This window comes from Vibrio sp. D173a, assembly GCF_030248475.1.
Window position 1 is genome coordinate 1 of record NZ_JAHGAH010000130.1, and the last position, 54,958, is coordinate 54,958.

Here is a 54,958-nt window from a genome sequence, read left to right on the forward strand (position 1 = left end):
CTTGTGATCAAGAGACAGCGAAGTGCGAGGCTATTTGATAGATATTCTGAATACTTATAAAGACGCTTCTTTTTCTAGCACGAGCGCGTTGTATCGTGCGAAGCCGGCTTCTAGGTCAGCAATTAAGTCTTCGACATCCTCGAGTCCGATGTGAAGACGTACCAGTGTGCCCTCGAAATTTGGATTCGCTACTGTGCGCAAGCTATTAAAGCTCTTTGGCTCGTTAGCTAAAATCAAACTCTCAAAACCACCCCATGAGTAACCCATGCTGAAGTGTTTCATGCCATCCAACATTGCTGTGGTGGCTTTCGGGTACGAGCTTTTCAAGACGAACGAGAATAGGCCGTTACCACCTGTGAAGTCACGTTTAAAGAATTCATGTCCAGGGCAGTTCTCCAAAGCTGGGTGGCGAACGTGATCGACCTCGGGACGATTTTCCAGCCATTGCGCTACTTTTAGGCTGTTTTCTGCATGCTGACGTATACGCACATCAAGAGTACGAATACCGCGCAGGCCAAGGTATGCATCGTCAGGAGAAACGCATTGACCCATCAGGTAGCTTTGCTCACGTAATTGGTCCCAGTATTTCTCAGAAGCAACCGCTGTTCCCAACATCACATCAGAGTGACCAACAATGTACTTGGTTGCTGCCTGAATAGAGATATCGACGCCGTGGTCAAATGGGGAGAAGTTCACGCCTGCGCCCCAAGTATTATCCAGCATCACGATGATTTCACCCTCATGGGCGATGCTTGCCATCGTCGGTACGTCCATCACTTCCATTGTGATTGAGCCAGGAGACTCTAAGAAAAGGATTTTGGTATTCGGTTGAATAAGATCACGAATACCTTCACCAATCATAGGATCAAAGTAAGTCGTTTCGACGCCCATCTTTTTCATGATGGTGTCACAGAAATCACGGGTCGGTTCGTAACAGGTATCGACCATTAGGATGTGAACGCCCGTCTCAATAAAAGACAGGATCGCATTAGAGATCGCAGCGGTACCACATGGGTAAAGGGCACAGCCCGCACCGCCTTCTACTTCAACCATGGCATCTTGAAAGGCAAAGTGTGTGTTTGTGCCGCGACGCCCGTAGAACAGAGTTTTGTTAGTGCGATTGATCATCGCTTGGTTTTTTTCTGCAACGGTATCAAACACGATGGTGGAAGCTCGCTGAACTGGTGGGTTAACCACACCGTTAGTCCACTTCTTGTCACGACCAGCGGTGACGAGTTTGGTCTTTTTGCCTTCTGACATAAAAATTCCCTGTCTAAATTACGATTTTCAATATTTAAAACATGGAGCAAGGGTGGTTTGCAAGGGAAAAATAGAAATGAAACGACTTGTCCGAGCATCACTCGAAAAACAGTGGTATGGGGCGTAAAAAAGAAAACCGACAGCATGAATCTGTCGGTTTTATTGAGATTTAGCGGCTTTATCTTATTTATTACAGTAATGGGTTAAATAGATAGAAAACGCGCTCTAAAAAGCGGGAAAAGATACTGCGCTTTGCCCACTCATCTTTGTCGACCGTATGTGACTGTTGGACGTAAGCGTCTTGTAGTGATGACATTTGTTTGGTGAACTCTTCATCATCTACCGCAAGCGTCACTTCAAAGTTCAGCCATAAACTGCGCATATCCATGTTTACCGTGCCAACTAAACAGAATTGCTCATCAATGACGACTGACTTAGTGTGCAGCAAGCCACCATAGAACTCATAGATTTTCACACCCGCTGCCATCAGCTCACTGTAGAAGGCGCGTGATGCCCACTGCACCATCATGGAGTCGTTTTTATGAGGAATGATAAGCTCTACATCAATGCCTCGTTGTGCGGTCATCTTCAATGTTTCAAGTAGGTCAGAGCTTGGAACAAAGTAAGGTGTCGTGATCCTCACAGAGCGATTCGCTTGGTTGATTGCCAAGGTCAACACTTGGTAAATCAAATACTCCGGCATACCCGGACCTGACGGTACGACTTGAATCGGGTGTTGAAATTCATCATTATCGACTCGGCATTCAGGGTGAGTCGGCAGCTGACGCTCGCCAGTTTCTACTTCCCAATCCCAACAGTGGATAGCACTCAATACGTTCACTGTTGGGCCAGTAATGCGCACCATGATGTCAATCCACTGACCGACACCGCTGCTTTGTTTAAAGAAAGCAGGATCGACCAAGTTCATTGAACCTGTGTAGGCGATCTCGTCATCAATGACGATGATCTTGCGGTGCTGACGCAAATCAAGACGGCGAAGGAAAATACGCCACATCTTTACTTCTAATGCTTGCACCACATCGATGCCCGCATCTTTCATCATCTTGTACCAAGGACTGCGGAAGAAGCGCGGGCTACCAGCTGAGTCGAGCAGCAGCTTAACATCCACGCCACGCTTTGCAGCTTGAATCAATGCAGAAGCAACAGAGTCGGCTAAGCCGCCCGGATGCCAAATGTAGAACACCATACGGATGGTGTGTTGTGCGTTTTCGATGTCTTTAATGATGGAGTGAAGGATCTCATCCGGTGATTGTTGAAGCGAAAGCGTGTTGCCACTCAGTGCTGGAAGGCCCAAACGGTTGTTACACAATTCATCAATGCGGTAGATATGACGCCCCATTGCTTCTGGAACATGTGCGTTACAATCATTTAACTGAGTGAACCATTGTTGGAACGGTGTAAACATCACTTTGGCCCGTTCTGCACGTTTTCGGCCAAGGTTAAGCTCACCAAATAAGAAATAACAGGCAACACCAAGCACTGGCAGGATGTAGATGATCATCAGCCATGCGAGGGAGACGCTAACAGCACGACGCTTTAAAACGACGCGAATAGTAACACCAGCAACGAGAAACCAGTAAAGCCCGATGCCAGCGAGGGTGATAAAGTGATAGAACTTGTCCATATACGCCAAAAGTAATAAGCCCAATATGGATATTAAGCGTAAATGCCGGAACGGGAAACTATTTTCATAATCCTAGGGCAGAACGACTTTGTAATGTGAAATGAATTTTATAACGGGGGTTTGTGTTACTGATGTGTGAAAAGTCGGACGAAACATTAACTTTTGCACAAAAAAGCAGCATTTAGCGTGAACAATAATACATTTGTGCGATAAATGTGCTGATCGTGGTTCCAATTTTAAATTGAAACTGCTTTACTGACCATACATAGAGCGTCACACAAACATCTTATAAAGTGTACATTAATATTTACACGAACATATTCTAGACGCCTATCTCTATGCAAACACAACAAAATACTTTGGAGAAAAAGCGTGGCTACAAATACAGCAGCACCACGTGATACGTGGGGGTCTAAACTAGGCTTCGTAATGGCAGCAGCGGGTTCCGCTGTCGGTTTAGGCAATATATGGAAATTCCCTTACACAGCGGGTGAGAGCGGTGGCGGTGCGTTCGTTGCAATCTACCTTTTGTTTGTTATTTTTATCGGCTTTAGCGTAATGCTTACTGAATTCGCTATTGGTCGTAAGACAGGTCTTTCAGCAGTAGGTGCTTTCAAATCGACTGATCGTCGTTGGACATTTACCGGTGTTATCGGCGTACTGAGTGGTCTACTTATCATGGGTTTCTACCCTGTAGTAGGTGGCTGGGCGCTAGCGTACATCTTCAAAGTAGGTGGTGGTCTACTAAGTACTCCTGAAGCAATTGGTGACAGCTTCGGCGGCTTCATTTCTGATCCAGTTCAACCGCTACTGTGGATGGGTGTTTACCTATTCCTTAACATCGTTATCGTAATGAAGGGTATTTCCGGCGGTATCGAAAAAGCGGGTAAAATCCTGATGCCTCTTCTATTCCTTATCCTGATCGTTGTATCGGTGAAAGGTCTGATGCTACCGGGTGCAATGGCGGGTCTTGAATTCCTATTCATGCCAGACTTCTCGAAAGTAGACAGCAATGTTGTTCTAGCGGCGCTAGGCCAAGCATTCTTCTCACTGTCTCTTGGTATGGGTTGTATGATGACGTACGGTTCTTACCTTAAGAAGAAAGAGAACTTAGTTCAGACTACAGGTATGGTTACTGCGATGGATACCGGTGTTGCTATCCTTGCAGGTGTTGCAATGTTCCCAGCGATGTTCGCATTCGGTATGGAACCAGCAGCAGGTCCAGGTCTAGTATTCGTTGTTGTACCTCAGCTGTTTGCTGAAATGGGCGGCGTAATTGGTCTTCTATTTGCTCTGATGTTCTTCATCGGTCTAACAGTAGCGGCACTGACGTCTTCAGTATCTCTATTGGAAGTTGTGGTTTCTTACCTAATCGATGAGAAAGGCCTGAAGCGTTCAACAGCAGTACTTTCTGCAAGTGTCGTAATGGCATCACTATGTGTGTTTGCATCACTATCGCTTGGCGGTGTTGGTCCAACACTATTCGGTACAGGTGCATTCGACATCTTCGACCTACTAACAGATAAGATCTTCCTAGCGGTTGGCGGTATGTTGGTATGTATCTTCGCAGGCTGGCGTCTAAACCGTGCTGACCTTGAGAAAGAGATTACTAACGACGGTAAAGTATCTTTCCCACTATTTGGTCTTTGGTACAACCTAGTGAAATACGTAATCCCAGTTGCTATCGCTATCGTAGCCTTCATGGGTATCAAGTCTGGTTTCGACAGCGGTAAGGGCGAAATCATGCTACTAGGTATCGGCATCATTGCTCTAGCGGGTATCTTCTCTAAGAAGCTATAAGCGAACAGCAATCAGCCAAATTCGAAAATTAATAAGCGGGAGTCTTCACAGACTCCCGCTTTTTTATATTCATTATTTATAGGATTGATGGAATTAATATCAATAATGGGTATTCAGTGTGAGACAGATGGTTTGAACCGTAGGGTGCAAGAATTGGAAGCGCTGGTGGGTAAGTTTAAGATCGCCTAATTGCTTAGAATCGGTATACTTCTGGCTCCAAACGTGGAGCCAGTTTTTTATGTTCGACATTCTACACACCCATCCAGATTTTCTGATCATCAATAAACATCCCAACGTCTCAGTGCATAAGGACGATGGTGATACCATGTTGCTGCAAGAAGTAGCAAAACAAAGTGGTGATGAGCAGTTGTATCTTATCCATCGCCTCGACAAAATGACGTCTGGAATTTTGCTTTTGGGTCGCAACGCAAAAGCTGCAAGTGCGTTGTCGCAAGCATTTGCAGATCGTGAAGTCGAGAAGTTCTATCTTGCGATTGGCTCGAAAAAGCCTAAGAAGAAGCAAGGGCTGGTAGTGGGTGACATGGAACGCTCTCGTCGTTCTTCATGGAAGCTGGTTAACAGCAAAGCGAATCCTGCGATTACTCAATTCTTCTCCCTCGCAGCAGAGCCGGGAGAGCGCCTGTTTTTATGTAAGCCACACACTGGCAAAACGCACCAAATTCGCGTGGCATTGAAATCAGTTGGCTCGGGTATTGTTGGCGATCCTATTTATAATGCAGGCAATGAAGCCGACCGTGGCTACTTGCATGCATTTTCGCTGTGTTTCCCGTATCAAGATGAAACACATTGCTTTGTTTGCGATCCACGTGAACACAAAGCACTTGGCAGTAAATGGTACAATGAAACGGTATCCCAAGGCATCGACACTTGGCTCTCTCCGTGGGAACTAAACTGGCCTACGATCAAATAACCATCACAAAGAAAACGAATAAGAGAATTCGATGCAAGCATCACAACTTCCGCTGTTTTTTCAGCATCTAGAAGCCGAGCTAACACAAGCTCCCAACGAAATCCGCCGACTGTTTCACGGTCGTGGCCGCCGCTTCGAAGGTTTAGAGCAAATTACGTGTGATTGGTTACAAGGTCAGTTGATCATCAATCTATTTAAAGAAGTGGATGAGTCGTTTCTGAGCGAATTAAAAGCGGGATTGAACACGCTTTCTGATTCTGCTCTGTGGGCAGAGAAACAGGGCTGCACGATCGTGATTCAGCACCGTTATGCTGACGGTGCACCTTCTGAAATCCTATTGGGTGAGCTAGATGCTCGACCTGTGGTTGAAGAAAGTGGCTTGAAGTACCAGCTAGACATCGGTCGTAACCAGAACTTCGGTCTGTTCCTTGATATGCGCTACGGTCGTGATTGGGTGCGTGAAAATGCGAAGCACAAAAACGTACTTAACTTGTTTGCTTATACTTGTGGCTTCTCTGTGGCGGCTATTGCTGGTGGCGCAGATAAAGTGGTTAACGTGGATATGGCGAAAGCGTCGCTGTCTAAGGGGCGTGAGAACCATAAGCTGAATGGTCATAACATCAACCAAGTGAGCTTTATGGGGCACGATATCTTTAAGTCGTGGGGCAAGATCAAGAAGTCAGGTCAGTACGATATGATCATCATTGATCCGCCGTCATTCCAGAAAGGCAGCTTTGCACTAACCAAAGACTACAAAAAGATTCTACGTCGTTTGCCAGATTTATTGGCAGAAGGTGGACAGGTGTTAGCGTGTGTTAACTCGCCATCGGTGACCAGCGATTTCTTGATTGAAAGCATGAAGGAAGAAGCGCCACAGCTAACATTCCGTGAGCGTTTGGATAACCCACCAGAGTTTATGGATGTAGATAGCGAAGCTGCACTGAAGGTTTTGTTGTTTAGCTGAGTTTAGATTAATAAACTTCCGAGTTTAATAACATTTTTCCATAAACAAAAAGCGCCAGTACGGCGCTTTTTTAATGTTCGTATAAAGGGCTTTAACCAATCTGAACTTCGAGGTCGGATTCAATCGTTGAAGAACAGGCGAGTACGTATCCTTGCTCAATTTCTTCTGGGGTCAACGTTTCAAGACTGGTTGAAGAAACGCTGCCTGTGCGAACCTTACACTTACAAGAACCACAAATGCCGCTTCGACAAGCCACGATCAGCGGTAGTCCAGCACCTTCCAACACATCAGCAAGGACTTGGCCTTTTTGCGCATCGATCGTCTGAGCAAAGTCTGGCACTGACACACTGGCCGTTTCATCCGATACTTCAGCTTCTTCACTGGCTGCTGGTGTAAAGCTTTCTTGAAAGAAGTTTGCCATATCAAAGCCAAGTTCACTTAGGTAGCTTTGGACATCAAGCATAAACTGATTTGGACCGCATAGATAAACCGTGCGCTGCTTAAAGTCTGGCACCAGTTCTTTTAACCATTCGGCATTCAAACGACCTTCTGGGTAAAGCGTTTCACCGCGGTTTTTCAGTAGTAATTTCAAATTGAAATCTGAATAAACTGAATGGTAGGTCTCTAATAAATCAAAGTAGATGGTTTCAGGCTGAGAGCGAGCAATGTGCAGGAACTCAATATCAACTCCAGCGTCGTTATCTAGCCATTCTTTTGCCATCGCGAATACAGGCGTAATACCGCAGCCCGCACTAATGAGCAGTGCTTTCTTTCTACCGTTAACCTCGATTGGTGGATGATCGATGCAGTTGAAATCACCCGTAGGGGGAAGAGCTTGAACCGTATCGCCAATGAGAAGCTTATCGATGATGTAGTTGGAGACCTTACCGCCTTCGACACGCTTGATCGTCAGTTGCAAGCAGTCGTCACCGGAAAGAGAGCTGAGTGAGTAAGCACGAAACTCCATCTTGCCATCGATTTCAACACCAAGGTTGATGAACTGACCCGCTTTAAACTCAAACAAGAGCGATTCTGACAGGTCTGCCAACTTGAGGCTCACTGCATCGGCAGTTTCATGGTATTTGTCTACACAGCTTAACGTGACAGGTTGACTGCCTTGCCATTCAAAAAACATAACAATCTCTTTGGTTATCGAGTACTCAATAGATAGAAGCGCCCCCAACTAAGGAGGCGCATGATAAGCGAGGCGATTACGCTGCTAGGATGGTTTTAAGGTCGTCCTGAACAGTGCCAATACTGCGCATGTCGAACTTCTCTTGGATAATCTCAATCAAGTTTGGCGTTAGGAATGCAGGCGCTGTTGGACCGGTGTAGATGCCTTTCACACCAAGAGCGAATAGCGTAAGCAGGATCACAATCGCTTTTTGTTCGAACCAAGACAGAACAAGCGTTAGAGGAAGCTCGTTGATGTCGCAATCGAACTCTTTTGCAAGTGCCAGTGCAAGCTGGATTGCTGAGTACGCATCGTTACATTGGCCTACATCCAATAGACGAGGGATGCCATTGATGTCGCCAAATGTGTTCTTGTTGAAACGGTATTTACCACAAGCTAGCGTTAGGATTAGCGTATCTTCTGGCGCTTCTGCAGTGAAGTCGGTGTAGTAGCTACGCTCTGCTTTGTCGCCATCACAACCACCTACTAGGAAGAAATGTTTGATGTTGCCTTGCTTCACTTGCTCGATAACGGCAGGTGCTGCGTTCATTAGTGCGTTACGACCGAAGCCAACCGTGATGTTGTGTTCGATTTCGTCATGCTGAAAGCCTTCTTGCGCTAATGCACATTCAACCACTTGGCTAAAATCATCACCTTCTAGATGAGCCACACCTGGCCAACCTACAATGCTGCGTGTGAATAAACGGTCTGCGTATTGGCCAACGTCCGGGTTCAATAGACAGTTTGATGTCATAACAATCGCGCCAGGGAAGTTAGCGAACTCTTTCTGTTGGTTCTGCCACGCACTGCCGTAGTTACCCACTAGATGAGGGTATTTTTTCAGCTCTGGGTAGCCGTGTGCAGGCAGCATTTCACCATTGGTGTAAACGTTAATGCCTTTGCCTTCGGTCTGTTGCAGGATTTTTTCTAGGTCGTGAAGGTCGTGACCAGAAACAAGAATACATTTGCCTTTCACTGGCTTCACGTTAACAGTGGTTGGCTCTGGGTGACCGAACGTTGCTGTCTCACCATGATCCAGCATTTCCATCACTTTGTAGTTCATAAGACCGATGCGCATTGAGCAATCTAGCAGTTCGCCTAGATCTTCAGGGTCAGTACCTAACCAAGCCATGATTTCGTGGTATTCGGCGAAGATGTCATTGTTGGTTTGCTCTAATACTCGTGCGTGTTCCATGTACGCAGCAGCACCTTTTAAGCCGTACAGGCAAAGTAGGCGTAGGCCGATAACGTCTTCGTGTACTTGGTCTTTACCACGGTTTACCGCCACTTGTGGAGCAAACGCTAGGATTTCTTCTGTGCTGTTTGGCAGTTCGAAGTTCGCAACGTCTGGAATGTTCTTTACTACTTTGTCTGCCAGTGTAGCTGCAGACATCACTTGGTCTTTTAGCAGTGCTTTGTAAGTAGCTGCTTGAGAGGTTAGCTCAAGGATACGTTCAGGATCGAAGTTTACGTTAGTCAACGTAGAGAAGAATGCTCTTGGAGCCCATTGGTTGATTTCATCATTGATGATGTTGAATTCAAGCGCGCGTGCTGCCCAAAAAGAAACCCCTTGCAGAGTGTAAACCAACACGTCTTGTAGATCGGATACCTCTGAAGTTTTGCCGCACATACCTTGTGCGAAAGAACAGCCTTTTACAGCTGGGGTTTGGATTGTCTGTTCACATTGAATACAGAACATATTGGGTTCTCCAGTGATTGTAGTAATAGTCGTTTTGTTTTTCCTTTTAGAGCAGAATGCGTGCCAATTATTACCTTATTGATTTTTAATGTTTTTGTTGCTTTTTAAGTGAGTGGTTGATGTGATTGTGACAACGCGAATGATGTGTAAATGACAACGAAAATACAGATGTGATGAGAAAAGCAACGCGTAGGTAAACGCTTGAACTGTCGAAAGTGGAAGTGCTTGTTAAACAGAAGAAAAGTTAATGCGGTTGTATGGAGGCAAGAGATTCCCGATTGCGCTCTTTTGGCGTTTTCGGGAGTGACGCAAAACGGCAACTGAGAACTTGGTGAGTTTAAAGAGCCAGAAGAAAGCAGAGACTAGAGCGGTTTAGTTGTTTTGAATGAGGAAGAGGGAATGAAAAGCGAGAAACCAGATGGGACAGTTAGCCCATGTGCATTGGTGTTAGGTGTCATTCCGGACGAGCCTAAGTGAGCCATCCGGAATCTATCTTTTTAAGACGTAAGTTTCTTCTCTCTCAAGAGAAGAGAGCGAAGTAGAGGCTTCTATTTGCTAATGCCGAGCTTTTTACCCATGCGATACAAGTTGCCCCGATCCATTTGTAAAAACTCAGCTGCTTTTGCCCAAACCCCACCGGTTTGGCTTAAAGCGTGTTCAATCAAGTCTCGTTGATAACTCTCTACTAACTCACGCATTGGTTGGCTGTCTTTCGGTAAGTAATGCGATGTGTTTTTTACATCATCCAATGCCAATGAAGTGTCAAAGTGATTGAGCATGATGGTGCTCGCGCCTTGTTGAATGGCATGTAACGCTGCTCGCGTTAAGGTGTGTTCAAGTTCTCGAACGTTACCGTACCAAGGCAGAGATTCTAGTTGAGTCAGTACCTTAGGGTGAACGTGAAGGTTTGGTGCATTAAATTGCTGACGTACTTTTTCTAACAAATATCCTGCAAGAACCGGAATGTCGCCATCACGCGCGCGCAGTGGTGGCACTTTGATTGGGAATACGTTTAAACGATGGAACAGATCCGCACGGAATGTGCCATCTTCCACTTCTTTTTCTAACTGTCGGTTGGTGGCTGCGATGATGCGCACGTTAACCATCAAATGCTGATCGCTACCTACGCGTTGTAACTCTCCTTGTTGGATCACTCGCAACAGTTTTGCCTGCAAAATCAATGGCAATTCACCCACTTCATCTAAGAAGATTGTACCGCCATCAGCCAGTTCGAACTTACCTGCACGATGACTATTAGCTCCTGTAAAAGCGCCCTTTACGTGGCCAAACAGTTCGCTCTCCGCCAAACCTTCGGGTAGGGCAGCGCAGTTTACGTAAATCATCGGTTTATCATTGCGATGAGATTGAGCATGAACTGAATGAGCAACAAGCTCTTTACCGGTCCCCGTTTCTCCCGTTACTAATACTGCGTAATCCGACTGAGCAACGGTCGCAATGTTGTTTCGTAATTGATTGATTTGTGGGCTTAAGCCAACCATGTCACCGTGTTGTGAGCGTGCCTGTTGGATCAGGGTTTGCGTGACGCTCTTTTGCTTCTGGTTCTGTGCTTTAAGGGCTTTTAATTGCGCAATGTTACGCAGTGTTGCTGCCGTTAGTGCTGCGAACGTTTCGATTGCGACTGGGTCGATATGATCAAACGCACCAACCGCAAGTGCGTCCATGGTTAATGCGCCGACAAGTTGCCCCTCAACGTACAAGCTAAAGCCCATGCAGTCATGAACGTCAATGCATTGATCTTCCGTTAAAAGTGTTCCATCAAATGGATCGGGCAGGGCACAATCAGCGTCGAAGCGAACCGGCTCACGACTATGAATGATGGCCTCTAAACGTGGGTGAGCTTTAGGAAAGTAGCGGCGACCGAGTACTGAGCTCGACAGGCCTTTTACTGCAACTGGCGTTAGGAAGCCATCTTCATCAAAGATAAACAGACAACTCGCATCACAAGGGAAGACTTGGGCCACTCCATCAATCAGGTTTTGGTATTGCTGCTCATGAGAGCGATTTGAGCTCAGGTTGAGTGCGATATTGAGAAGTACGTGATCGACAGTAGGAGTCATAACAGGCCCGGAGTTAGCTTGAATGGGCTCATGCTAGCAAGTTGATGTCATTTGAACATCGAAAGGTGTGAGAGATTGATGTTCCATTGACGACGATCAAGTGAAGCTGCATTACTGCGATACAAACAAATGCAACTGGTTGAGTTTAACGGCTAAGCGTAAGGATTTTAGCCTACGGAAATAATGTTATCCGAAATTGATATTTTACTGTTGACCTAAAGTTAACTTGAGCTTTTATCCTCCGCACACCAAAACGTCATGAGGATAAGTTATGCATAATAATTACATTAAAGAATTAGCCATAAAGAGCTACCAAGAAGATATACAAAAAGAGTATTACCGAGCTAAGCAGCAGACTTGGCACTTACCGAGTTTTATGTTGGGAATTGTGCTCTCACAGCTTATTTTCGGCTGGTTATTCTGATAGGAGAAGTTTGGCCTCAACAGAATGGAAACTTTGAGGCCAAACCCCTGTTAGTTATCAGGGTAACAAATAGCGAGCAGTGGTGTTCTGAAGAACTAATTTTCAGAGAGCGTGCATGCTTGGCCTACTGCTCTACGTTGCTCAATGAAGATGATGAAAAATGCGATAGCGCTTGTCATAGCGAGCATCCAACTAGTGAGTACCATCATGCTCTGAGTCGCAGGCAACATCGATAAACCGTAGGTGAAACCAAATGCTCCTATCATCTGTAATGCTCCATAAATCGCGCCAACTTGCCCTTTGTGTTTCGGAAACATATACAAGGCTGAAACGCCCGCGATAGCAAGTAAGAACGCAACTCCAAATGACATCACGCAGAATCCCAACAACATGAATGAATAGCTTTTCACCATAAGGCTGAATGTCGTCAGGGCACAGCCTGAAACTTGGATTACGCAGCCGAAGAAAAGCGTCAGATTCTCACTTAGGCGGTTCTTTAAGAACTGATTCCAAAATAATCGTGATACCACGCTACTGATCATTAACGTCATTGCACCTAATCCAAAATCTGCTACTGAGATGTCAAATTGGTTTTGAGCAACGAAGGAGCCCATCACTTGGAAAAGTAGAAGACAGCTCGTGCCGCTGATCATCATTGCGAGATAACACAAAAATGTTAGGTTTGAAGTGATAAAAGCATAGTCTTTTAGCATTTGCTTAGGTTTGATTGCGTCCGGGTTATGTTGACTGATTGTCTCGCGTTTAATTACTGCGATGACAAGCAATGTCACAACCGCTAGGCCGAGCAAAAAGATAAAGTTTGCTTCCCAGCTAAAATGTGTTGTGAGGTACCCACCTAGAATTGGAGTTAAGCCTGGTAAGCTCATAAAAATAATCCCATACCAGGCAAGTATCCCCATAAGTTCCGATTTTTCGAAAGCGTCTTGTAGTATTGTTCTACAAAGCAAGTAGAGTCCTCCTACGCCAAAACCTTGTACAACTCTACCAATCAGAAGAGACTCGATGCTTTGTGATAGGGCGCACAGCGCTGAGCCTGCCACAAAAATGACGGCTGAGAGTAAGGCGACGGGCTTCCTTCCATATCTTTCGGAAAAAGGTCCAGCGAGTAGTTGACTGCATGCTAGTGCAATAAAAAATACGCTCAAAGATTGTTGCACAAGTGCCTCTGAGGTGTGCAGAGAATTCTGTATCTCGGGGAGGCTTGGCACATACATGCTCGAGGCAAAAAAATAGCTGGACGCCATGATTAGGCTGATAAATATGATCTGGAGTTTGGACATTCGTTTAACCTCATGCCTTGTTAAAGGAGTAGTTAAACATGGTAGAGAGGTGCGTCGTTTAAAGCTTTTGGGTAGCTGACAGTTTGTTTACAAAACGCGCCATATCGTCTGGTCACTGTACATATTTGACCGTTAATCCATATTTTGCTTTTGATGCTTGTTATAAGCAGTCGAAAAAGAAGAGAGACTTGAATACTCAAGCTCAAACGCAACAACCGTTGCGCTTATGCCTTTTTTCATCATTTGCTCCGCTCGCTCCATGACTACTTTATTTCGGATCTCTTTGAAAGAAGCTTTGAAGTGCGAAAGGAACAATCGGTTTAATGTTCGCACTGACGCACCAGTCTTTTGCGATAACTGCGAGATAGACATTTTAATGGTTGGTTTATCAGAGAGCGCTTCGATTATGATTAATAGGCGTCGGTCCATGCTACCCTGCGCGACGAAAGGGTGAGTTGTCGGTGCGCAACGAGAGCACTGGTCGATAAGAACATCTATGTATTGGTCGGCTAACTTGGGATCTTGAGTCTTGTTTTTCCAAACACTGAACAACTGTGTGATGATTGGTGAAACGTCCAGCATACAGACTGCTTTTATATTTGGGGTTGAGTTGGAGGGCAGCTTAAGAAGAGAAACCTGCGAGCGCTTTAGAAACTCTGCTCGGTGCGGTGTATAGGCTGGAATATAGACTAATGAGCCCGGCATGGATAACAGACTATGCTTGTCCGTTGATACAATTTGACACCCTTGGTGCACGTAGGCGATATGTGAATAACTATGAGTGTGAAAATCTCCTGGCGGCCGATGTGATTCATATTGTTTGAGAATCAGTCTTTTATCTTCCAAATTCACCTTCTTTTTGATGTCATTGTTTATCTATTTCGAGGCTCATAGTTCAATGAATAAAAAATTGGACTACGAGCCTACAGTTTACACGAGTTTGACTGAATCTTTTTTTACTGGCGCCAATCGTTTTTGTTTTCGCGCCAACATGCTTCTTAACGTGGGGAAGGTTACGACTTTAATGTTTGAAATCCAGAGTAAATACGCGTAAACGTAGTAAACCAACACGCTGCACCAAAGATGTACGCAATCACGGCAAAATGTTGTGGGAACAAACAGAACAGCACGAAGCAACCGATGGTCTCTGTGCCTTCTGTCAGACCGCTCATGTAGTACAGAGATTTGTGCTTGTAGACAGGATTATCGATACCACGTTTACCTGCCATAATCGCGAAAGCTAAGAAGCTGCTTCCTGTTCCAATAAATGAGAAGATCAAGAATGCGCCCGCAACGGCGTTCTGTTCTGGATTTGCTATTACAAAGCCGAATGGGATCAGAGAATAGAACAAGAAGTCTAGGCTAATATCAAGGAAGCCACCCGCATCGGTGATGCCTTGAATTCTTGCCAACGCACCATCTAATCCATCACAGATTCGATTCAGTAGAATAAACGCTAATGCAAGCGTGTATTGCTCTGCTACCAAGGCAGGAAGTGCAAAGCAGCCAAGGGCGAAACCAAACAGCGTGGTTTGGTTAGCCGTCACGCCACATTTATCAATCAGTTTCGCACTCTGTGTCAATGGCCACTTAATGATTTTGATGCTTAGACTATCAAGCATGACTTGTCTCCCACGGCCAGTTCAGGCAACGACTGCCTGCAGGGATATCGTCTTCATCGTGCGTCACCATCAACGCGGGGATATTAGCGAGTTGAAGTTGTTCCACGACCCAGTTACGAAACTGCACGCGCAAATCTTTATCGAGTTTGCTGTATGGTTCGTCGAGTAGGGCAACTTTTGGTTTCGCCAACAACATACGAGTCAGAGCGATACGGGCGCGCTGACCACCTGATATTTGATCTGGGAAAGATTCCGCGAGCTTGGTTAACGAGATGTGTTTCAATGCTTGCATCGCACGTTCTTTACGCTCAGCCCCTTTGATTGAATTTGGTAGTGCGAACGCAAGGTTTTCCCACACGGTAAGGTGCGGGAAGAGCAAGTCATCTTGGAATAGGATACCCACCTGACGTTTGTGCGCAGGTAAAGCATCCAGCTTTTCATTATCGAGTGTGATTGAGCCTGAATAGTCGAACTCGGAAGACAGGTGACCAGCAATGGCATCCAACAAGGTGGATTTGCCACAGCCACTTGGGCCCATCAGGGTAACAATTTCACCTTTCTCTACCGTCATGTTGAAGGCAGAGAAAAGTATGTCGCCATTGGTTTTACGGATGGCGAGGTTTTCGAGACAAAGACTCATTCGGTAGTAAACCTTTAATAGACAACCGGCGATACTTAACGTGTAAACGACTAAGTAGAATCGCAAAAGAGAAGAACATTAACGGCAAGAGCGCTTGCCAAATTGCGTAAATCGCGGTGACACGACGGTCGAAGCCACTTGATAGGGCTACCGCTTCTGTTGTTATGGTGCTGATGCGACCGGCCCCCAGCACGAGTGTTGGTAGGTATTGCGCCAAGCTAACACTGATGCCCACCGCCCAAGCAAAAGCGATTGCTGGCAGAAGAATCGGCAGTTTGACTTTTAGCCAAGCCTGCATCGGTGATTTACCAAGGCTTAGGGCAACACGAGTTAAACCGTTATCGAAGCTGCGCCAAGGACCATCCAAGGACAGATAAACAAACGGGAACGCAAAGAACACGTGAGCCCAGCATACCCAGAAGAAGTACGCGTTGCTGTCGAGATACAGCGTGACGACTTGCATACCAAACAACACCGATAGCTGGGGGATCAACATTGGCACGGCAATGATGTATCCCGGCACCTGCCATCGGTAACGTAATCGGTATTCATGAGCAATTAGCGCCAGCACAAGGGCAATAGACGCACAGATCACCGCAATCAACATGCTTTGCTCGAGCGTGCCAAGAATACTTTGCCACTCGTATTCCCAAAAACGTAAGCTATAACGGCTCGGCAATAAGTCAGGGAATCGCCAACGTTGAGCGAAGCTCCACACCACCATAAGTGGCACCATTAACAGTGCGAGTAGTGCAATCATAGAGAACAAAGTTTTGCCCGGTAAGTGGAAGCCGCTGCGGCCAGAGTATTGCCAGCGTTTAAAGCCTTTAGTGATGGTCCATTCAACGAGTCGAGCAAAACCAATTAAGGTGCTCGCAATGGCAAATAACACCACTGCACCTGCCGCCGCTCTTGGTAGCAGGGATAAGTCAGGATCGTTAAACCATTGCCATACCAACACTGCAAAAGTAGGAGGGTTGGTTGGGCCAATAATTAGCGCCACATCAACAACCGATAAGCTGTAAGCTAGAACGGCCAACATAGGGAAACGCAGCTTCGCTAACCATTGTGGGAAAACGCATTTCCACCACGTTTGCGCGGAGCTGTAACCCATCGAATGGCTCACTTTTTCAATCTTCTCGACTTTTAATTGCTGAAGAATAGGGATGCTCATCAACAATAAAAACGGCACTTCTTTAATGGCAAGCATGATGATCAAACCCAGTGCGTATGGGTCTTTGATCAGCAGTGCTAAGTCATTCACTGTTTGGGCATTTGGATCGTAACCAAACATTTGGTTGAGTACGCGAACACCCATGCCAGTCGGCGCAAATAGGAAAGCAAAACCAATCGCAAAAGCCACATGTGGCATAGCGAGAAGTGGGGAAAGGCTGACTTCAATCTTACGCCAGAATTTACTCCCCCAAGAAGCTTGCAGAATCGCAAACGTCATTAAGCAAGCAAGGTAACTGCTGAAAATGGCGGAATAGAAAGTCAGGCCAATGGACGTCCATACGCCTTCCCAATCGAAGACGGCACTAAAGCCATCCAGCGAGAAGTGGTGAAGACCAATCGGAGGGACATAGCCGAGCGCAGAGACCACCACTCCGAGCAACCCCGGAATGGTTGGTAATATACAAACTGCGATAATAACTAGATACAGCGCTCTTAACATGGGTTTGTATTAATTCCCGTAACGTTTCAGCCATTCTTTTTCTAGCGCGGCTTGCCAGCTAGGATGTGGCTCCTCGATAGATTTGAATTGCTGGGTATTCTTAGCCGTACCCGTTAGGTATTGACTGCTTAGCACTGAAGGATCACCCCAAGTATTAATGTCACCTTTGCGAGATTGCGCTTCAGGGCTTAATAAAAAGTTTATAACAACTTGTGCACCTGCATTGGCATTTGCGTTCCAAGGAATCGCCAAGAAGTGGATGTTCGACAGTGCCCCTGCATCCATCGCATACGCTTTCGTACTTTCTGCAAGGTTGCCGCTCGATTGCGCAGAGAAAACCGCGTTCGGGTTGAAGGTCACCGCTAGGTCGATTTGACCGTCATCCAACAGTTGAATGGACTCGGCAGTACCGCCAGGAAATTGCTTACCACCGCGCCATGCCACTTTATGGAATTCATATAGGTATGCCCATAGTGGTTGTGTGACGGCTTTAAATGATTCTTCCGTTACTGGTTTGTGCAGCACTGGATCGTTGTGACTCAACTCAATCAGTAGAGACTTGATGAAGCTGGTACCATGAAACTCGGGCGGGCGAGGGTAAGTCAGACGGTTCGGAAACGCTTTAGCGTAACTCAGCATTTCTGCATAAGAGCGAGGCGGGTTATTCAGAGTTTCTTCATCGTGAATAAATACGAGTTGGCCGACACCCCAAGGTGCTTCTAGGCTATCGGTTGGCTCTGAGAAGTCGACGTCAACAGGTAGAGTTTTATCTACATATTGCCAATTTGGTAAGCCTTCTACGAAAGGACCAAACAGCAGTTGGTTGTCTTTCATTGATTTGAAGTTTTCACCATTAATCCAAACCATATCAACACTGCCGCCGCTGTTTTTTCCTGCGGCTTTTTCAGCAATAAGACGAGTAGTGGTTTCAGAAATATCAGTGACTTTGACGTGATTAAGCGTCACGTTGTAGCGAGATTTAAGCTCTTTGCGTGCCCAATGGAGATAGCGGTTGATCTCTTGGCTGCCACCCCAAGCATGAAAATAAACGGTTTGACCGTCAGCTTGTTGTTCGATTTTTTGCCATTCTGCTGAGTGAGAAGCGGCGAAAGAGGAGGTGGCAAAAGTGGTGGCTAAAATGCCAATGGTGCTAAGTAGCTTTTTCATACGTAATCCGTGTTTATTTATCTTTGTTTTCATTTTGGAGCTCTGTATACCCATGCGATGAAAATCGTTTTTTTTCAGCACTAAAACTATGGGTATAAACCACGCTGGAAGCTCCTTTCCCTCAAGGTGGATAGTAATCTATCTCGCTTTATTATCAACGCGAATTTGATAATAGATTCAGAGAATTACTCGCCTTGTGAGGTCATACCAATCCACGTCAGTTTTTGGCCTTAAAAGTCACCAATTGAAGGGCAAAGTGTGAGCAAATTAGTAGCAATGAAAAGAGTGCAACTCCCGATAAGTCGCACTCTTTTGGCGTCAATAATGGATAGACCGGATTACTTCGCTAATTCTTCCATGTTGATGCCTTTTTTCTTCGCGATGTATTTTGGAATTAGAGACATGCCAAACAACACAAGGCCTGCCACTGCAAATTTCACTAGCAGCATCGCAGACACACCGTTTGTTGCGATATCACCCGCCATGTAAGCGAAAATGAATGCACCTGGTGCCATTGTTAGTAGCGAAACCAGAGCGTATGTGCCAAGGTTTAGGCTGGTTAGACCGTAAGCGTAGTTCTGTAGGCTGAATGGGAATACAGGTACTAGACGCGTTAGGATCAAGAAGCTTCTACCATTTGCTGCTACGCCATCATCGATTTTCTTGAAGATTGGGTTGTCGCCAAACTTCTTCATGATGGTATTACGAAGCAGGAAGCGCGCAACGATGAATGCTGCCACTGCGCCAAGCGTTGCGGAAAACAGCGCCAATACCCCACCTTTGATAGGACCAAATACGATACCTGCCACAATGGTGAACGCACTGCCCGGAAGTAGGAAAACACACGCAAACACGAATGCTGCTACGAATACGGCGTAGCCCCACACACCAAAGCTTGCGATCCAATCTTGTAGACTCTTGATGTCAGTGATGATTTCAAGAATGCCAGTTTGTTTTGCCGCGAACAGAGCAATAGCTACAACAGCGACGATAAGAGCGATTTTTACGAATTTCATAAGTTCAACTTCACTTAAACCTAGTAATTAAAAAGAGATAGCTACACAGACATACACTTGATCAGACCCGCTTTTGATTTGTAGCGGTTGAACCAAGCTTTCACAGGGCTAGCGAGCACGTTGACTGGCGGTTCATCGCCTTGCATGATCACAGGACCGAACATCAGATCCAGAATGTGCCAAGACTTCGTGCCAACACCCATCATGGATGCACGACAAGCTGAGCAATAAACTACGACGTAGTCAGTCTCGAACTCTTCAACTCGGCGCTTGATTACACGCTTGGCCACGTCTGGGTTTGCTGGCACAACCATGCCGCCGAAGCCACAGCAGCGCGTGTTTTCGCGTGTGTGTTCTGGTTCTGAGGTTTTGTAACCAAGCTCGTTTAAGATCCAACGGATCCCGTCTTGCAGTTCTTTCTCGTAGCGAGTTGAACAAGAGTCGTGAATGGTAAATACCACATCACTGTTTTTCGCTTTACCGCGTAGCGCTTCTGGCAGACCGATTTCTGGAAGCAGTTTCCACAATGAAACCGGCTTTTGTGTGCCACCAGATTTCTTGATCATGCCGTAGCAGCTTTGACATGCCACGATGACTTCTTGTGCGTCCAGCTTATCGAAGTCCGCTTGAAGCTGGCCGTAACGCTCTTTGAACTTCTCTGTTTGACCGATAGCCGCAGTCGGTTTGCCGCAGCACTTCTGGACTGCGCCCATTTCAGGGAATACTTCTTTTAGGTAGCTTGCGATTGCTGCTACGCCTTCTGGTGAGTAGGATGGCAAGCTGCATCCTGGCATAAATACTTTATTACTCATTTTGTCGATACCGCTCGTTTTGCCATAGTGAAGATTTTTGAGAAGCCCAGCTTCTGGTGCATATTGATTGCTTTGTGACCCGGCATTGGTGATTCACCATTGTTTGCCTTAACAAAGTCAGCACGTGCGCCTAGGAACATTTCCTTCATAGGGAAGTCTTTCGGACATACGATGGTGCACTGGTCACAGGCGTTACATGAGTAAGCCATCAGTGGGTCCATTGACTTGTTGTTCACAAAGTCAGAGAAGATGGTCTTTGGACAGTCACTGAAGTCGTTCATCATGATGCACTCGGTCATACATAGCTTGCAGCTACATTGCAGACAGCGAGATGCTTCTTGTTTGATTTGTTCTTCAGTAAAGCCTAAATCCACTTGTGCAAAATCTTGCTTACGCTCTTCAGCGTTACGCAATTCACCGTGTAGGCGAGGGGTATCTACCGTACCTTTTGGTAGTGGCACGTCTAGACGAGATGAGTAGCTGTATTCTTGCTCGAAGTCGCGATCTTCAGTCAGTGGACGAGCCGTTAGGAAACGCTCAACACTTATTGCGGCTTTGCGACCTAATGCCATCGCTTCAATCACGATGTTACCGCCACACGCGTCACCGGCGACGAAGACGTCTTCTAGGCTAGACGCTAGCGTTTGTTTATCGACTACATAACGGCCGCCGCGAGTTTGTTCTAGTGCGCCGCCAGTGATGTCTGCAACGATTTGGCCCGTCGCGAAAACAACCGTATCCACAGAGATGGTTTTGCTTTCTTCGCTGTATTGAGGAGCAAAATTACCTTGCTCGTCGAAGATAGACAGTACTTTCTTGATCGTAATGCCGGTTACTTTGCCGTTCTCATGTTCAATAGCGACTGGGCCCCAACCTGCGTTGAACTCGATGCCTTCTTCTAGTGACTCGTCGATTTCGACTTGGCTTGCAGGTAGGTTTTCAAGGCTCTCAAGTGAGCATTGGTAAACGTCGCTTGCACCAATACGCCATGAAGAGCGTGCACAGTCCATTGCAACGTCACCACCACCGATAACCATCACGCGTTTACCTGCACGTGGGAATTGGCGAGTTTCAGAAATCTCTTTTAGGTACTCAACGGCAGAGAACACACCATCGTTGTCATGACCCGGCAGAGGGATGATAGAACCTACGTGTGCACCGTGAGCCAGAATCACGGCATCATGTTCGCTACGTAGAGTGTCGAAGCTAATGTCTTTGCCGATCTCAACGCCAAACTGAGTTTTAATACCCAGCATCGCTAGGTAGCTGTATTCGAAATCGATAACATCGCGTGGTAGACGGTATTCAGGGATACCCACACGCATCATGCCGCCGTATAGTTCTAGCTTTTCGTAAATCGTTACTTCGTGACCTTGACGACGAAGTTCGATCGCTGCTTGAGCACCTGCAGGGCCAGCACCTACGATCGCAATGTGTTTGTTCGTTAGAGGGGCAATGTTGAGATCCCAGTGATCTTGGTTATCCATTTTCTCTGCAACGAAACGTTTGATGCCCGCTACGCTGATCGGTTGACCGAACTCTGTGTTACGACGACAAGACGCTTCGCAAGGGTGGGCACAAATACGACCAAGAGTTTGAGGAAGGAATAATTTGCTGCGGATCAGATCCAAAGCGCCTTGGAAATTACCTTCGCCTGCCATGCGAACGTACTGCTTTACGTCCGTCTGCATTGGACATGCGGTTTGACATGCCGGATCGGCATCACCCATACAACCATCGACAATCGTTTGAGCGGTGTCGAATAGATTTTGGCTAAAAATTACATTGTTCATTCACTGCGGTTCCGTGTTGATTAGTTCTTGCCGTTGATAACGTTCACTTCAGGATTCTTTTGCTCGTAGTGAGCGTGGCTGTATTCGATCCATGAGCCGTCGTAGTTGTAGACGCCTTTTGCACCGAGGACTTCAGTAAGAATCATGGTGGTGTGGGCTGAGCGAACACCAGATTGGCAGTAAGCGATGACTTTTTTGCCTTTGATGATGTCGCCGTAAAGGGCTTGCAGTTCTTCTGCTGATTTCAGCGTTGTGTCTTCGTTCAGCGCTTTAGTCCAGTTAATGTGAACACTGCTTGGGATTGTGCCAGGGCCGTACGCACCAGAAACCGCAACCTCACCGTTGAACTCGTCGTTGCTGCGAGTATCTAGGATCACCCAATCAGGGTTGTTTTGCGCAGCAATAACCATGTCTAGCGTGGCTAGGGCATTGTTATCTTGTTGTGCGTTAGGTGCGTTGTATTCAACCGCTGCCACGCTTTGGTTTGCAGAGCCTGTTGGGTAACCAGCGCCCATCCAAGCGTTCAAGCCACCGTCAAGGTAACGAACGTCTTGGTGACCAAGATTATGGATTTGCCAGTAAAGGCGAGCTGCATCGTGGTGAGAGCCCGCGGCATAAACCACGATTGTGCTGTCTGCTGTCGCGCCGAAGCTGCCCAGAATCGTTTCCATTTCTTCTGTGCTGTTTCTCATACCGCCGAAGTCGTAGGCGTCTTCAGCTGCTGAATAATCGTTACGCCACATAGTGTAAGAGCCAGAAATAGGGCTATCTGGTTTGATAGGGTTTAGCGCACCGATCACAACCAAGTCTTTGTCACCGTCCATCAGCGACTTCAGTTGTTGTGCAGAAATGAAGTGTTCAGGGTGAGCGTACTGTGTGAACTTCTGCTCTTGAGCAGAAGCATCCACAGTCACAGCCTCAGCCGAAAACATCGTCTTGTAAGCTGAGTAGCCAACCGCTGTAACAGCGACTAACACACCCAACGCAATCGTCGATTTTTTCATGAGTTGCTTCCATATATTAATTTAAAGTTTTGCTGCCGAACCTTCGATGGTTCGACAGATAGAATGCTTTTGAAGGGGGAGTACAGGCATGAACGTTTTTTATTCATTTTTGGTGTTCATGATTTAAAACAGGTGAAAATGCGCTCTATCCCTTTATGGGTAAGGCATTCTGAGGAAATCGTTTAAATGCCGATATTGTGGTTTCCCACAATAATGATGTGGGATTGATCTAAAGCAACAAAGTAGCAGGGGGGAATGGTGGTAAAATGCACCAAAGCCGTATTTTGGTAGTGTTTTGTAAGTGATTGATAATTATTCTAAAAAGTTTATTCTTTTCATTTTTGCTCTCTCTTTTTTCTTCACCTCTTTTGCTTTTGCTAATGACCAAAAAGTACAGAGAACAGACTACGATGTGGGTGTTTTAGCGCTGCGTGGACACGCACATGCGCAAGAAGCATGGCAACCGACTTTGGATTGGCTGGAGACTCAGAATCCTGGCTATCAATTTAACCTACATACTTACGATTTCGACCAGCTTGAAGATGCATTTTTGCACGGTTGGCTCGACTTCATTCTGACCAGTCCAGGGCAGGCGACCAAACTTGCTCGCGAATACCCAATCAACTGGTTGGCAACGCAGAAAACCGCTTACAGTGATTTACCAAATAAGTCGATTGCTTCAGTGGTGGTTGTACGTGAAGAATCGCCTTTTAAAACACTGAAAGACATCAATAAAGCCAATGTTGCGGCGGTATCGGAAAAAGCGTTTGGTGGTTTTCTCGCGCTGCGTTACGAGCTCGATAAACTGGGCTACTTCAAATCATCATTCTTTGAAAAGATCCACTTTACTGGCCCACCGACGGATCAGCTGATTTTGGACGTGATCGAGAACGATCTCGATGTGGCGATCGTTCCTGCTTGTACGTTGGAGAACATGGCGAAAGAGGGGCGTATTCAACTGCATAACCTACGTGTATTGAATGAGAAGCGTCCTGCAGATTCAGTTTGCGCGGTGAGTACGCCACTGTACCCAAACTGGACGATGGCGATGACGGAACGTGCACCAGTCGATGTTGGTCAGATGGTGGCACAAACCCTATTCGCAATGCCAGAAGACCACCCTGCAGCGATTGCTGCAAACAATGTCGGTTGGATGCTGCCTGCACCGAGCATCAATGTAGATAAAGTTTACAAGCACTTAGACATGCACCCGCTGCAAAAATCTTGGGGACAAAAAGCGCAAGAGTGGCTGCATAAGAACCAAGCCATTGCGATGGCGTCTTTACTGACTTTACTGTTGTTGACGGGCTATCACTTCTGGCTGGAGTGGAAGTTTCAGCGCAGTCGCGAAACGCTAAAAACCACTATGAATAATTTGCGCCGCAAGAGTTCCATGCTTGAGCACGCGCAGCGAATCACCATTGTCGGTGAGCTTGGTAGTAGCCTGGCGCATGAAATAAATCAACCTCTGGCGGCAATAAAGAACTACAGCCAAGGGGCTAAGGTACGTATGGAGCGAGGTGCGACTGCGGAAGAGATGGCACCAATCCTCGATAAAATTCAACAGCAGGTTACTTCTGCAAGTGACATTATTCAGCGCCTTCGCAGCTTGATAAACAAAACGCCAATTGAAAAGAGCTGGGTGGATTTAGCTTCGTTAATTGAAGAAGCAATGAAGCTGGTGGATTACGAGTTTCAACGACACCGAATTCAATTGGGAGTGCTTTACTCTGGCGAGCCACAAAAAGTCTTTGCTGACGCCACTGGTTTGCAGCAAGTCATTCTCAACGTTTTGAACAACGCAAAAGACGCCTGTTTGAGCCATTTGCCGAAACGGAAAGACTTGTACGTGGATCTGCACGTTAGCTTTTGCGATGAGATGGTGATTATCGATGTGATGGACAATGGCATTGGTATCGAAGAGCAAGAGACACTATTAGATCAAGCCTTCTACACCACCAAAGAAAATGGGCTGGGCTTAGGTTTGGCCATTTGCCGTGATGTGCTTGATGCCCATCAAGGCAGCATTCAATTTAGGTCAATTGATCCAACAGGGTGTCAGGTGACCATCGTTTTACCGTATCAGGAGGCTTGTCATGAGTCGTAACCTTTGTTCGCTTTATATTGTTGATGATGAAGAACCAGTATTAGAGTCCATGGCGTTTCTGTTAGAAAGCTATGGCTATGAGGTTGAGACTTTCTCTAGTGGGATAGATTTTCTAAATGAGGTCAATTTGTCTGCACCTGGCTGTGTTTTGCTTGATAGCCGCATGCCAGACCTACGCGGGCAAGATGTTCACCAAATGATGAACGAGAAACTCAGCCCAATTAGCGTGATTTACCTGACTGGACATGGTGACATTCCAATGGCGGTGGATGCGCTAAAAGATGGCGCACTTGATTTCTTTCAAAAACCAGTCGATGGTAACGCCCTTGTGATGGCGGTGGATGATGCGATGGTGCAGTCACTCAAAAATGATGAGAAGTTGAGCGCTAAGCAGGTGCTACAGAGCCTCACTAAGCGTGAGAGAGAAGTTCTCGGTTTGGTCGTCAAAGGGATGAAGAACCAAGAGATGGCGGACTTATTGTGCGTATCTTTGAGAACGATTGAGGTGCACCGCTCTAACGTGATGAAGAAGCTCGAAGCAGAGAGCTTAGCGGTGTTGATCCATAAAGTAGGGCATTTAATCTAGTTTGAACGTGTTTTGGTATCGATACATGAAAGTATTTAGGTCGAAATATTTATTGTAACCTAATGATATCTAGGGAAAGGTTTGCTCAATTGATATCAGGAAGATAACATCAGCAACCAGAATAAACCTTAATCTTGGCTAGAACTTAACTATGTTTGTCGATACCGTTAAAAGCGCTTTTTCTTCTCTGAGTACTCATAAACAAGCGATCGCAAAAGCAACCGCGTTACCCATCCTCCTCTCAATTATTCTGGATCTTCTATTAAGCAAATCAGAAGGTGACGGTGCTACTGTCTTAGTGCAAATTTTGATGGCATTACTGTCTGCCATTGTGGCTATCAACGTACACAGCATCATTTTGAAAGGCCCTCAATCGGTACCTCAGTGGGGGCGTTTCACCTTTGGAAAGATCGAAATGTGGTTTATTGGCCACTACTTGGCAATGACAATCGCCGTTGTTGCGGTTGCGGCGCTTTTCGCAATGATTAATGTGGCACTTGCCGCCATCGCGTTGCTGGCGCTAGGTGTTATTTGCCGTCGACAGGTACTTGTGTTTCCTGCGATTGCCATTGGTAAAGGTGTCTCTTTCCCTTATGCATGGAATCTGACTAAAGGCCATACTTGGTACATGATGGGCGTGGTTATTTTAGTGCCGCTTCTGTTCGGGTTGGCGATGTCGCCATTGGCGTTTTTGCAACTGCCTTTCTTAATGAGTCTACTGAGCTTTGTAGTCACCATCATAGGGATTGCAATTCTGTCTAAAGCGTATGAGCAATTGAGTGGTTTTGACGGGGAATCTTATTTTCAGCAGTCATTCTGATGCTTAAATGAAAATAAACTTCGATATAACAAAGTGTTAATGATGCATAAGCGCTTCCTTTGAGAGGCGCTTTTTTATTGTTGTTTGTAGATGGATTCACCTACTTTTGTAAGAATTTATTACAAATTACATTTTTGAAGTGATATAAAGCACACCTCTGATGAGGCCAGTCCTGTTTTTTACTGTCTCATTTCGAGGAAACCATGAATTTTTAATTGACGATTAAGGAAGGTGCTTTTTGCTCATTAGTCCGCCCTAGAACGATCTCTCAGATGCGTTTGCATCAATCCCTTCACCGTGCGCAATGCACCAATTAAGGCAATACGTTTATGAGAGATTTATGTTTAAATTTACAAAAGATACTTGGTTCAACAATGTTAAAGGAGATTGTTTATCAGGAGTTGTTGTAGCACTGGCACTCATTCCAGAAGCTATCGCATTCTCTATTATTGCGGGACTCGACCCTAAAGTGGGTTTGTATGCCTCGTTTTCCATCTGCGTCGTGATTGCGTTTACAGGCTCAAGGTCCGGAATGATTTCCGCGGCAACAGGAGCGATGGCGTTATTGATGACCACCTTAGTTAAAGATCATGGTTTGCAATACTTGCTTGCCGCATCGTTTTTCGCTGGTGTGCTGCAACTGTTAATCGGCTATTTGAGGCTAGGGGATTTAATGCGTTTTGTATCTAAGTCTATTATGACAGGGTTCGTTAACGCTTTGGCAATTCTGATTTTCATGGCTCAACTGCCTGAACTGACTGACGTTTCTTGGCCAGTTTATGCTTTGACAGCATTAGGGTTAGCCATTATTTATCTGTTTCCATACTTACCAAAAATCGGCAAAATGCTGCCTTCTCCATTGGTGTGCATTATCTCGGTGACAGTGGTTGCGTTGATGTTTGATATCGATATTCGAACCGTTGGCGACATGGGTGAACTGCCCAGCGCGCTCCCTGTGTTCATGATTCCCGATATTCCTTTCAACCTCGAAACTCTACAAATCATTTTCCCTTATTCGTTAGCACTAGCCATTGTTGGTGTACTTGAATCATTAATGACAGCATCCATTGTGGATGAGCTTACGGATACCGAAAGTGAAAAGAATGATGAGTGCAAAGGACAGGGCATTGCGAATATGGTCGCGTCTCTGTTTGGTGGGATGGCTGGTTGTGCGATGATTGGTCAGTCAATGATCAATATTCAGTCTGGCGGTAGAACACGTTTATCAACGCTTTGCTCCGGTGTGTTTTTGCTGGTCATGGTGGTGTTTTTGGGAGATTACCTAAAGCAAATCCCGATGGCGGCACTTGTGTCAGTGATGATCATGGTCTCCATTAGTACCTTCTCATGGCGCTCTCTTGCGGATATGCGCAAGCACAGCTTGCCGACGAACGTGATTATGGTTTCTACGGTGATTGCTGTTGTGGCTACCCACAATCTCGCAATCGGTGTGCTGGTAGGCGTTTTATTAGCGTGTGTTTTCTATGTGAATCAAAGCCGCACCTTGATGAAGGTTTCGGATGAAGTCATTGTCGATAACGACCATACGATTCACAAAGTTCATGGGCAAATCTTTTTTGCTTCTGCTTACAGCTTTACCGATATGTTCGACTTTGATACTGCGACGAAATATATCACGATAGATTTTTCCGATGCGCATTTTTGGGATATCACCGCGATATCGGCACTGGATAAAGCGATTCTTAAGTTTCGAAAAGGGGGCTCGATAGTCGCCGTGACCGGCATGAACGAAGCGACGCTGGATATGATTGATCGTCACGCGGTTTATGACGATCCAGAAAAGCTTGCTAAACAAGATATGGGACATTAGAAGCAAAAAAAGCAGCCATTGGCTGCTTTTTTAGAGACTTATTCTGTCAGAGACCGATTGCCTCAAAACGAATACGGGATTAGTTTACCCAGTCACGCAATTCGAACGTTAGTTCGTGGTCTGCGTTTTTCAATACTAGACCTTCGTTAGTCAGAGTAATGTCGCTCCAATCAGAAAGCGTTTCAGACATTACTTTTTCAATCTTCATTTGGTCTTCCATACACATCTTCATGGTCATGCCCATTTTCTCGATGCGTAGTTGGTTGTCTTTCAGTTCTGCTTGACCGAAGAAGTTGTTACAACCAGCGTTGCCGTTTGCAGTTAGGTTTTCACCAATCTCTAGGCGAGGAGCTTGACGCTCTTCTGCAGCGATGTTTTTGCCATCGATTTGAACCAACTGCCAGTTGTGGTGTTGTAGATCTTGAGCCGTAATTTCTTTCACATTGTCACCGTTGCTAGCGCATGCAGTCATTAGAACTGGAAGTGAGATTGCTGCTACTAACGTTTTTAGGCTAAGCTTCATTTTATTGACTCCGTTTTTAGAAAACGTGGTAAGTATAGGTAATAAAACACTGTTTTTGTCAGCATACGGTTATGGTTTCGTATGTTTTTAAACACGGCGTATTTTATAACAGAGATCCCATTCTCGGTATTGAAATTCACCGAAAACTTCGAAATTTCTTATGGTTATTTGATTATAAACGTATCGGACTCAAATAAGTGAGCGGAAGAACGGGTTGAGCATGGAGCAATTGGAGTTTTTTACCGTCCCAAGTCCTTGTGTCGGAGTTTGTACGTCTGACGAAAAAGGTTATTGCAAGGGATGCATGCGTAAAAGAGAAGAGCGGTTTAATTGGCTGAGCTTTACTCCTGCGCAGCAGTTGCACGTAATTAAGCTGTGTCGTCAGCGATACAGAAGAAAGGTATTAGCAGGGAAGGGTAAAACAGAGTTGCCTCAAGATGATGCCTCACCGCAACAAGATCTGTTCTAGTTATTCATCCTATCGTTCTCGTTTCATAATGATTCCCGGCCAGTTTGAAATGATTATCCAAAAGAGAGCCGGGAAATTCCTATCCATTTTTTCGCCCAACAATATGAGCGATTGGCGTTATTTTAATGACCATTGGTCGCTTACCCAGCCTCCTGCTTGTTCGTCGAAGTGACTCCCAGCGAAGCGGTGATTTTGTTCTACCTCTAATTTACTTGTGGGCAATTCATCCATCAATTGGTGAATGTATTTTGCCATTGGGTCAGTACACGCTTCACGCTCTTTACGGGTGACCACTTCTTTAATTATCTGCAGTCTATAGCTGTTGCTGGCTCGTTTCATTTTTGACCTCCAGAACTCGATGGCAGCAGTTTGAACACATTGGCGTTCAGATCTCTGCTCATTAGCGAGAGCGTAGAAGCCCATCGCTTTCGTTTGAAGTCCGAGAGACAAATTGTTTGAGAGCAGTGTTTGTAACGCCATTCACATCTTTCCCAGAATCATTTTCTGTGTGAATCAAAAAGACTCCTAAAACTCAGTTAATGAATCTGCTTATTTGAAAGACCTTATCAAACATAGAAGTCTCGAACAGGGGCGTCAATAACACAAATGAACAATTTTTGAACGATTTTTGAAGGTGGCGTTTTATCAGAGATTTAGCGCCAATAAAAACACCGGAGCGCTTGGGCTCCGGTTGGTCTTAGAGTCAGTCTGACACGCCTTTGGTTCGATTGTTATGCAACCGAATGGCTGTCAACATCTAAGTGTAGACAAGAATAGTGCAGATTAGCTACCTGTCGCAGGACAGCCTTTCACCGCTTCACCGTTGCTAAAGTATTCGATGTTGCCTAGGTTCTTGTTGTAATCTTCTGCAGAAATCTGAGGGTTCTTAACGAAGAATTCACGTAGTACAGATGCATCTGTCATTTGAGTAGACTCAACATCAATAATTGGGTAATCATCACCACCCGCAGCGCTGAAGCTGATTACAGAGAAGGTGTAAGTTTCTGCTAGATCGAAACCTTTACCGTTGATGTCTGTAATCGTTACGTCGCTCGCATCACAATCGACAGTTAGTTTGATGTTATCAAGTTGAGCGTAAGCACCAGAACCTGCTGACTTAGTCGCTACTACGTCTAGGTACTCTTTCACTTCTGCACCCGTCATGGTTGCTTTAGTCACGAAGTTACCGAAAGGTTGTACCGTTAGTACGTCGCGGTAAGTGATATCACCTGCTGCGATTGAATCACGCACGCCACCTGAGTTCATTACACCGAAGTCAGCGTTAACTAGCTCGTAAGTACGGTACGCTTCACCCAATAGGTGGCCAAGGTTTGTTTGTTGAGAGCGAACTACGCTACGGTCACCTTCAAGTTTACCGTCAGTCTCAGAAACTTTTACGTCTAGTAGTTCTTGACCTTGGTCTTGGTATGGTTGCAGTGTTGATTTCACTGTTGCGTCAGGTTGGATCTCTTCACCGATGAATTGGTAGTCACCATTTTCATCTTTCGCTTTAAGGTTAACTGGAATCAGCTCGTAGCTCGCTAGGTGAAGCTTGTCATCGTAGTATTCAAAGTCCGCACGACCTACGTATTTACCCCACTCATGTGCTTGCATGATCCAAGTACCGTTTTGGCGGTCAGGCATACAGTCGTCGCCAGGTTTGAAGTCTGCGTAGTCGTTAGTACCTGGTTCCATACACACAGGGTTCTGTGAGTGACCACCGATGATTGCATTTAGCTTACCGTCTTTTACTGAGCGAGCTAATAGAACGTCACCAGGTGCTTCGCTACCGTGTTGACCATCTTGGTAGTGGCCCATGTGCGTGGTTGCAAATACTAGATCAACGTCTTCATTTGCTTCAATTTCACCTAGTACTTTTTGAATCTCTACTTGTGGGTCTTCGAAGTAAATAGTTGCTACGTTATCTGGGTTTACCAGTTTCGCTGTGTCTTTTGTTGTCAGACCGATTACGGCAACTTTAAGGCCGTTAACTGTGAACACTTGGTAAGGGTCGAAGTAACGCTCGTCGGTAACATTGCCATCAGCATCTTTTTTGTAGATGTTCGCTGCTAGCATTGGGAAGTCTGCTAGCTCTGCTTGCATGTCTAGTACAGACAGTGCGTTATCAAATTCGTGGTTACCAACCGCCATTGCGTCGTAACCTAGAAGGTTCATACCTACGAAGTCTGGTACTGCATCTTGCATATCTGACTCTGGAACACCTGTGTTGATGTCACCACCAGACAGCAGAATGGTCTCACCACCGTTTGCTTCTACTTCTGCGCGAATAGAGTCGATAAGCGTTTTACGTGCAGCCATGCCGTACTCGCCTTTGCTGTTTTCCCAAAAACGACCGTGGTTGTCGTTAGTGTGAAGAACCGTGAACTTAGTACATGACTCAGCGGTAAAACACGTGTTTACGTCACCATCAGGAGCTTGAACGATAATGGTCTCATCATCAGAACAACCTGCCATGGCAATACCGACCGAAAGTACCAAAAGGGATTTGGAAAACTTCATAAGGGATCCTTTCTTTGTGATTTTGTTATTGTTACGGCGTGAAATATACGGAATTAGTGTGAAACTTTAGTGATCTATATCTTATTTACAGTTCTATCGGATACAGGAATTAACAGGGCTGCAAGGCATGTCGCCAAATAAACAGAAATCGTATTTTGGAAGGTGGTTATTGATTGCTTGTCTAAATTTGTGAGAAGCTTAACTGCAAGTTTTTTGTTTTTGTGAATCAATACGGATTTTGGTGAGATATAAAGCAAACTTTGATGATTATTTTAGCAAAATCATGTCTTCTTACGGCTTGAGAAATAAATAGTTATAATTTTCTGTACGCTGTATTGAGAGAAAGGGATGCTCAAAAAAACAACCGCACTTTCCGCGGAAATCGATTGCTCTTGGAAAAAACAGTTCAAAGTGAGCTGTAATTTGTACAATGGCTATTCATATGACCCTCACTATTGGCAAAAGTTCTCCGATCTTTGTGCTGTATTTTTATACCAATCTGACGACTGCACGTTTATATCTTGCCCCGAAAATCTATGGGACAAAATTAAACATGTTCATCCAAGTGAACTCGAGAGAAAATTAAATAATAAGCAATTGTTCTGTGAATACGACGATGTCGACTACTATTTATTTAATGACGGCAAAATCAATCAAGACGATGGGATAATTTCTCTCTCTATCGAGTCTGATCTCGAGTTACTTGAATCGTTTGTAAGTCGAATGAGTGAAGAAGATATCCTCAAAGCGGATTTTGACCTCGATAGCCATTTCTTTTATGGCATCTTCGATAACAAAGCGTTGGTCGCTGTGCTGGCTTCTTATTGTTATAAAGGGAAAGAACCGTTTGAGTCTTTATCCATATTGGTCGCTCCTGAAGCAAGAGGGAAAGGATATGGAAAACGGCTGCTTGCTCATTTAGTTAGTGAGGTGAAGTCGAGGCAGCGTAAAGTTAGATATCGAGTAAATATTGAAAATACGCCTTCAATAAAGTTGTGCCAATCTTTGGGTTTTGAAGCGTACAGTCGTCAAAGAGTATTTACTCCGGAGTGATAAGAAAGGCAGGCAATGGGATATACAGTTAGAAATGCAGTGAGAGACGAGGCGAATCAGATCGCCAAAATACACGTTGATTCATGGCAGGTTGCCTACAGAGGACTGATGCCACAGAGCTATATTGACCAGTTTACTCGAGAGCGTCGAGAGCGAATGTGGACGCGAGTAATGACAGAGCAACTGGCAAACCTCATTGTTGTAGAGAAGCAGAAAGAGATCGTCGGCTTTCTAAGTTATGAACTGCCTAATCACTCCAGCGAAGACAAAACTGCGATTGTGACCTGTTGTTATGTGTCGCCTTTGTATTTTGGGCAAGGAGCAGGCAGTGCGTTGTTTGATGAATTGGAAACACGATTACTCTCAACGCCTGTGATGCAAATTAGCCTTAAGGCACTAGATACCAATAAGCAGGGACTCAATTTCTACAAGAAGTGTGGTTTTGTGCGCTCTGGTGAGGAAGAGTCGGAAGTGATTGATGACATGACGTTGAACGATGTGACGCTGGTGAAGTACATAGCGCGTACCTAATTGTCTCAGCTGAAATTCGTTTTCACTGAAATACTCAATGCAAAACTTGGTCGATTCGAGAGTTGTTTATCAGATTCGAAGAGTAGGGGACATTTGCTTCTGCTCTAAATAGTAAAACCCCGGAGGTGGTAAGTCTCCGGGGTTTTGAAATTTTTTAGATGTCTCGGTTGGTAAGTCCGATAATCTTTATGCAAAAGGTTTGGATTTTATCCGTTAATTCCTTGGTAGGGAATTAGATACGGATGAAGTCCATGTGCTCAACTTTTGGCTTGAAAGCGTGACGTTGAACGTCTTGTGGCTTAACTTTAACTTCAGCGCCGTCGATCACTAGAACGATACCTTCGTAGAACTCAGGCTTGTCCATTTGGTTAACGATGTCGTCGTGGTTAAGAACGATAGCAACTGCTGCTTCTTCACCGCCGTATACAACTGCAGGGAATTTGCCAGCGTGACGTAGGCGGCGGCTCGCACCTTTACCTAGTTCAGTACGTACTACTGCTTCGAATTTCATAGTATTTACTCTCAAATTAGTAAAAAATAAAACTTTACAAACACAATGCGACCTTGTGTTCGTAGTAAAGCTTGAAACAGGAACTGTTCAAGCGAGCGCGGATACTATCATCCTGCTCTACATTCAGCAACCAAAAATGTACCTAAATCACCAAAAAGCCAGTAATTCTTCTTTAAGAAGAGTGTCTGTTTTGCGGTGTCGGCAAAACTTTGTCCGCATTGCGCTGATTTTAACCTATTTGGCATTTTGTTAGCACGTTTTTATTTGCCTAGGACTCAATCCTCTTCCCAAGTTAATTCATTCATTAACGACATCTGTTATTCACAAAATGAACGCAAAATGAATGTTGACCTCAGTAACTGTTAAGTCAGTCGGTTCTATTCTCCATCGTACATAAACGGACAACCTCAATGGAGCACATTATGAATCCTATCAGTATCGTGATTATTACCCTTAATGAAGAAAAACGTATTGGTCGACTACTTGAAGATTTAACCAAACAAACTCACCACAACTTTGAAGTGATCGTGGTGGATTCGAACAGTGAAGACTCGACTCGTGAAGTTGCACAAGCTTACGAAAGCGCATTGCCAGAACTGACGGTGCATCATATGGATACGCGTGGTGTCAGCCTAGGTCGTAATACAGGTGCAGAACTGGCGAAGTATGAACGTATTCTTTTCTTAGATGCGGACGTAAGCTTACCGAGTGATTTTTTGAGCCGCGCAATGAGTAAGCTTGAGGATGCGAAGTTGGAAGTTGCTGGTGTGTACATGGGCTCAAAAGATCTGCCAATGGCGCATAAGTTGGGTTACTGGGTATTTAACGCGGGTTTGTTTATTACTCAGTACACTTTCCCAACGGCGGTAGGTGCATGTATTTTCTCTACCAAACGTGTACATAACGAGATTAACGGTTTTGATGAATCCATTACGCTTTGCGAAGATTGTGATTACGTGAAGCGTGCTTCAAAAACATGGCGTTTCCGTTTTTTACCGATGACGTTTGCATTTGACCCGCGTCGTTTGGATCAAGATGGCTTCTTTAAAATGGGTATGACGTATTTCAAAGCTAATGTACGACGATTTTTCTTTGGCGAGATGCGTAACAACGAAATGGAATACAAATTCGGTCACTACAAAGATCAACATTCGTAATCGTCGGAGGCTGCATGCTGGAAGCAATCAGTCTGTTTTTCGGATCACTCCTTGATGCGACGATTGGACCTAATCTCTTTGTCCCGGGCGAGCCGTTTTTGCTCGCTGCGGGCTATCAATTGCACCAAGGTGTGATTTGGGGCGTTGTCGCTGTTTTGTTGGGCGGTTGGATTGGCGATCAACTCAGTTACTTTATTGGCAAGCGTTCTGGCTCTAAAGCACAGAAGAAGCTGATTCGTTGGCAAGCCAAGACAAGGCGTCCAATCGCTCGTTGTCGTTTGTTGATGAAAAAACGCGGCAATGCCATTTTGATCTTTGCACGCTTACTCGGACCTGTTGCTTGGGTCGTGCCATTTATGGCGGGTACTGCGAATGTGAGTTGGAAGCGTTTTACTGTCTGTTCATCAATTGGATTGATACTTGGTGTTGGGCAATTTGTCGTTGCTGGGTATTTGCTTGTTGCGGGTCTTAACACATGGATTCCACTTGATTCCATAAAGTTCATCCTTGTTGAGCATAAGCTTCTTATTGCCTCAGTACTCATCGCTTCTGTATTCGCTCTTGTGGCTTGGAAGAAAAACTGGTCACGTAAATGGACCAAATCCCTAACGGCTTTAGTGTTCTGTTTAGTTGCTGCGAATTATGGACACTTTTTTCTATCTAGCAGACGACAATATTGAACAAACCGATGTCACTGGAAATCAATCGATAGTCCTTAATGATATCGGCTTTAAGGTTTATCCGGGGCGCTCGAATGTGTTTGACGCTCAGGCAGTCAACTTGGTGTATGTCGGAATATCCCCGAGAAGCCTAATGCAAGAGCTCGGCTGGCTAGAGAATCAAACCTTTTCAAGAAACGACATTGAATTGGCAGACTATGTGAGCTTATTGAAGCAGAAGCTGCCGCCCGTTTCTGATTTGTTTTGGAATGGCAAGCCACAGTCGATGGCATTCCAAGAGCCCGGAAGTTTGTTAAAACGCTCTCATGTTCGCTGGTGGCAAGCAGGGTTAGAATCAAAGTCTGGTCAACCAATTTGGATCGGAGCGATTAGCTACGATGACGGTCTAAAGTTGGCGCATTACTCGGGCATTGTGACGGTTCTGCATCGAATAGATCCTAATGTGGACAGCGAAAGGGATCGTCTAGCGAATCAAATTGAAGTCAGTCATTTAAGGCTAGTAGGAGAGTTACATTCTTTGACACAGCCTGTTGCAATGGACAGTAAGCATGACTATTACTCTGATGGAAACGTATTGTTGATTAGCGAGCCATCTAGCCCTAAACTTATCCACCCCAAAAGCTATCTAGATACAAAAATGGCACTTAGCGAATAATTCGATAAGTGCCATTTTAAACCCTTGCAGTAAATAACAGGTGTAGGTGATAGATGTGAGTGACTTAAGCGCGGCTCTTTTGCAGAATCAATGTGGCCTTTAAACCGCCCATTTTGCTCTCTGATAGTTCAAGCTGACCGCGGTAACTATGCGCCATTTCACTGACAATGTTTAAGCCCAAACCAGAACCTGGCGTGGTTTCATCCAGTCGGTAGCCACGCTTTATCACTTGGCATAGTTGCTCGGCAGGAATTCCCGGGCCGTCGTCTTCAACGATAATATGAATATTGTCCTTATCTAGCGTTGAATGAACACGAATGATGCTGTTGGCCCACTTGTAGCCGTTCTCAAGCAAGTTACCCACCATCTCATCTAGGTCGGTTTTCTCTACGGCGACGTTCAATTCAGAATCAAGCTCGTTAATCAGTGTGACGTCACGGTGTGCGTATACCTTGTCAAACGCCATGGATATGGCATCAACGCGCTCTGAAGGGTTCGATTTCACCGAAAGAATATTCATAGAGCCAGCCATACGAGCGCGACCCAAGTGGTAGTCGATATGCTGCTGAATCTGCGTGATTGGCGCGTTCAAGCGTTCTTGTTCTTCAGGCGTGAAGTTTTGCACCTCGTTTTTTAAAACGGAAAGCGGTGTTTTCAGCGCGTGAGATAAGTTTCCGGCATGATTACGTGCACGTTCAAGCAGCTCTTGATAGTGAAAGAGCAGAGCATTAAGGTCAGAAATCAAAGGGGAAATTTCTTTCGGGTACTCTTCTTCCAAGCCTTTTTTATTGCCTGATTTAAGCTCGGCTAACTCTCTTTGCAGCTTGGTCAGCGGGCTTAAAGACCACGCGATTTGCAGCAAGATAACCGCAAGAACACCAGCAAAGAGCAATCCTAGAATGATCCAAAGCTGCCCCGTTAAAGACTGGATTGTGCCTTCAATTGGATCTTCGTCAATGCCGATGATGACATCAATGGGACCGTCGTAATCTGGCAGGTAAAGGGTCTTTTTCAACGTGATAAGCTTTTCATCACGAGCGCCAAAGGCGTCTTTATCTAATCCTTTGTACTCAATTTTCTTATCCCACAGCGATCGCGAACGTTCTAAGCTCGTTTTGGTGGAAGCACTCCAATAAAGGCCACTGTATGGGCGACTGAATCTAGGGTCGGAAAGTTGGGTAGAGAGAGTGAGTTGGCCTTGGCTGTCGACTTCGAGCTGGGCGGCAATCTCGTCCATGTAGACATTCAATTGGGAGCGAGTGTCATCCACCATATAGCTATACACTTGGGTGGGGATCGTTACTCCCGCAGCGAGGATCATAGCCGTTAGCCAGACAACCGCCGCCAGTACTAAGCGGCTTTTGATACTCAGCCGCTTAAGAATGTGCATAGGTAGCCTGTGTTTACTCGGCATTCAGTTGGTACCCCAGTCCGCGGACGGTTTTGATGATCTTTGGCGCGATTTTCTTACGAATACGACCGATGAAAACTTCAATGGTGTTTGAGTCACGGTCGAAGTCTTGCTTATAGATGTGCTCTACTAATTCGGTACGAGAAATGACTTTTTCTGGGTTGTGCATGAAGTACGCAACTACTTTATATTCCAGCGCGGTTAAGCTGACCGCTTGTCCTTGCCACAGTACTTTTGAGGAGCGTGTATCTAAACTCAAGTCACCAATCTGCATGACAGGTGAGGCGTTACCCGAAGCGCGGCGCAATTGGGCTCGAAGTCGAGCTGTTAACTCAACCATTTCAAATGGCTTAGTCAGGTAGTCATCGGCGCCAGCATTCAAACCTTCAACACGTTGAGATAATGTGTCACGGGCACTTAAAATCACAACTGGTGTATTAATGTTTTCATCTCGAATGCCTTTTAGAACCGTTAAACCATCGAGCTTCGGCAAGCCTAGGTCTAGCACAATAGCGTCCCATTCTTCAGAGGTCGCACGGTAAAGCGCGTCGATGCCATCTTGGGAAAGTTCTGGTACCCAGCCATTGTTTTCCAACGTTTCTAAAATCTGTTCGCCTAGGCGAGGTTCATCTTCGACAACAAGTATTTTCATATTCTTTCTTCTAATTGTGTTTGGATATCGATTACTGCGGTTTAAGAGCTTTATTGAAGTTACGTCCTTTTATCTCGAGCATTTCTAGTGTAGCGGCATCGTATTCCACCTTTATCACACTGTCATTGAACAAGATCTTAAGTTCGTAAACCCATTCGTCATCGTCTTCTTCAAGTTCAACTTTAATAATACGCCCATATAAATCATTCTCCACTGCTGCGTACATATCAGAGAACGGGCGGATATAGCCTTTCTGAACGGCGCGGTAGACTTCATCCTGATCTTCATCGAACTCAATTCGTGTCCCCGGTTTTTCGACGTCACGAACGATAGCGTGACCATCTTTGTCATCATGATGGTCTTTGTGATCGTGGTGATCAGCAAAGCTAGGCGCAGACAATAAAAGCGGAAATATAGCTAGCAGCACGGAAAGTTTGCGCGGAGTGAAGGAGATAGACATGGCAAAGCCTTTTTCAATGAGTTACGACGATTATATCGTGCTGTACATGAACAGAAAGTGAATTAGTGAGCATTCGCTTATCTTAGTTCGTCGTCAAAGATCTTGTCGCGCAGCTTCCAGAAACGGCCTGACTTACGGGCAATAACAAATTGCGGTAAACGGAAACGATGCTGGTTAGCTACTACTTTAGTTGGCGACGCTTCTTCAAACGGACGATGTTTATCTGCAAGGTGAGGGCGAACAAACTGGTCTTTGAAGGTTTGCTTCTGTTTTTTGGTATTCAGTGACCAGAACTCGTGCACCAATGCATTTCCTTCGCCTTGGTAGGTTTCACCAGAATAAGTCACTTTCAACTGTGATTTGCCATCACTAGATTTAAACACCGTCAAATCCATTTCAGTGCATTCAAAGATCAGCGCGTCTTTTAGATTCAATGCCTCTTTGAGCTTTTTGTCTGGGTCGACGAGTGTGGCATCACACTCATGGCAAATACGTGCTGCAATATCGTTATCAGCGCCACATTCACCGCAATATTTCGCTCTGAAGCGATAACCACAGTGTTCACGCTCTACTGTTTCATCATCTTCAAAATACCCTTGGCAGCGGCGACCAAAGTGTTCCAGCAAAAAGCCGTTGCTGTCTAACTTACCCCAGAAGTTGTTGTTAAAGCCACAAGCAGGGCAAGGGATGGTGATGATTTCACTGGTGGAGTCTGGCTTAGGAGCACCCACTTCAGGCTGATATAAATCGTAGCTGTTACCAGCGTAATCCAGTACGAGACATTCTGATTTGCCTTCCGAGAGACGCAACCCACGTCCAACAATCTGTTGATATAAACTGACGGATTCGGTAGGGCGAAGAATCGCGATTAAATCTACATGTGGTGCATCAAAGCCCGTGGTCAGAACGGACACGTTGACCAAGTACTTTATCTCACAATTCTTGAACGATTGAATGATGGCATCACGTTCGGGTGTTGGCGTATCACCAATGACGATGGCGGTTTCTCCTTCTGGCAACAGGCCGTGGATTTCTTGCGCGTGGCGAACCGTGGCTGCAAACACCATTACGCCTTTGCGTTCTTTGGCGTATTGAATGATTTGCTCAACGATTTGTGGCGTCGCACGTTTGGCTTTGTCGATCACCATGTCCATTTCCGCTTCTTTGTACCGACCCGTATTGGCAGGCTTTAGCTGCGAGAAGTCATAAGATAAGACGGGGGCGTCCATCATGCGAGCAGGCGTTAAGAAGTTTTCATCCAATAAGTAACGAATAGGGAGCTCGAAGATACAGTCGCGGAAAAAGCGTGATTCTTCCGTTCGAACCTGTCCACGGGTGTGGTACTGATAAATCCATCCCATACCCAAGCGATAAGGTGTGGCGGTTAAGCCCAATACTTTGATGCCGGGATTGAGCTCTCTTAGATGAGTGATCACTTTTTGATAGCTACTGGTTTTCTCGTCTGGCACGCGATGGCACTCGTCAATCACCAACAAGGAAAATTGATTCTTGAAAGAATCCAGATTGCGCACCACGGATTGAACCGAGGCAAACACCACTTGCTGATCGGTCTCTTTACGTCCGAGACCTGCCGAGAATATTGAGCCTTTTAGTCCGTAACCTTCGTACTTGGCGTGATTCTGTTCCACTAGCTCTTTTACGTGAGCAAGTACCAGTACTCGGCCTTTTGCAAGCCTTGCTAACTCTGCAATGACCAAGCTTTTACCCGCACCAGTAGGCAGCACAATGACCGCTGGTGTGGTGTGTTTACGAAAATAGTGAATCACCGCTTTTACAGAGTCGGCTTGGTAGGGGCGAAGGGTGTACATGAAAATCTGTGAAATTGCTCAACTATTCGAATTAGGATCGCTATAATACCCTACCTTAAACATTAGAGGTATTCATGCGTTTAGATAAATATTTGTGTGATGGACTGGGTGCGACTCGCAAGCAGGCAACTAAGATCATCAAAAGTGGCGAAATAACGGTTGATGATGAAGTACAAAAGAGTGGTGCATTCAAAGTACCAGAAGGTGGTGTGGTTGAATGGGAAGGGCGCGAAGTTGGTGCTCCTGGCCCTCGTTACATCATGTTGTACAAGCCTGCGGACTTTGTGTGTTCGCATGAAGATGGGCACAACCCAACGGCGTTCGTTCTACTGGATGAGCCAAAGGTAGAAAACTTGCACTTTGCTGGTCGTTTGGATGTGGACACTACCGGTCTTGTGCTGATCACAGACGATGGTCAATGGTCGCACCGTATTACGTCACCAAAACACAAATGTGAGAAGACGTACCGCGTATGGCTAGTGGATGCGATTCAACCTGATTACGTTGAGAAGTTTGCCGAAGGTATTGAGCTACGCAACGAGCGTGAGCCAACATTGCCAGCACATCTTGAGATCGTGAACGAAGCCGAAAACGAAGTGCTGCTAACGATTGTGGAAGGCAAATACCATCAAGTGAAACGTATGTTTGCTGCGCTCGGTAACAAGGTAGAACATCTTCACCGTGAACGTATTGGTTCTATTGTGCTGGATGAAGCACTTGAGCCGGGTGATTACCGCTTCTTAACAGAAGAAGAAGTTGAATCAGTTGTAAAATAACTCAATCTGGTTGGAAATAATCACTGTTCTGGGAAATTGTTTGATTCCTGATAGGAACTAGTCTTTTGATGAGAAATCACTCAGAATGGTGGTTCCTACCAAATAAGTCTTAGTGTCTGAGTAAGATGCTTATTCGCCGCTCGTAAACGCAGGCAGAGCTGTATTTAGTCTGAGAAATCCTTTTCTCTTGTTGGTCCTTACTGACGATAAGTACAGACGGTGTTCACGTCACCGCCTCTTCGTTTTAGCTCGGTTACTTTGTCGTTCTGCATACTGATCATGCAGGTTTTAGCGTCGAGTTAGTCAAGACCATCTTGGTATACTTTCGTCTTTTATGATCTTCTCAATGGTAAGGAGACTATGCGCTGTAATTCGTGACGGTTGCGGATTCAGGGTGAGAGAAGCGTCAATCATCTATCTCAATCAATGTGGAATGTTGATGGGAGGACACAACAAGAGGTAAAGCAATGACAGAAAAAGCCCAAAGTGCTCCCCAGTCACAAATCAGTTTTTAATGTTTCTTGTACTCGGTGCAATTGGTGCGTTGACGCCACTTGCTATCGATATGTACCTACCAGCTATGCCAACCATCGCGAAAGATCTTGGTGTAACCCCAGGCGCGGTACAGATTACGTTAACGGCTTATACGGCAGGTTTTGCGATAGGTCAGTTGATTCATGGTCCGTTAGCGGATAGCTATGGTCGCCGACCTGTACTCATTTCAGGTGTGCTCTTTTTTGGTTTGGCAGCGGTAGTCAGTGCGACCACTAACGGTATCGATGCGCTAACTTATGTGCGTACGGCGCAAGGTTTTGCTGGTGCGGCAGCGGCTGTGATTATCCAAGCGGTTGTACGAGACATGTTTGACCGTGAAGATTTCGCGCGAGCTATGTCGTTCGTGATCTTGGTGATTACGATTGCGCCTTTGGTGGCGCCGATGATTGGTGGCCATCTAGCGATTTGGTTCGGCTGGCGTTCGATCTTCTGGGTACTCGCTATCTTCGCCGTTGTGGTGGTTTTGCTTGTTCTGTGGATGATCCCAGAAACGCTTAAGCCGGAAAACCGTCAGCCACTAAGATTCAGAACCACGATTCGTAACTATGCGCGCCTGTGTTCTAACCCTGAGGCATTGGGTTTGATGCTTTCAGGTGCGTTCTCGTTCTCTGGTATGTTTGCATTCCTGACTGCGGGTTCGTTTGTTTATATTGATTTATATGGTGTTCGACCTGACCAATTTGGTTACCTATTTGGTTTGAACATCGTAGCGATGATTATCATGACCAGTCTAAATGGTCGCATGGTGAAAAAGGTCGGTTCGCACTTCATGCTGCGTTTCGGACTAACCGTGCAGTTGATTGCGGGTATTGGCCTGTTTGTCGGTTGGATGCTCGACCTTGGCTTGTGGGGCATGGTGCCTTTTGTTGTGCTGTTTATCGGTACTTTGTCTACGATTGGTAGTAACTCAATGGCTCTGTTGTTGAGTGGGTACCCAACCATGGCGGGTACAGCATCTTCACTTGCTGGTACACTGCGATTTGGCACTGGCTCACTGGTTGGTGCGCTCGTTTTTGCAATGCCAGGCGCTGTTGCGTGGCCGATGATCATCGTAATTTTTGCTTGTTCAGTGCTGTCTGCACTGTTTTATTGGACTTTAGGAAGAAAGGCGTAATGTCTAATTACACCCAAGAAATTCAAAACTTAGTTAACGCTGCTCTGGCGGATCTAGACCAAGAGCATCGCTCAGGCAAATTGGCCAATGCGCCAGTTGCGAACAATCATTACTTGGTACGTTGGGTCACAAAGGCGCTGAAATCACAACGCTTTGGGCGCACAGTGGGTGATGACCTAACACGTTGGCAGAAAGCTGGTCGTTCAAAAGGTAACGATGCCGGTTTGCTATTCATCTTCAAACGTATCTCTGGCTTTTACGCGCAGTTTTTCCCAGAAGGTGAAGAGCCTAAAGTTATCAAAGACTCTGACATTGAAGCGTTCTTGGATCTTATGGAACAGGCTGGCTGGGAAGTGTCTACATCTGAGCAACTCGTTGGTTGCGGTAAAGTACAAATCTTTACTGAAGGGCAGAACTCATTGGCATTGTGTGCAGACCAATGTGAAAGCTGTTTTGATGGTGAGCGACTTGTAAAACCGATGAGTTGGTTTGTTCGTGGTAACCATGCGGAGTTTGTTGAGAAAGCATCGCAAGCAGGCTACATGGTTCACAAAGTAACCGACTACAAATCGATGGTGAAATACCACGGCGAATATCTAATCTTCCCTGCGAACGAAGGTAATCAATTAGCAGAGATTCCACTGTCATTTAAAGCTGACTAATAGAATCACTTCTTCTCACTAAGCAAAAAGCGTACACATGATCTTTGTGTACGCTTTTTTGTATTTAGCCGTCTCAGTTTAAGGCGCGGGTTAAGTCTCACAGCTAAACAAATTGATGCCTGTGATCGTAAAAATTCAGGATGTGCTTTAACGCCCAGTCACGGTAACGATCCGCTTCAATCAAAACATCATGTTTAGCGTGAGGTATGGTTAATAGTCTTGAGCTGGTGCACGCTTCATTGAATGTATCTTGGGCTGCTAAGGAGACAACGTTGTCTCCCTCTGGTTGCACGATCAGAATTGGCGTCTTGATATGCTTAGCCTGAGATAGAAAATATTTTCCTGCTGCAATGGCTTCACTGATCCACTTTGGACTGACACCGCCTAATCGCAGCTCTGGGTTATTGCTGAGTAAATCACTGTAAGCTTTAAAGCGGATTGGGCTTGTCGTGTGATCATTTCCTTCGAAAGTCTTAGTAACAAAGGCGGTTTGTGTTGGAGCGAAGTTCGGCGTTTTCTGAAGTTGGCTGATCACCTTCATTGTCGCACTTTGGATACCGCCAACAACTTTAGGCAGCTTGATGCCAAACATTGGACTTGTGAGGGCACAAGCTTTGATGTTGTGGTCATACTTCGCTAGGTATTGTGTTGCGATAGCTCCGCCCATAGAGTGAGCGAGTATCATTACTTCAGTTTTGTGTTGGCTTTCGACAACCTGTTCAAGAAATAGCGCTAAGTCTTCTACATAGTGCTCAAACTGGTCGACGTGTCCAAGTTCACTGTGTTCGGCTAATCGTTGAGATTCTCCCTGACCACGGTGGTCAAAAGCGTATACATTAAAATACTGACTTAACTCATAAATAAGTTCTTTATACTTCCAAACCGATTCATTACGTCCTTGTACAATGACGAGTGCTCTTGAATGGTTTTGAGGGTTAACGTTGATCCAAGCGATGTCGCTGTTCATCGCGCCCTTCATGTATCCGCTCTTTCTCTTAAGCCATACCCGTTCAATTTTCTGGTGATGGGCATCATCTTTTACAAACTCAGAAGTGATGGTTTTATAACGTTTGTATGGCTTGTAAGGGATATTCAGCTTTCTACCAATGCTCGCTACAAACAGACGACCTAATCGCGCCCCGTGCAAGTAATCGGCATCCAGCTGTTTTTTCGTACTTTCTACGACGGACGATTTCAGGTTTCTAGCAGGTGAAATCTCGTAGATATTCACGTCATCCGGTGGGTTGGCTAAAAAGCGTTGAGTCTGACGGTAGGTCTCTTCGTGTTTGAGCAAAATGGCGGAAAGTTCACTCATGGCTTTGCTTGGCGCATGCTTAAGAATGGCCTCAATGAGAGGGTGGTGCTCGTCAAAATCGGTAGGCATTGTTCGGACCACAACGATATGTTTGTAACCTCGATGGTAAGCCTCTTCTACTGGAATGGGAGCCGACACACCGCCGTCAAGCCAACGTGTACCGTCGAACACCACTGGCTTTTTATGCAAGGCAGGAATCGCGCAGGACGCTCGAAGTACATCCTTCCAGTTATCTAGAGTGACATCGAAACACTCGGTGGTTAGGTTACGTGCATGGGTTGCTACAGCGACGACTTGTTTGGTTTTGAGTAAATCCGAGCCTTTTTCCCAATTTAGCGGGATGTCAATTTCCGCATTGTCGACCAGAAAGTCTAAATCTAAGCCTTCGCCATTGAGGAGGTATTTCGTCAGCTTAAAGAATTCTGGGCGTCGCGTTGTCTCTGCAATTATTTTGTAAGCGTGACCTTGATGCCCGCATATGTAAGAGGCGAGATTGAGGGAGCCTGCAGAAGTGCCGATAAGTAAGTCGAAGGGATTAAAATCAGCATGTAAAAAGGCATCGAGAACGCCCGCCGTGAATATGCCGCGTTGACCACCACCTTCAGTTACCAATGCAATCTTATCTACGTGTTGCTGGTGAAGCATGAAGTTGTCGTGGTGTTTGTTGCTAATGATGTATCGATTACCCATTGTGATTCCAATACTTGCTTGTTGTGGTCACCACTTCGCACAAGATGAAGTGGGTAAGAAGAAGGCATGGATTAAGAGTAATACGGGGGCTGGCCTGAGATAAATTCAAATAAATTGACTCCGCGTTAATCAATCTAAAACCCTCTCTCATCGATCCTTAGCTTATTACTCTTTTATGCTGGCATCCGTGCCAATGGTTCGCTTTATTTAGTTTTGTTTTTCCTCTAGCGCTTTCGCTTCTTTCGCTATGGCTTTAACCATGCCTTTGAAGATAAACAGGTGAGCAGGCATCATCGCAAACCAGTAGAGTAAGCCCGGAAAGCCTTGTGGATGCCACCATGCAGTAATATCGAATTTACGCTCCTCACCGTCGTCTTTAATGGTGATTTCTAAACGACCAAGCCCTGGCCCTTTCATGCCAAAAAATAGCGAGAGGAACTGGTTCTCTTCGCAACGAATGACTTTCCAAGAATCAATGAAATCACCCACTTTGAGCTCTGGACCGGGAGGGGAAACACGAATGGGTTTTCCGCCACCAAAGAAGATATCGAGCCATTCTCGGGTGCGCCAAAGGACGTTAGCAAAGTAATAGCCTTTTTCAGGGCTACCGATCTTTTGTGCCACCTTCCAAAGTGATTCGGCAGAAGCTTTAGTCTTGATGCTCGCTCCCGCTTGTTTTGGATAGTACCCGTAGCCCGGTTGCCAGCGTTTGAGTGCGGCAGGTTCGAAGCCCCAGACGTTACTGCGTACAAAAGTGCCTTCCGTTGCGATCGTGTCCTCAACAGAGTGCTCGTAGCTAATCAGCTGCTGTGGGAATCGCTGATGAATGGCTTTGGTATCGGCAATGTAGTCGTGTTCTAAACCTGCAAGTAACGCTTTACCGATATTTGCAGGAACCGATGTCACGATGGCCAACCAATACGATGCCATTTTAGGTGTCAGCAGTGGCGTAGACCAAAGTCGGTAAGGTTTCTTGGTAATCTTACAAATGACTTCAAATTGCTCACGATAACTTAATGTATCCGGACCGCCGACCTCGTAGATTTCACTCTCTGTTGGTTTGGTTTCTGCCAGTTCAAGCAAATAATGATTAAGGTTGGGGAGGGCGATTGGGTTAGCTTTGGAATCTACCCATTTAGGCGCAATAAGAATCGGCAAATTGTAGACAAAGTCGCGCATGATCTCGAATGCCGCAGAACCGGGACCGATAATCACGCCTGCACGAAGTTCAGTAACAGGCACGCCAGCTTGACGAATGATCTTTCCCGTCGCTTTGCGTGCCGCTAAGTGTTGAGAGTTGCCAGTTTGAGGCTGAATCGCACTCAAGTAAATAACGTGTTCTACACGACTTTTCTCAAGCGCATTTTTGAAGTTCTCTGCGAGGTTTAATTCGTATTCAACGAAGTCGTGGCCTTGCGCCATACCGTGCACAAGAAAGAACACCAAATCAAAGTCATTCACCACTTCGAGCGTTGCTTGCGCATCCGCTAGATCGAGATAAGTGAGGGTGAGGTTAGGGTGTGGCTGAGTTCGGGATTCTAGATAATCAATATGACGCGCCGCTGCAGTGACAATGTAACCTTTATCGAGCAGTTGTGGAAGAAGTTGTGAGCCAATGTAACCGGAAGCCCCAAGTACCAACACCTTTTTCATTCTGAGTCCTTTTTATTGCTGGTGGATTAGTCACCACTGGGTATAATCATGAGACACTTTTCCCTTTCTATCAATAAGTTGTCGACGGAGCGAGCATGATTTTTTTTTCACAATTGATTACTCATGCTGATAAGTCGTTTTTACGTCGACTGTTTGCCATCGCATTACCTATTACTTTGCAGAGCATGATGTTCTCTAGTCGAAGCTTGGTGGACGTTTTGATGCTTGGCCAGTTGGGGGAAGCGGAAATTGCAGCGGTCGGCGTTGCTGCAAGAGCGACCTTTGTAACCACGATTATGCTCCTTGGTGTGACAACGGGTGGTGCGCTGCTAACGGCACAATATTGGGGAGCGGGCGATAAAGTCGGAGTTCGCCAAAGCACGTCATTGACTTGGATGATCTCCATGGTGTTCGCTGCTTTCACTGTCGTGTTGTTCGTACTCTTCCCTGAACCAATTATGCGCCTAACGACGGATTCAGAGGAAGTGATTCGTCTTGGAGCCGACTATTTGGTGGTTTCATCGGTTAGTATGTTCGCTGTAGCTTGTGTCGCGAGTATGGCTGTAGGTTTACGTGCCATGCATCAACCTGGGCTAAGTACTTTCTTTAGCGGCATTGGTATTGCGTCTAACATCTTCCTTAACTGGGTGCTGATTTTCGGTAAATTTGGCTTTCCGCCAATGGGGATTAAAGGTGCTGCGATCGCGACAGTGATCAGTGGCGCTATAGAGGTCACATGTCTATTCAGTTACTTGTGGTTTAAAAAACACATCATCGCGTTTGGATGGGATGATATTCGTGCCAGTTTGGTGTTGGATAAAATCACACGTTTCTTAAAGTTATCTCTTCCCACTACATTTAACTTCCTTGCTTGGGCTGGCGGTTTGTTTGCCTATCACGCCATTATGGGGCAGGCAGGAGTGCAAGGCTTGGCTGCTTTATCAGTGATGACACCGGTTGAGTCGATTGCTCTGGCTATGATGATAGGTTCATCTAATGCGGCAGCTGTTTTAGTGGGCAACCAATTAGGCGCGAAGCAGTTTGGTCCGGTTTACTACCAAGCGTGGGCAACAGTGTTCCTGAACGTAGCAATCGCCATCGTTGTCGCTATTTTACTTCTACTCTCTAACCAACTTATTCTCGATGCATTCAGCGCACTGACACCAGAAACTCGGCACCTTGCTGAGCAGTTTATGGTGATTCTCGCTATTGGTGTGATTCTGCGCTCCGTGCCTATGATGGCCATTGTTGGTGTGTTACGCGCAGGTGGGGATGTGAAGTTCTGTTTGTATCAGGATCTGATCGCACAATGGGTGATCAGCATTCCTCTCGCTGCCCTTGGTGCAATCTACCTTTGTTTTGAGCCGCAATGGGTTTATCTCCTGTTTTTGACCGAAGAAGTGGTGAAGTGGGGAACGTGTTTTCAACGTATGGCGAGTAAGAAATGGATGAAAAATTTGATCGAAGCTTGAGTGGTGTCTCGAGACAAGTTGCATTTGTACCCTGATAGTGTGATCAACTATTCAAAATACTTCCTACCAACAGCATTTTAGTGTAGATTCTGATTCCAATTTTTAGACACCATTTGAGCGGCAAAATCAATGTTAAAACTGTCAGACCTATGTAAAGGCTATGTAGACGGGGGAGAATTTTATCCTGTACTGCAAGGGGCAGAATTAACATTACAACAAGGTGAACAAGTTGCATTAATGGGGGAGAGTGGATCAGGTAAAAGTACCTTACTTAACTTGATCGCAGGTCTAGATACTGCTGATTCAGGCGAGATACAGTACCCAAGTTTCGCCATGCACAGCGCTCCAGAGCACCTTAGAACACTTTACCGCCGCAACAACATTGGTAATATCTTCCAGCAGTTCAACCTGCTTCCTACCTTGAATATCGCTGACAACATCCGTTTCTGCCGCCAATTAAAAGGCTTGCCAGAAGACAAAGGCTTGTGGCGTCAAATTCTTTCTGCTCTCGACCTTATGCCGCTTTTAGGTCGTTACCCTGAAGAAGTGTCTGGTGGTCAGCAACAACGTGCTGCGATTGCTCGTGCGTTGTATATGGAACCGAAAATTCTGCTTGCCGATGAACCAACAGGTAGCTTGGATGAGCGCAATGCCGAAGCGGTAATGCGCTTACTTACGAGCCTAGCCCGCCAGTTAGAGTGTACTTTGTTGCTGGTTACTCACAGTGAAAAGGTGGCAGAACACATGGAAGGTCGAATCCGTCTTCAAGGAGGGCAGCTGCATGTTATGGCCCGTAGTTAAGGCACTACTCGGTCACTACCGCCGCTATCCACTTCAAATTATTCTTGTTTGGCTTGGTTTAACCCTTGGAGTGTCACTCCTTGTTGGTGTTACTTCTATTAACCAACACGCGAAACAGAGCTACGAAACCGGTGAGAAACTTTTTTCAAACCCTTTGCCTTACCGTATTCGTACTAAGCATTCTGCTAATAAAATCCCCCAAGGCTTTTATATACAATTGCGTCGTGCTGGTTTCAACCAATGTGCGCCGTTTGACATTCTCCACCTTGATACGGAAGCCGACCTGAGCTTGATGTTGGTCGGTGTCGATCCCGTCGCCTTATTGCCTCTACAGCAGGGTAAATCGCTCAAAGACTTACCGATGCTGTCTTTAATGAAGCCTCCTTATCCTATCCTTGCAAGCCAAGACTTGGCTGCGCACATGCAATGGAGCGATGGCGGCTTTATTCAACTCAATGATGGCAGTCGACTTGGGCCACTAAAAGTCGACTCAGATAACCTGCTCTCCGGCACTCGCCTTGTAACCGATATTTCTCTGCTTCGTATGCTTAAGCGCAGCTCTGGTTTGTCTGCCATCGCCTGTGGCGAAATGCCAGAAGAGAAAATACTGGCTCTCAAGAACATGCTACCTAACGGTATGACGCTGGTGCGTAACAGCCGTACTGAACTAGAGTCTTTAACGAAAGCATTTCACATGAACTTGACGGCGATGGGCATGCTGTCGTTCTTAGTGGGTTTGTTCATCTTCTACCAAGCAATGTCACTGTCGTTTATTCAGCGCCAGCGCTTGGTCGGCATACTTCGCCAAACCGGTGTCAATGGTATGCAGCTCGCCCAAGCTTTGATGCTTGAACTGACCATTCTTGTGTTGGTTGCATGGGCATGTGGTAACTTCTTTGGCCTTATCTTAGCGAATGAGCTGATCCCTGCTGTTTCGTCGAGCTTGAGCGATCTTTACGACGCCAATGTTGGCCTAACAATTGGCTGGTCATGGGAATCGAGCTTATATAGCTTAGTGATGTCAGCAATGGGGGCACTCATTTCGTGTCTTTGGCCGCTGATTCGTCTGCTGAAATCGCAACCGATTCGCCTTTCTTCCCGCTTATCTCTTATGCGTTTTGCTGGACGTGAGTTCTCTTGGCAAGCATTTGCGGCTTGTGCTTTCTGTGTCGCCGCCGTAGCCGTGTACCAAGCACCTAAAACACAAGAGTCGGGTTTTGCTATTATTGCCCTGATGCTAATCAGTGTGGCCTTGTTTATGCCATTTTTGATGTGGCACATGTTCCAAAGTTTTTCTTACTCACTACGCTGGGTGCGTGTGCGCTGGTTCTTCGCTGATGCGGCTGCGAGCATGAGTTACCGTGGCGTTGCGACGATGGCGTTTATGCTCGCCTTGGCAGCAAATATTGGTGTGGAAACCATGGTTGGTAGCTTCCGTGATACGACGGATAAATGGTTAAGCCAACGCCTAGCCGCCGACCTCTATATTTACCCGACGAACAACTCAGCAGCACGCATGAGCGCTTGGTTGAAAGAACAACCTGAAGTAGACGCTGTCTGGTGGCGTTGGGAAAAAGACGTCCCAACGGAACGTGGTGCATTGCAAGTAGTGAGTACTGGTTCCTCAGAAGGAGAGCTGGACTCTCTTACTGTGAAGCTTGGTGTGCCGAACTATTGGTATCACTTGCATCATTCGAAGAGCTTAATGGTGAGCGAATCCATGGCTTTGAAGCTCGATATTCGCCCGGGTGACTATATTGATCTTCAGCCTCCATTAGGTGGAGGGTGGCAAGTCGTTGGTGTGTATTACGACTACGGTAACCCGTACAACCAAGTTATGATGTCGCATCGTAATTGGCTGTACGCGTTTGCAGGCTCAGGTAATGTAGGGCTTGGCGTTTTGGTGAAGGACAACGTTAACGGAGAGGGCTTGAAGCGTCGTCTAGAAAACGTGTTCCGTTTGCCTCAGGACCGAGTGTTCGACAACAACAATATCTATAACCAAGCCATGCGCGTGTTTGATCATACTTTTGCTATTGCGGGAACGCTAGGCAACATCACTTTGATTATCGCCGTATTTGGATTGTTCTTCGCAACTCTAGCGGGCGAGTTTTCTCGTCAACGACATTTCTCATTGCTACGCTGTATGGGCGTTTCCGGTAAAGAATTGGTGATGTTAGGAGGCCTTCAGTTGTTTGCCTTCGGTATGATCTCCGCCATTATTGCAGTACCACTGGGTTTAGCACTGGCACATCTGATCGTTGATATCATTATTGAGCAATCATTCGGTTGGTCGCTGGAGCTGCAAACCATTCCTTGGGAGTACGCTCAAACCATCGCTTGGGCAATGCTGGCCATTATGATCGCTGGTGCGCTGCCAGTGATTAGAATGATTAAGAGCACGCCAATGAAGTCATTGAGGGATGCGCTGTAGTGAAAAACATGAAACCTAAAAAGCGATTATCTCTCTCGGTATTGTTGTGTATCGTTGCAATCACGATGACTGGCGTAGCATTGTATCTGACACTTTGGGCGGAAGCGACCGCAACAGAACAGGGTGAGATCAGCGATGTACTCAAACGTGAAAGTAAGACGGTTTTCGAGCCAGTCCTACCTGATGAGCATGTATCGCTACCCGATGATTTCCGTTTTCACCCAGATTACCAGCATGAGTGGTTGAACTACTTTGCTAAGGTTCAGGACAAGCACGGCAAAGTGTACAACATTCAATGGAGCTATTTCCGCGTAGCGACAGACGAACGTGATACTCGAGGTTGGCAGAACCCACACTTATTTATTGCCCACATTGTGATTAGTAATGGCTCTCACGTATGGAAAGAGCAGCGCGTCGCCCGTGGTGGTATTGGCCAAGCTGGGATGACCAATCGTCCGTTCCGTTTGTGGATTGATAACTGGAATTGGCGTGCTCTTGGTTCAACACCATTCCCAGGCAATCTGGATGTCGCCACTGACGCTTTTGCCCTCGATTTGAACACAACAACCAGCGGTCCATTTGTGGTGAACGGTGATAAAGGGTTTCAGGTTAAGCATGCCCTTCAATCGATAGCCTCTTTCAGCTTCAGCGCGCCTTTCTTGAATGTGAAAGGGACGCTTACCCTTAATGGTCGTGAGATCCCTGTTTCTGGCTCAGCCTGGACGCAGAAAGAGTGGGGAAGTGGCCTGATTGGCGAAGGCCAGCAAGGCTGGGATTGGTTTGTGTTTAACCTTGATGATGGGCGAGCGCTTACAGTAAGTCGTTATCGTCACAATGGTCAGGTTCCTCACCTCTTCGGTACGTTGTCAACGCGCTCTGGAAAAGTCATCAATCTAACTGATAGAGACATCACGATGACGCCACTGCACGTCACCAATCTTTCTAATGGAAGAAGATTACCTCTCCAATGGATTATTAACGTTCCCGAGCAGAACATAAATTTGACGACGAGAATCATAAAATCGGACATGTGGTTGCCGTTTGTGATTCCTTATTGGGAAGGCCCGATACTCGCATCCGGTTCTAATGAAGCTTGGGGATTTATGCAGCTCACCGGTTATTAAACAGAAAGGAAAAGGCCACCCAGTTGGGTGGTTTTTTTGGTAATGAAACCCGCAATTTTCGGTGTAAAACCGCACGTTAATCACGAAAATTTATCAGATATTATACTAACTTAATAGTAGTCTATGTGAATAGATTGAGCTTATAAGGAGATAGGCAGGTCTTGTAAAAAAATATGTTCTTGTTGAAAAATACGATGTTTCGTATATGAAATATCGGAAAAATCGAAGTTTAAACTCTAAACAAGCGATTATTCTTACATTTTCTTCAGCTATAAACTCTCATCATTCTTTGTTACTCGTTTATTAAGATAATAAATATAAGGGCGAAACCATGAACGATGTCATTCGTGACTTTTTTAAAATGGAATCCGCAGGCGGTATCCTTCTTGTAATTGCAGCTGCAATTGCTATGACCATTGCAAACTCACCGCTTGGCGAAAGTTATCAAGCGATGCTGCATACTTATGTATTTGGTATGTCAGTGTCTCACTGGATTAATGACGGCTTGATGGCCGTGTTCTTCCTATTAATCGGCCTTGAAGTAAAGCGTGAGCTACTAGAGGGTGCACTAAAATCGAAAGAAACCGCGATTTTCCCTGCAATTGCTGCAGTAGGCGGTATGCTAGCTCCGGCACTTATCTACGTTGCTTTCAACGCCGGTGATGCAGAAGCGATTTCTGGCTGGGCAATTCCTGCGGCAACAGACATTGCATTCGCTCTAGGTATTATGGCGCTCCTTGGCAAGCGTGTTCCAATCAGCTTGAAAGTTTTCCTACTTGCGTTGGCGATCATTGATGACCTTGGTGTGGTAGTGATTATCGCATTGTTCTATACAGGCGATCTATCAACGATGGCATTAATTGTTGGCTTTGTCATGACCGGTGTGTTGTTCATGCTGAACGCCAAAGAGGTCACTAAGCTGACGCCATATATGATCGTAGGTGCGATACTATGGTTTGCTGTACTTAAATCAGGAGTTCACGCAACACTTGCTGGCGTAGTAATCGGTTTTGCTATTCCACTTAAAGGCAAGAAAGGCGAGCATTCTCCACTGAAACACATGGAGCACGCACTTCATTCATACGTAGCGTTCGGTATTCTTCCTTTGTTTGCTTTTGCAAACGCGGGTATCTCGCTAGAGGGTGTATCGATGTCAGGTCTGACTTCAATGCTACCGCTAGGTATCGCTCTGGGCCTATTGGTGGGCAAGCCGCTGGGTATCTTCACATTCAGCTGGGCTGCTGTGAAACTGGGTATCGCAAAACTGCCTCAGGGCGTTAACTTTATCCATATCTTTGCAGTGTCGGTTCTTTGTGGTATCGGTTTCACGATGTCAATTTTCATCTCATCGCTAGCGTTTGCTAACGTAAGCCCTGAGTTTGATACCTACGCTCGATTGGGCATCTTGATGGGTTCAACGACCGCAGCGATTATTGGCTATGCACTACTGCACTTCTCATTGCCGAAGAAAGCGGTAGAAGAAGTCGCAAGCGAGAAAAAAGCGTAAGCTAAGAGAGAATAATTTAACGAAAGCCTCCCGACTGGGCTGTCTCTTATACACA

The 54,958-nt window shown here is 45.8% G+C and carries 44 protein-coding genes and 2 pseudogenes; 20 read left to right on the forward strand and 26 right to left on the reverse strand.

Going from position 1 to position 54,958, the window contains the following annotated elements; translation table 11 throughout:
- Nucleotides 1-54: 54 nt before the first annotated feature.
- The gene (locus KIV40_RS14345) at nt 55-1,260 is read right to left on the reverse strand and encodes a cystathionine beta-lyase (RefSeq protein ID WP_285349845.1); all 1,206 of its coding nucleotides are present in this window, start codon (nt 1,258-1,260) and stop codon (nt 55-57) included.
- Between the two features lie 190 nt (nt 1,261-1,450).
- Nucleotides 1,451-2,905, reverse strand: coding sequence for a cardiolipin synthase (cls, locus tag KIV40_RS14350; protein ID WP_285349846.1), 1,455 nt, complete (start codon nt 2,903-2,905; stop codon nt 1,451-1,453).
- Between the two features lie 372 nt (nt 2,906-3,277).
- Here cls and KIV40_RS14355 point away from each other — a divergent pair, with 372 nt between their 5' ends.
- From KIV40_RS14355 to KIV40_RS14365, 3 genes are all read left to right on the forward strand, one after another.
- A complete protein-coding gene (locus KIV40_RS14355) occupies nt 3,278-4,705 on the forward strand; it encodes a sodium-dependent transporter (RefSeq protein ID WP_010646075.1) in 1,428 nt (475 codons plus the stop codon).
- 238 nt (nt 4,706-4,943) lie between these two features.
- Complete coding sequence (locus KIV40_RS14360) at nt 4,944-5,636, forward strand: TIGR01621 family pseudouridine synthase (protein WP_285349847.1); 693 nt, start codon at nt 4,944-4,946, stop codon at nt 5,634-5,636.
- A gap of 31 nt (nt 5,637-5,667) precedes the next feature.
- Nucleotides 5,668-6,600: a class I SAM-dependent methyltransferase gene (locus tag KIV40_RS14365; protein WP_077200874.1), complete on the forward strand. Its 933-nt coding sequence runs from the start codon at nt 5,668-5,670 to the stop codon at nt 6,598-6,600.
- Nucleotides 6,601-6,691: 91 nt separating this feature from the next.
- On the opposite strand, the gene KIV40_RS14370 is transcribed toward KIV40_RS14365, so the two are convergent.
- The 14 genes and pseudogenes from KIV40_RS14370 to KIV40_RS14435 all read right to left on the reverse strand — a co-directional run bounded on the left by KIV40_RS14370 (nt 6,692) and on the right by KIV40_RS14435 (nt 23,005).
- On the reverse strand, nt 6,692-7,735 hold the full coding sequence (locus tag KIV40_RS14370) for a hybrid-cluster NAD(P)-dependent oxidoreductase (RefSeq protein ID WP_285349850.1): 1,044 nt from the start codon (nt 7,733-7,735) through the stop codon (nt 6,692-6,694).
- 76 nt (nt 7,736-7,811) lie between these two features.
- Nucleotides 7,812-9,473: a hydroxylamine reductase gene (hcp, locus tag KIV40_RS14375; protein WP_285349851.1), complete on the reverse strand. Its 1,662-nt coding sequence runs from the start codon at nt 9,471-9,473 to the stop codon at nt 7,812-7,814.
- 548 nt (nt 9,474-10,021) lie between these two features.
- Nucleotides 10,022-11,551 carry a nitric oxide reductase transcriptional regulator NorR gene (norR, locus tag KIV40_RS14380; RefSeq protein WP_285349853.1) on the reverse strand — a complete coding sequence of 510 codons (1,530 nt, stop codon included), beginning with the start codon at nt 11,549-11,551 and terminating at the stop codon, nt 10,022-10,024.
- Between the two features lie 519 nt (nt 11,552-12,070).
- On the reverse strand, nt 12,071-13,276 hold the full coding sequence (locus KIV40_RS14385) for an MFS transporter (RefSeq protein WP_285349855.1): 1,206 nt from the start codon (nt 13,274-13,276) through the stop codon (nt 12,071-12,073).
- 132 nt (nt 13,277-13,408) lie between these two features.
- Nucleotides 13,409-13,858, reverse strand: a complete 450-nt coding sequence (locus KIV40_RS14390) for a helix-turn-helix domain-containing protein (RefSeq protein WP_012128284.1) — start codon at nt 13,856-13,858, stop codon at nt 13,409-13,411.
- A gap of 84 nt (nt 13,859-13,942) precedes the next feature.
- Nucleotides 13,943-14,128, reverse strand: a pseudogene (locus tag KIV40_RS14395) (AraC family transcriptional regulator); the annotation flags it as partial.
- 161 nt (nt 14,129-14,289) lie between these two features.
- Entirely contained in the window at nt 14,290-14,898 is a 609-nt protein-coding gene (locus tag KIV40_RS14400) for a CDP-alcohol phosphatidyltransferase family protein (RefSeq protein WP_285349857.1), read from the reverse strand.
- Nucleotides 14,891-15,538: an ATP-binding cassette domain-containing protein gene (locus KIV40_RS14405; protein ID WP_285349858.1), complete on the reverse strand. Its 648-nt coding sequence runs from the start codon at nt 15,536-15,538 to the stop codon at nt 14,891-14,893. Before KIV40_RS14405 ends, KIV40_RS14400 begins: the two co-directional genes overlap by 8 nt.
- Entirely contained in the window at nt 15,504-17,213 is a 1,710-nt protein-coding gene (locus KIV40_RS14410; protein WP_285349860.1) for an ABC transporter permease, read from the reverse strand. Before KIV40_RS14410 ends, KIV40_RS14405 begins: the two co-directional genes overlap by 35 nt.
- A gap of 9 nt (nt 17,214-17,222) precedes the next feature.
- Nucleotides 17,223-18,380 (reverse strand): ABC transporter substrate-binding protein, encoded by a 1,158-nt coding sequence (locus tag KIV40_RS14415; RefSeq protein ID WP_285349862.1) that lies wholly within the window; start codon nt 18,378-18,380, stop codon nt 17,223-17,225.
- 338 nt (nt 18,381-18,718) lie between these two features.
- The gene (locus tag KIV40_RS14420) at nt 18,719-19,396 is read right to left on the reverse strand and encodes a TVP38/TMEM64 family protein (protein WP_285349863.1); all 678 of its coding nucleotides are present in this window, start codon (nt 19,394-19,396) and stop codon (nt 18,719-18,721) included.
- A 41-nt stretch (nt 19,397-19,437) separates the two neighbouring features.
- Nucleotides 19,438-20,208 (reverse strand): (Fe-S)-binding protein, encoded by a 771-nt coding sequence (locus tag KIV40_RS14425; protein ID WP_285349865.1) that lies wholly within the window; start codon nt 20,206-20,208, stop codon nt 19,438-19,440.
- A complete protein-coding gene (locus KIV40_RS14430; protein WP_285349867.1) occupies nt 20,205-22,001 on the reverse strand; it encodes an FAD-dependent oxidoreductase in 1,797 nt (598 codons plus the stop codon). The genes KIV40_RS14425 and KIV40_RS14430 overlap by 4 nt, the downstream gene beginning before the upstream one ends.
- 20 nt (nt 22,002-22,021) lie before the next feature.
- On the reverse strand, nt 22,022-23,005 hold the full coding sequence (locus tag KIV40_RS14435) for a rhodanese-like domain-containing protein (protein ID WP_285349869.1): 984 nt from the start codon (nt 23,003-23,005) through the stop codon (nt 22,022-22,024).
- A gap of 301 nt (nt 23,006-23,306) precedes the next feature.
- Between KIV40_RS14435 and KIV40_RS14440 the strand changes: the two genes are divergently transcribed.
- The 4 genes from KIV40_RS14440 (at nt 23,307) to KIV40_RS14455 (ending at nt 28,349) form a co-directional block, all read left to right on the forward strand.
- The gene (locus KIV40_RS14440) at nt 23,307-25,112 is read left to right on the forward strand and encodes a PhnD/SsuA/transferrin family substrate-binding protein (protein ID WP_285349871.1); all 1,806 of its coding nucleotides are present in this window, start codon (nt 23,307-23,309) and stop codon (nt 25,110-25,112) included.
- Nucleotides 25,102-25,698, forward strand: coding sequence for a response regulator transcription factor (locus KIV40_RS14445; RefSeq protein WP_285349873.1), 597 nt, complete (start codon nt 25,102-25,104; stop codon nt 25,696-25,698). Before KIV40_RS14440 ends, KIV40_RS14445 begins: the two co-directional genes overlap by 11 nt.
- Nucleotides 25,699-25,849: 151 nt before the next feature.
- Complete coding sequence (locus tag KIV40_RS14450) at nt 25,850-26,518, forward strand: hypothetical protein (protein ID WP_285349875.1); 669 nt, start codon at nt 25,850-25,852, stop codon at nt 26,516-26,518.
- A gap of 340 nt (nt 26,519-26,858) precedes the next feature.
- Complete coding sequence (locus KIV40_RS14455) at nt 26,859-28,349, forward strand: SulP family inorganic anion transporter (protein ID WP_285349876.1); 1,491 nt, start codon at nt 26,859-26,861, stop codon at nt 28,347-28,349.
- Nucleotides 28,350-28,428: 79 nt separating this feature from the next.
- On the opposite strand, the gene KIV40_RS14460 is transcribed toward KIV40_RS14455, so the two are convergent.
- Complete coding sequence (locus KIV40_RS14460; protein WP_012128273.1) at nt 28,429-28,872, reverse strand: META domain-containing protein; 444 nt, start codon at nt 28,870-28,872, stop codon at nt 28,429-28,431.
- A gap of 220 nt (nt 28,873-29,092) precedes the next feature.
- On the opposite strand from KIV40_RS14460, the gene KIV40_RS14465 reads away from it, so the two are divergent.
- Nucleotides 29,093-29,341 (forward strand): DUF1289 domain-containing protein, encoded by a 249-nt coding sequence (locus KIV40_RS14465; protein ID WP_010646041.1) that lies wholly within the window; start codon nt 29,093-29,095, stop codon nt 29,339-29,341.
- A gap of 117 nt (nt 29,342-29,458) precedes the next feature.
- Here the strand turns inward: KIV40_RS14465 and KIV40_RS14470 are convergent, their stop codons facing one another.
- Both KIV40_RS14470 and ushA read right to left on the reverse strand, forming a co-directional pair.
- Nucleotides 29,459-29,680 carry a hypothetical protein gene (locus tag KIV40_RS14470; RefSeq protein ID WP_038889567.1) on the reverse strand — a complete coding sequence of 74 codons (222 nt, stop codon included), beginning with the start codon at nt 29,678-29,680 and terminating at the stop codon, nt 29,459-29,461.
- Nucleotides 29,681-30,124: 444 nt separating this feature from the next.
- Entirely contained in the window at nt 30,125-31,861 is a 1,737-nt protein-coding gene (gene ushA, locus KIV40_RS14475; protein WP_012128270.1) for a bifunctional UDP-sugar hydrolase/5'-nucleotidase UshA, read from the reverse strand.
- A 348-nt stretch (nt 31,862-32,209) separates the two neighbouring features.
- Here ushA and KIV40_RS14480 point away from each other — a divergent pair, with 348 nt between their 5' ends.
- Entirely contained in the window at nt 32,210-32,914 is a 705-nt protein-coding gene (locus tag KIV40_RS14480; protein WP_134976623.1) for a GNAT family N-acetyltransferase, read from the forward strand.
- 15 nt (nt 32,915-32,929) lie between these two features.
- Entirely contained in the window at nt 32,930-33,445 is a 516-nt protein-coding gene (locus KIV40_RS14485) for a GNAT family N-acetyltransferase (protein ID WP_012128268.1), read from the forward strand.
- Between the two features lie 232 nt (nt 33,446-33,677).
- Here the strand turns inward: KIV40_RS14485 and rplY are convergent, their stop codons facing one another.
- Nucleotides 33,678-33,956, reverse strand: a complete 279-nt coding sequence (rplY, locus tag KIV40_RS14490) for a 50S ribosomal protein L25 (RefSeq protein WP_005529240.1) — start codon at nt 33,954-33,956, stop codon at nt 33,678-33,680.
- A gap of 422 nt (nt 33,957-34,378) precedes the next feature.
- Here rplY and KIV40_RS14495 point away from each other — a divergent pair, with 422 nt between their 5' ends.
- Both KIV40_RS14495 and KIV40_RS14500 read left to right on the forward strand, forming a co-directional pair.
- Nucleotides 34,379-35,113, forward strand: a complete 735-nt coding sequence (locus KIV40_RS14495; protein WP_228174054.1) for a glycosyltransferase — start codon at nt 34,379-34,381, stop codon at nt 35,111-35,113.
- Between the two features lie 14 nt (nt 35,114-35,127).
- A pseudogene (locus tag KIV40_RS14500) lies at nt 35,128-36,422 on the forward strand (LssY C-terminal domain-containing protein).
- A gap of 90 nt (nt 36,423-36,512) precedes the next feature.
- Here KIV40_RS14500 and KIV40_RS14505 read toward each other — a convergent pair.
- The 4 genes from KIV40_RS14505 to KIV40_RS14520 all read right to left on the reverse strand — a co-directional run bounded on the left by KIV40_RS14505 (nt 36,513) and on the right by KIV40_RS14520 (nt 40,800).
- Nucleotides 36,513-37,862, reverse strand: a complete 1,350-nt coding sequence (locus tag KIV40_RS14505; protein WP_038891384.1) for an ATP-binding protein — start codon at nt 37,860-37,862, stop codon at nt 36,513-36,515.
- On the reverse strand, nt 37,852-38,511 hold the full coding sequence (locus KIV40_RS14510) for a response regulator transcription factor (RefSeq protein WP_005442273.1): 660 nt from the start codon (nt 38,509-38,511) through the stop codon (nt 37,852-37,854). Before KIV40_RS14510 ends, KIV40_RS14505 begins: the two co-directional genes overlap by 11 nt.
- Nucleotides 38,512-38,542: 31 nt before the next feature.
- Nucleotides 38,543-38,971, reverse strand: coding sequence for a PepSY domain-containing protein (locus KIV40_RS14515; protein WP_038886169.1), 429 nt, complete (start codon nt 38,969-38,971; stop codon nt 38,543-38,545).
- A gap of 77 nt (nt 38,972-39,048) precedes the next feature.
- Nucleotides 39,049-40,800, reverse strand: coding sequence for a DEAD/DEAH box helicase (locus tag KIV40_RS14520; protein ID WP_285349881.1), 1,752 nt, complete (start codon nt 40,798-40,800; stop codon nt 39,049-39,051).
- Between the two features lie 74 nt (nt 40,801-40,874).
- Between KIV40_RS14520 and rsuA the strand changes: the two genes are divergently transcribed.
- The 3 genes from rsuA (at nt 40,875) to KIV40_RS14535 (ending at nt 43,907) form a co-directional block, all read left to right on the forward strand.
- A complete protein-coding gene (gene rsuA / locus KIV40_RS14525) occupies nt 40,875-41,576 on the forward strand; it encodes a 16S rRNA pseudouridine(516) synthase RsuA (RefSeq protein WP_285349882.1) in 702 nt (233 codons plus the stop codon).
- Nucleotides 41,577-42,090: 514 nt separating this feature from the next.
- Nucleotides 42,091-43,245, forward strand: coding sequence for a Bcr/CflA family multidrug efflux MFS transporter (locus tag KIV40_RS14530; protein ID WP_285349884.1), 1,155 nt, complete (start codon nt 42,091-42,093; stop codon nt 43,243-43,245).
- A complete protein-coding gene (locus KIV40_RS14535; RefSeq protein WP_038891375.1) occupies nt 43,245-43,907 on the forward strand; it encodes a DUF2913 family protein in 663 nt (220 codons plus the stop codon). The genes KIV40_RS14530 and KIV40_RS14535 overlap by 1 nt, the downstream gene beginning before the upstream one ends.
- A gap of 103 nt (nt 43,908-44,010) precedes the next feature.
- Here the strand turns inward: KIV40_RS14535 and KIV40_RS14540 are convergent, their stop codons facing one another.
- Complete coding sequence (locus tag KIV40_RS14540) at nt 44,011-45,912, reverse strand: alpha/beta fold hydrolase (protein WP_285349886.1); 1,902 nt, start codon at nt 45,910-45,912, stop codon at nt 44,011-44,013.
- A gap of 207 nt (nt 45,913-46,119) precedes the next feature.
- Nucleotides 46,120-47,565, reverse strand: coding sequence for a DUF2867 domain-containing protein (locus tag KIV40_RS14545; protein ID WP_285349887.1), 1,446 nt, complete (start codon nt 47,563-47,565; stop codon nt 46,120-46,122).
- Between the two features lie 95 nt (nt 47,566-47,660).
- On the opposite strand from KIV40_RS14545, the gene KIV40_RS14550 reads away from it, so the two are divergent.
- The 5 genes from KIV40_RS14550 (at nt 47,661) to nhaA (ending at nt 54,903) form a co-directional block, all read left to right on the forward strand.
- A complete protein-coding gene (locus KIV40_RS14550; protein ID WP_285349888.1) occupies nt 47,661-49,037 on the forward strand; it encodes an MATE family efflux transporter in 1,377 nt (458 codons plus the stop codon).
- Between the two features lie 129 nt (nt 49,038-49,166).
- Nucleotides 49,167-49,838 (forward strand): ABC transporter ATP-binding protein, encoded by a 672-nt coding sequence (locus KIV40_RS14555; RefSeq protein WP_005529212.1) that lies wholly within the window; start codon nt 49,167-49,169, stop codon nt 49,836-49,838.
- Nucleotides 49,819-52,272: an ABC transporter permease gene (locus KIV40_RS14560; protein ID WP_285349890.1), complete on the forward strand. Its 2,454-nt coding sequence runs from the start codon at nt 49,819-49,821 to the stop codon at nt 52,270-52,272. The genes KIV40_RS14555 and KIV40_RS14560 overlap by 20 nt, the downstream gene beginning before the upstream one ends.
- An 8-nt stretch (nt 52,273-52,280) precedes the next feature.
- The gene (locus KIV40_RS14565; protein WP_306431822.1) at nt 52,281-53,396 is read left to right on the forward strand and encodes a lipocalin-like domain-containing protein; all 1,116 of its coding nucleotides are present in this window, start codon (nt 52,281-52,283) and stop codon (nt 53,394-53,396) included.
- Between the two features lie 331 nt (nt 53,397-53,727).
- Nucleotides 53,728-54,903: a Na+/H+ antiporter NhaA gene (nhaA, locus tag KIV40_RS14570; protein ID WP_255936913.1), complete on the forward strand. Its 1,176-nt coding sequence runs from the start codon at nt 53,728-53,730 to the stop codon at nt 54,901-54,903.
- The last annotated feature ends 55 nt before the right edge of the window (nt 54,904-54,958 follow it).

Bases quoted from the DNA above. Each gene is read 5' to 3' on its own strand.
- KIV40_RS14345 (WP_285349845.1), bottom strand. From the start codon at position 1,260: ATGTCAGAAGGCAAAAAGACCAAACTCGTCACCGCTGGTCGTGACAAG.
- cls (WP_285349846.1), bottom strand. From the start codon at position 2,905: ATGGACAAGTTCTATCACTTTATCACCCTCGCTGGCATCGGGCTTTAC.
- KIV40_RS14360 (WP_285349847.1), top strand. From the start codon at position 4,944: ATGTTCGACATTCTACACACCCATCCAGATTTTCTGATCATCAATAAA.
- KIV40_RS14365 (WP_077200874.1), top strand. From the start codon at position 5,668: ATGCAAGCATCACAACTTCCGCTGTTTTTTCAGCATCTAGAAGCCGAG.
- KIV40_RS14370 (WP_285349850.1), bottom strand. From the start codon at position 7,735: ATGTTTTTTGAATGGCAAGGCAGTCAACCTGTCACGTTAAGCTGTGTA.
- hcp (WP_285349851.1), bottom strand. From the start codon at position 9,473: ATGTTCTGTATTCAATGTGAACAGACAATCCAAACCCCAGCTGTAAAA.
- norR (WP_285349853.1), bottom strand. From the start codon at position 11,551: ATGACTCCTACTGTCGATCACGTACTTCTCAATATCGCACTCAACCTG.
- KIV40_RS14385 (WP_285349855.1), bottom strand. From the start codon at position 13,276: ATGTCCAAACTCCAGATCATATTTATCAGCCTAATCATGGCGTCCAGC.
- KIV40_RS14390 (WP_012128284.1), bottom strand. From the start codon at position 13,858: ATGCTGGACGTTTCACCAATCATCACACAGTTGTTCAGTGTTTGGAAA.
- KIV40_RS14400 (WP_285349857.1), bottom strand. From the start codon at position 14,898: ATGCTTGATAGTCTAAGCATCAAAATCATTAAGTGGCCATTGACACAG.
- KIV40_RS14405 (WP_285349858.1), bottom strand. From the start codon at position 15,538: ATGAGTCTTTGTCTCGAAAACCTCGCCATCCGTAAAACCAATGGCGAC.
- KIV40_RS14410 (WP_285349860.1), bottom strand. From the start codon at position 17,213: ATGTTAAGAGCGCTGTATCTAGTTATTATCGCAGTTTGTATATTACCA.
- KIV40_RS14415 (WP_285349862.1), bottom strand. From the start codon at position 18,380: ATGAAAAAGCTACTTAGCACCATTGGCATTTTAGCCACCACTTTTGCC.
- KIV40_RS14420 (WP_285349863.1), bottom strand. From the start codon at position 19,396: ATGAAATTCGTAAAAATCGCTCTTATCGTCGCTGTTGTAGCTATTGCT.
- KIV40_RS14425 (WP_285349865.1), bottom strand. From the start codon at position 20,208: ATGAGTAATAAAGTATTTATGCCAGGATGCAGCTTGCCATCCTACTCA.
- KIV40_RS14430 (WP_285349867.1), bottom strand. From the start codon at position 22,001: ATGAACAATGTAATTTTTAGCCAAAATCTATTCGACACCGCTCAAACG.
- KIV40_RS14435 (WP_285349869.1), bottom strand. From the start codon at position 23,005: ATGAAAAAATCGACGATTGCGTTGGGTGTGTTAGTCGCTGTTACAGCG.
- KIV40_RS14445 (WP_285349873.1), top strand. From the start codon at position 25,102: ATGAGTCGTAACCTTTGTTCGCTTTATATTGTTGATGATGAAGAACCA.
- KIV40_RS14450 (WP_285349875.1), top strand. From the start codon at position 25,850: ATGTTTGTCGATACCGTTAAAAGCGCTTTTTCTTCTCTGAGTACTCAT.
- KIV40_RS14455 (WP_285349876.1), top strand. From the start codon at position 26,859: ATGTTTAAATTTACAAAAGATACTTGGTTCAACAATGTTAAAGGAGAT.
- KIV40_RS14460 (WP_012128273.1), bottom strand. From the start codon at position 28,872: ATGAAGCTTAGCCTAAAAACGTTAGTAGCAGCAATCTCACTTCCAGTT.
- KIV40_RS14465 (WP_010646041.1), top strand. From the start codon at position 29,093: ATGGAGCAATTGGAGTTTTTTACCGTCCCAAGTCCTTGTGTCGGAGTT.
- KIV40_RS14470 (WP_038889567.1), bottom strand. From the start codon at position 29,680: ATGAAACGAGCCAGCAACAGCTATAGACTGCAGATAATTAAAGAAGTG.
- ushA (WP_012128270.1), bottom strand. From the start codon at position 31,861: ATGAAGTTTTCCAAATCCCTTTTGGTACTTTCGGTCGGTATTGCCATG.
- KIV40_RS14480 (WP_134976623.1), top strand. From the start codon at position 32,210: ATGCTCAAAAAAACAACCGCACTTTCCGCGGAAATCGATTGCTCTTGG.
- KIV40_RS14485 (WP_012128268.1), top strand. From the start codon at position 32,930: ATGGGATATACAGTTAGAAATGCAGTGAGAGACGAGGCGAATCAGATC.
- rplY (WP_005529240.1), bottom strand. From the start codon at position 33,956: ATGAAATTCGAAGCAGTAGTACGTACTGAACTAGGTAAAGGTGCGAGC.
- KIV40_RS14495 (WP_228174054.1), top strand. From the start codon at position 34,379: ATGAATCCTATCAGTATCGTGATTATTACCCTTAATGAAGAAAAACGT.
- KIV40_RS14505 (WP_038891384.1), bottom strand. From the start codon at position 37,862: ATGCCGAGTAAACACAGGCTACCTATGCACATTCTTAAGCGGCTGAGT.
- KIV40_RS14510 (WP_005442273.1), bottom strand. From the start codon at position 38,511: ATGAAAATACTTGTTGTCGAAGATGAACCTCGCCTAGGCGAACAGATT.
- KIV40_RS14515 (WP_038886169.1), bottom strand. From the start codon at position 38,971: ATGTCTATCTCCTTCACTCCGCGCAAACTTTCCGTGCTGCTAGCTATA.
- KIV40_RS14520 (WP_285349881.1), bottom strand. From the start codon at position 40,800: ATGTACACCCTTCGCCCCTACCAAGCCGACTCTGTAAAAGCGGTGATT.
- rsuA (WP_285349882.1), top strand. From the start codon at position 40,875: ATGCGTTTAGATAAATATTTGTGTGATGGACTGGGTGCGACTCGCAAG.
- KIV40_RS14530 (WP_285349884.1), top strand. From the start codon at position 42,091: ATGTTTCTTGTACTCGGTGCAATTGGTGCGTTGACGCCACTTGCTATC.
- KIV40_RS14535 (WP_038891375.1), top strand. From the start codon at position 43,245: ATGTCTAATTACACCCAAGAAATTCAAAACTTAGTTAACGCTGCTCTG.
- KIV40_RS14540 (WP_285349886.1), bottom strand. From the start codon at position 45,912: ATGGGTAATCGATACATCATTAGCAACAAACACCACGACAACTTCATG.
- KIV40_RS14545 (WP_285349887.1), bottom strand. From the start codon at position 47,565: ATGAAAAAGGTGTTGGTACTTGGGGCTTCCGGTTACATTGGCTCACAA.
- KIV40_RS14550 (WP_285349888.1), top strand. From the start codon at position 47,661: ATGATTTTTTTTTCACAATTGATTACTCATGCTGATAAGTCGTTTTTA.
- KIV40_RS14555 (WP_005529212.1), top strand. From the start codon at position 49,167: ATGTTAAAACTGTCAGACCTATGTAAAGGCTATGTAGACGGGGGAGAA.
- KIV40_RS14560 (WP_285349890.1), top strand. From the start codon at position 49,819: ATGTTATGGCCCGTAGTTAAGGCACTACTCGGTCACTACCGCCGCTAT.
- KIV40_RS14565 (WP_306431822.1), top strand. From the start codon at position 52,281: ATGAAACCTAAAAAGCGATTATCTCTCTCGGTATTGTTGTGTATCGTT.
- nhaA (WP_255936913.1), top strand. From the start codon at position 53,728: ATGAACGATGTCATTCGTGACTTTTTTAAAATGGAATCCGCAGGCGGT.